Below are 56,560 nucleotides of genomic sequence, written 5' to 3'. Positions count from 1 at the left end.
CAGGTCGAGGGCGATGTTGGCGAGGGCGACCTCCTCCTCGAGGACGGGCGCGTGGCCCATCCACTCCCCCAGCCGGTGGGAGAGCACCAGGGCGTCGTCGCCGAGGGCGAGGGCGGCGGTGTGGGTGTGCGTCGTCGTGGTCACAGGTGCTTCACCCCGTCCGGGATCTCGTAGAACGTCGGGTGCCGGTACGGCTTGTCGGCGGCCGGTTCGAAGAACGGGTCCTTCTCGTCCGGCGAGGAGGCCGTGACCGAGGAGGACGGCACGACCCAGATCGAGACGCCCTCGCCGCGCCGGGTGTACAGATCGCGCGCGTTGCGCAGGGCGAACTCGGCGTCCGGCGCGTGCAGGCTGCCGGCGTGGGTGTGGGAGAGGCCGCGCCGGGAGCGCACGAAGACCTCCCACAGGGGCCAGTCGGTGTTCGTCATGCCTGCTCCACTTCCGTCCCAGAGCTGTGTTTGGCCGCGTGGGCCGCGGCCGCCTCTCGTACCCACGCGCCCTCGTCGTGCGCGCGTCTGCGCTGCGTTATCCGCTGCTCGTTGCAAGGGCCGTTGCCCTTGAGGATCTCCTTGAACTCGGTCCAGTCGATGGGGCCGAAGTCGTGGTGTCCCCGCTCCTCGTTCCACTTCAGGTCCGGGTCCGGGAGCGTGAGGCCGAGCGAGGCCGCCTGGGGGACACAGATGTCGACGAAGCGCCGGCGCAGTTCGTCGTTCGAGTGGCGCTTGATCTTCCAGGCCATCGACTGCGCGGAGTGCGCGGACTCGTCGTCGGGCGGGCCGAACATCATCAGGGACGGCCACCACCAGCGGTCCACCGCGTCCTGCGCCATCGCGTGCTGCTCCGGGGTGCCTCGGCTGAGGGCCAGCAGCAGCTCGTACCCCTGGCGCTGGTGGAAGGACTCCTCCTTGCAGACGCGGACCATCGCGCGTGCGTACGGGCCGTAGGAGCAGCGGCACAGCGGCACCTGGTTGGTGATCGCGGCGCCGTCCACCAGCCAGCCGATCGCGCCGACGTCCGCCCAGGTCAGCGTGGGGTAGTTGAAGATCGAGGAGTACTTCTGACGGCCGGAGTGGAGCTTGTCGAGCAGTTCCTCGCGGCCGACGCCGAGGGTTTCGGCCGCGCTGTACAGATAGAGCCCGTGGCCCGCCTCGTCCTGGACCTTCGCCATGAGGATGGCCTTGCGGCGCAGGGAGGGCGCGCGGGTGATCCAGTTGGCCTCCGGCTGCATGCCGATGATCTCGGAGTGGGCGTGCTGGGCGATCTGGCGCACCAGCGTCGCGCGGTAGGCGTCGGGCATCCAGTCGCGTGGCTCGATGCGTTCGTCGGCGGCCACGGTGGCGTCGAAGGCGCGCGCGTACGCCTCGTCGGCGCCGGCTTCGCCGTCCTGCCCGGTGTGCGGCTGTGTGCGGGCCGTCTGGTGCGCGGCTGCTGTCGCCATGCGGTCCCCCTTGACCTTGGGCCTCGGCTGGGTGCCTTGGCCTCGGCTCTGCCCGAGCCTTCTCCCGACCGATCGTTCGGTCCGTGCGATTCCATGGTGGGACGGCCGTCGTAAGGTGTCAACCGCTGTGGATAACCTGCGGGCATCCCCTGTGGACAACCTGCCCCGGCCTTCGCCGGCCCGGGTGTCGCGGGGAGGGGGCTGCGCCGAACGGGTGAGGCTGAGTACCGTTCGCGATTGCGCGACGCAGCGCGAGGACGACCGGCATCGGGGAACGGGGCGGAATGGACGTGCACGACGGAGGGCCCGGCTCTCCACAGGGGCGGAACACGTCAGGGGAGGCGGGGGCGGACACGGAGACGTCACCCGCCCGGGACGCCGTCCCCCGCCCCCGAGCCGAACTTCCGAGCCCTGAACCCGAACCCGAATCCGCCTCCCCCCGGGCCGAACACGGCGACCTCGGCGAGGACGCCTTGGGCGAGTCCGTCGATGCTCCCACCGGTGCTCCCGTCGGCGAGCCTGACGGTGGTCCGGTCGGTGATCAGGCAGGTGACAGCCATCCCGTCGGCGACCCGGACGCCGTTCTCGTCGGTGAGTCCCGACCGCCGGAAGGCCGGACCGGCGTGGCCGCCCTCTCCCTGCGCTATCAGGTCGGCGCCGCGCTGGCGCTGGCCGTCGTCGCGGTGACCGTCTGTGTGCACGTCGGGATGGTGTTCCTGCACGTCGCACCGTCGAACACCGTCAGCAAGGCGCACGGCAAGGCGATCGACGACTGGATCTACCCGGAGTTCGAGCAGAACTGGAAACTGTTCGCGCCGAACCCGCTCCAGCAGAACATCGCCGTCCAGGTCCGTGCCCAGGTACGGACCGCGGACGGTGGGTCGCGGACCACCGGCTGGTACGACCTGTCGGCGCAGGACGGCCGGGCCATCGACGGCAATCTGGTGCCGAGCCACACCCAGCAGAACGAGCTGCGCCGCGCCTGGGACTTCTTCACCGCCACGCACGACAACGACAACCACCCCGTCGGCCTGCGCGGAGCCCTCTCCGAGACGTACCTGCGCCACATCGTGGTGCTGCGTCTGGAGCGCGGCGGCGCGGCCGGTGACGGCGGCGTCGTCGAGCGGATACAGGTCCGTTCGCAGACCACCAATGTGGCCCCGCCGAAATGGAGCACCGAGAAGGTGTCGACGAGCCCGGTGTACCGCGTGCTGTCCTGGTGGTCGGCGCCGGACGGCGAGACCGAGGGAGGCACGAGGTGAACCGGTTCTCCCTGACGGTGTCCGCCGTCATCGCCCGTGTCACCGAGCCGGCGCTCGCGCCGTACCAGAGCGCGGTGGTCCGGATCGGCTTCAGCGCGACATGGCTGCTGTTCCTGCTGCGCGAGTTCCCGCACCGGCACGAGCTCTACGGCCCCGACGGGCCCTGGGACTGGGAGCTGGCCCGGCAGCTGATCGACACCAACGGCGCGTTCACGGCCCTGATGTGGTCGGACGGGCGGGGCTGGTTCGAGGCGGTGTACCTGCTCGCGCTGCTCTCCGCCGCGCTGCTGCTCCTCGGCTGGCGCACCCGCGCGATGTCGGTGCTGTTCATGGTCGGCGTGCTGTCGCTCCAGAACCGCAGCGTCTTCGTGGGGGACGGCGGGGACAACGTCCTGCACCTGATGTCGATCTACCTCGTGTTCATGCGGTGCGGCCGGGTGTGGTCGCTGGACGCGCGGCGGGCACGGCGGGCGCACGAGGCACGCGCGCGTGGGGAGCGGGTCACCGACCGGGTGGGCCCCGGTCTGTGGGCCGTGGCCGGGTTCGTCCTGGTCACGGTGACCGTGGCGGGCCGCTTCCACAGCGCCTGGACCATTCCCGCGCTGCTCTGGGCGGCGTGGACCGTGCAGGGCCTGTGGTGGGCCGTCGACCGGCGCACGAAGTCGGCGGAGCCCCGGATCCTGCTCGACGTGATCGGCAACATCCTGCACAACGGCGCCCTGGTCGTGATCATGGCCGAGGCCTGTCTGATCTACGCGACGGCCGGCTGGTACAAGATCCAGGGCTCGCGCTGGCAGGACGGCACCGCCGCGTACTACCCCCTGCACCTGGACTACTTCTCGCCCTGGCCCGCGCTCGCCGACCTGCTGGCCGCCAGCGGCACGATGGTCCTGCTGGCCACCTACGGCACCGTCATCGTGCAGGTCGCCTTCCCGTTCACGCTCGCCAACCGGCGGCTGAAGAACATCCTGCTGGCCCTGATGATGACGGAGCACACGGTGATCGCCCTGCTGCTGGGGCTGCCGTTCTTCTCGCTGGCGATGATCGCGACGGACGCCGTGTTCCTGCCGACGGGCTTCCTGCGGCGGGTGGGCGGATGGGCGGCACGCGCGCGTGAACTGCTGTCCTCCGGCGGCGGTCGCAAGGCGGCGCCGGAGACGTCGGCCCAGGAGAACCCCGAGCACACGCGCGTAGGGTTCACGGCATGACCGACCCCATGACCGCGGGCTCCGATCCGCTCGGCCGGTGGCGGCGGCTCGCCGACGCCTGCGTCCTGCTCGACGGCTTCCACGCCCTCAAGCACGCCGTGCGCTTCGGGGCCGAGGTCCCGGTGGCGGTCGCTGCCGACCGGCGGGCGACGCTCGCCCTCGCCGACGAACTCGCCCCGGACGTGCGCGACGCACTGGACGCCTTGCTGACGGAGGTCCCGGAGGCGACGTACACCTCCCTGGTGCCGCGCCCGCATCCCACCGCGGTCGCCTCCCTGGCCGTACGGCCCTCCCGCGAGGCCGGCCTGGAGCGGCTCGGGCACGTGCCCCGCGTGGCTCCCGTCGTGGTCCTGGACAACCCGCGCAACCTCGGCAACGCGGGCGCGGTGATCCGGCTGGCCGCCGGTTTCGGGGCCACCGGGGTGGTCACCACCGGCACGCTCGACCCCTGGCATCCGACCGTGGTGCGCGGCGGGGCGGGGCTGCACTTCGCGACCGCCGTGGAGCGGCTGACCGTCGACGAGCTGCCCGCCGGCCCGGTCTTCGCCCTCGACCCGGAGGGTGACGACATCCGGGGCGTCAAGCTGCCGGACGACGCCCTGCTGGCCTTCGGCTCGGAGCGCAGCGGGCTCTCCGCCGAGCTGCGCGCGCGTGCCGACCACCTTCTCGCCCTGCCGATGCGCCCCCAGGTCTCCAGCTACAACCTCGCGACCAGTGTGGCCATGACGCTGTACCACTGGAGTGCCACCGGGGGCGCACCGCACGTTCCCTAGGTGTGCGTGCCTAGGCGTCCCTGCGGACCTCCACCACCCGGAAGCGGTTCGCGACGAACGCGCCGTCGGTGAGGGCCGCGTTGGCCGCCGGATTGCCGCCCGAGCCGTGGAAGTCGGAGAACGCGGCCGTCTGGTTGACGTAGACCCCGCCGGTGAGGTTGAGGGAGAGCTGGGCGGCCTCCTCCAGGCAGAGCTCCTCGATCGCCCGCTCGACCTCCGCGTCGGTGGTGTACGCGCCGACCGTCATCGCGCCCTTCTCGCGCACCGTGCGCCGCAGCAGGGCGATCGCGTCGGCCGCGGAGTCGACGGCGACGGCGAAGGAGACCGGGCCGAAGCACTCGTCCAGGTAGGCGGCCTCGTCGTCCGCCCCGTCCCAGTACTTCCGCGCCCCGTCGAGCTTGACGAGCACCGGGGTGCGCACGATGGCGTCCGGGAACTCCGGGTTGCCGACCTCGCGCGAGGCGAGGGCGACCTCGCCCAGGCCGGCGGCGGCCTCCAGGCGGGCCTTGACGTCCGGGTTGACGATCGCGCCGAGCAGCGCGTTCGCGCGCGCGTCGTCGCCGAGGAGGCCGTCGACCGCGCGGGCGAGGTCGGCGACGACCTCGTCGAAGGTCTTCGCGCCGTCTTCGGTGCGGATGCCGTCGCGGGGGATCAGCAGGTTCTGCGGGGTCGTGCACATCTGGCCGCTGTACAGGGAGAGCGAGAACGCCAGGTTGGCGAGCATGCCCTTGTAGTCGGCGGTCGACTCCACGATCACCGTGTTGACGCCGGCCTTCTCGGTGTAGACCTGCGCCTGGCGGGCGTTGGCCTCCAGCCAGTCGCCGAAGGCGGTCGAGCCCGTGTAGTCGACGATCCTGATCTCGGGGCGGGTGGCCAGGGTCTTGGCGATGCCCTCGCCGGGACGCTCGGCGGCCAGCGCGACCAGGTTCGGGTCGAAGCCGGCCTCGGTGAGCACCTCGCGGGCGACGCCCACGGTCAGCGCGAGCGGCAGCACCGCGCGCGGGTGGGGCTTGACCAGGACCGCGTTGCCGGTGGCCAGGGAGGCGAACAGGCCCGGGTAGCCGTTCCACGTCGGGAAGGTGTTGCAGCCGATGAGCAGGGCGATCCCGCGCGGGACGGGTGTGAAGGTCTTGGTCATCGCGAGCGGGTCGCGCTTGCCCTGGGGCTTGCTCCACTCCGCCGTGCCGGGCGTGCGGACCTGCTCCGCGTACGCGTACGCCACCGCCTCCAGGCCGCGGTCCTGCGCGTGCGGGCCGCCCGCCTGGAACGCCATCATGAAGGCCTGGCCGGAGGTGTGCATGACCGCGTGCGCGAACTCGTGCGTCCGGTCGCTGATCCGCTTGAGGATCTCCAGACAGACCACCGCGCGCACTTCCGGGCCCGCGTCCCGCCAGGCGCCCTGTCCGGCCCGCATGGCGGGCAGCAGCGTGTCCACGTCCGCGTGCGGGTAGGTCACGCCCAGTTCGACGCCGTAGGGCGAGATCTCGCCGCCCACCCAGTCGTCGGTGCCGGGCTGGCCGAGGTCCAGGCGGGTGTGCAGCACGGCGTCGAAGGCGGCCTTGCCGGCCGCGGCGTCCAGGCTGCCGTTCTCCCCGTAGGCCTTGGGGTGTTCCGGGTGCGGGGACCAGTACGCGCGGGTGCGGATCGCTTCCAGGGCCTGGTCGAGGGTGGGCCGGTGCTGGGCGATCAGAGCGTGCGCGGTCGGTTCGGCGGCGGCCATGCGGGACCAACTCCTCGTCTTGAGAACTCTCCGTCGAGCTCATGACCTGGCGGAAACCTGGGCAGGAACAGCCAGTCAGGGTTAGAGTAACCGAACGATCGGTCGGGACAAGGGGGCCTGCCGCATCTGTGGAAAACCCAGTGCGGGAGGATCGCGCACATGACAGCACTCGACCTCAGCAGCCCCGTGGCCGTCGTCGGCACCGGCACCATGGGCCAGGGCATCGCCCAGGTCGCGCTCGTCGCCGGCCACCCCGTTCGGCTGTACGACACCGTGCCCGGCCGCGCCCGGGAGGCGGCCGCCGCGATCGGCGCCCGGCTGGACCGGCTCGTCGAGAAGGACCGCCTCGCCGCCACCGACCGGGACGAGGCACGTGCCCGTCTGCGGCCGGCGGAGAGCCTCTCCGACCTCGCCGACTGCTCCCTCGTCGTCGAGGCCGTCGTAGAGCTCCTGGATGCCAAGCAGGAGCTGTTCCGGCAGCTGGAGGACGTCGTCGGCGAGGACTGTCTGCTCGCCACCAACACCTCGTCCCTGTCGGTGACCGCCGTCGGGGGCGCCCTGCGCAACCCGGGTCGTCTGGTGGGCCTGCACTTCTTCAACCCGGCGCCGCTGCTGCCGCTGGTCGAGGTCGTCTCCGGGTACGCCACCGACGTCACGTCGGCCACGCGCGCGTACGAGACAGCCCGCTCCTGGGGCAAGACGCCGGTCGCATGCGCCGACACCCCCGGCTTCATCGTCAACCGCATCGCGCGGCCCTTCTACGCCGAGGCGTTCGCCGTCTACGAGGCGCAGGGTGCCGACCCGGCCACCATCGACGCGATCCTGCGCGAGTCGGGCGGCTTCAGGATGGGCGCCTTCGAGCTGACCGACCTGATCGGCCAGGACGTCAACGAGTCGGTCACGCACTCCGTGTGGCGGTCCTTCTTCCAGGACGTGCGCTTCACGCCCTCGCTCGCCCAGCGCCGCCTCGTCGAGTCGGGCCGCCTCGGCCGCAAGACCGGCCAGGGCTGGTACGACTACTCCGCCGGCAGCGGGGCCGCCGAGTCGGCCGAACCGCACACCGCGGAGAAGGCCCGGCCGCCCGCCTACGTCGTTGCCGAGGGCAACCTGGGCCCCGCCTCCGAGCTGCTCGCGCTGATCCGCGAGGCGGGCATCCAGGTCCGCGAGGAGGAGGAGGACCACGGCACCCGCCTGGTGCTGCCCGGCGACGGCCAGCTCGCCCTCGCCGACGGCCAGACCTCCGTGGAGTTCCGCGACGTCGTCTACTTCGACCTCGCCCTGGACTACCGCAAGGCCACCCGCATCGCCCTGTCCGCCTCCCAGGACACCTCCACGCAGACGATGTCCGAGGCGATCGGCCTGTTCCAGGCGCTCGGCAAGGACGTCAGCGTCATCGGCGACGTCCCCGGCATGATCGTCGCCCGTACGGTCGCGCGGATCGTCGACCTCGCGCACGACGCCGTGGCCAAGGGCGTCGCCACCGAGGAGGACATCGACACCGCGATGCGCCTGGGCGTGAACTACCCCCTCGGCCCCTTCGAGTGGAGCCGCAGGCTGGGCCGCACCTGGGCCTGCTCCCTCCTGGACGACCTGCACGAGCGCGACCCCTCGGGCCGCTACGCGCCGTCCCTCGCGCTCTACCGGCACTCCTACGCCACCGAGAAGCGGGAGGGCACCTCGTGACCACCGCCAAGCGCGACACGTACACCCCGGAGACGCTGCTCTCCGTCGCCGTCCAGGTCTTCATCGAACGCGGCTACGACGGCACCTCCATGGAGCACCTCTCCAAGGCTGCCGGTATCTCCAAGTCGTCGATCTACCATCACGTCGCCGGCAAGGAGGAACTGCTGCGGCGGGCCGTCAGCCGGGCGCTGGACAACCTCTTCGGGATTCTCGAGGAGGAGCACGCGCGCGTGGGGGACGCCTCGGAGCGCCTGGAGTACGTCGTGCGGCGGATGGTCGAGGTGCTCATCGGCGAACTGCCCTACGTGACACTGCTGCTGCGCGTGCGCGGCAACACCGACACCGAGCGGTGGGCCCTGGAGCGGCGCCGCGACTTCGACCACCGGGTCGCCGAACTGCTGAAGGCGGCCGCCGCCGACGGGGACATCCGCGGTGACATGGAAGTGCGGCTCGCGACCCGACTGGTCTTCGGGATGATCAACTCGATCGTCGAGTGGTACCGGCCGGGCGGCCGCGGGATGGTCGAGAGCGAGGTCGCCGACGCCGTCGTGCGGCTGGTCTTCGAGGGGCTGCGCACGGCCCCGTAGGGCTCAGCCCCGCGGTTCCCTGGGTGGCCCCTGCCCCTGATGGCTCAGCCGCGGTGCCGCCGGTCCCGCCCGGCCGAGGCTCAGCCCTGCGGTTCCAGGTCCTCCTCCTCGAAGACCAGCAGCGTGCGCGTGCTGAGCACCTCGGGGATCGCCTGGAGCCGGGTGAGCACCACCTCGCGCAGCGCCCTGTTGTCGGGCGTGTGCACCAGGAGCAGGACGTCGAAATCGCCCCCGACGAGGGCGATGTGCGAGGCGCCGGGCAGCAGTCTGAGCTGCTCGCGCACCGTCCGCCAGGAGTTCTGCACGATCTTCAGCGTGATGTAGGCGCTCGTGCCCTGACCGGCGCGTTCGTGGTCGACCCGGGCGCCGAAGCCGCGGATGACGCCGTCCTCGATGAGCCGGTTGATCCGCGCGTAGGCGTTGGCGCGCGAGACGTGGACCCGCTCGGCGACCGACCGTATCGAGGCGCGGCCGTCCGCCTGGAGCATCTGGAGGATGTCCTGGTCGATGGCGTCCAGCGGACGCGGCGGCGGCAGCGGGGCGTTGCCCTGCGACGGGGCGCTGGGCGGCGACGGGGCACCGGTCGGCGACGGAGGGCTGCCCGGGGGCGGCGTGGTGCCGCTCTCCGGCCCTTCGGCCATTTGTTCAGGTGCCATGTCCCCCTGCCTCCCTGCCATGGACGTCCTGCACCCATCTCAGGTTGTGGAGAACCGTTTGTCCACAGCCTGAGGGGCGCTGTAGCCAAAATGTGCCGACGACCGAACAATCGGTAGGTGAGGCGCATCACAACCGGCGCGCCTCCCGTAGCCGCTTCCACGAGGAGGTGCCGTCATGACGGTCATGGAGCAACGGGGCGCTTACCGGCCGACTCCGCCGCCGGCCTGGCAGCCCCGTACCGACCCCGCGCCGCTGCTGCCCGACGCGGAGCCGTACCGCGTCCTCGGCACCGACGCGGCCGCGCAGGCCGACCCGGAGCTGCTGCGCCGGCTGTACGCACAGCTGGTGCGCGGCCGTCGCTACAACGTCCAGGCCACCGCCCTCACCAAGCAGGGCAGACTCGCCGTCTATCCCTCCAGCACCGGCCAGGAGGCCTGCGAGGTCGCCGCCGCGCTAGCCCTCCAGGAGCGGGACTGGCTCTTCCCCAGCTACCGCGACACCCTCGCCGTCGTCGCCCGCGGTGTGGACCCCGTCGAGGCCCTCACCCTGCTGCGCGGCGACTGGCACACCGGCTACGACCCCTACGAGCACCGTGTGGCGCCCCTGAGCACCCCGCTGGCCACCCAGCTGCCGCACGCCGTGGGTCTCGCGCACGCCGCCCGCCTCAAGGGCGACGACGTGGTCGCGCTGGCCATGGTCGGCGACGGCGGCACCAGCGAGGGCGACTTCCACGAGGCGCTGAACTTCGCCGCCGTCTGGCAGGCCCCGGTCGTCTTCCTCGTGCAGAACAACGGCTTCGCCATCTCCGTACCGCTCGCCAAGCAGACCGCCGCCCCCTCGCTGGCCCACAAGGCCGTCGGGTACGGCATGCCGGGCCGCCTGGTGGACGGCAACGACGCGGCCGCCGTGCACGAGGTGCTGACCGACGCCGTACGCCGCGCGCGCGAAGGCGGCGGCCCCACCCTCGTGGAGGCGGTGACCTACCGCATCGAGGCCCACACCAACGCCGACGACGCGACCCGCTACCGCGGTGACGCCGAGGTCGAGACCTGGCGCGAACACGACCCGATCCAGTTGCTGGAGCGCGAACTCACCACGCGCGGGCTGCTCGACGACGACGCGAAGCAGTCCGCGCGGGACGCCGCCGAGGCGATGGCCGCCGACCTGCGCGCCCGCATGAACCAGGACGCCGTCCTCGACCCCATGGAACTGTTCGCCCACGTGTACGCCGAACCCACCCCCCAACTGCGGGAACAGCAGGCCCTGCTGCGGGCGGAGCTCGAGGCCGAGCACGCCGACCAGGAGGGTACGCACCGATGACCACCGTCGCCCTCAAGCCCGCCACCATGGCGCAGGCGCTCACCCGCGCGCTGCGGGACGCGATGGCCGCCGACCCGTCCGTGCACGTCCTGGGCGAGGACGTGGGCACCCTCGGCGGCGTCTTCCGGGTCACCGACGGGCTCGCCGCCGAGTTCGGCGAGGACCGCTGCACGGACACCCCGCTCGCCGAGGCGGGCATCCTCGGCACGGCCGTCGGCATGGCGATGTACGGACTGCGGCCGGTCGTGGAGATGCAGTTCGACGCCTTCGCGTACCCGGCGTTCGAGCAGCTCATCAGCCATGTCGCCCGGATGCGCAACCGCACCCGCGGCCGTATGCCCCTGCCGATCACCGTCCGGGTGCCCTACGGCGGTGGCATCGGAGGCGTCGAGCACCACAGCGACTCCTCCGAGGCGTACTACATGGCGACCCCCGGCCTCCATGTCGTCACGCCCGCCACGGTCGCCGACGCCTACGGTCTGCTGCGCGCCGCCATCGCCTCCGACGACCCGGTCATCGTCCTCGAACCCAAGCGCCTGTACTGGTCCAAGGACTCGTGGAACCCGGAGGAGCCGCAGAGTGTCGAACCGATCGGCCGCGCGGTGGTGCGGCGCCCGGGCCGGAGCGCCACGCTGATCACCTACGGTCCTTCGGTGCCGGTCTGCCTCGAAGCCGCCGAGGCCGCGCGCGCCGAGGGTTGGGACCTCGAGGTCGTCGACCTGCGTTCCCTGGTGCCCTTCGACGACGAGACCGTCTGCGCCTCGGTGCGGCGGACCGGCCGCGCCGTCGTCGTGCACGAGTCGGGCTCCTTCGGGGGCCCCGGCGGGGAGATCGCGGCCCGCGTCACGGAGCGCTGCTTCCACCATCTGGAGGCACCGGTGCTGCGCGTCGCCGGGTTCGACCTCCCGTACCCGCCGCCGATGCTGGAGCGCCACCACCTGCCCGGTGTCGACCGCATCCTGGACGCCGTCGCGCGGTTGCAGTGGGAGGCGGAGAACTGATGGCACAGGTCCTGGAGTTCAAGCTCCCCGACCTCGGGGAGGGACTCACCGAGGCGGAGATCGTCCGCTGGCTGGTCCAGGTCGGCGACGTCGTCGCCGTCGACCAGCCGGTCGTCGAGGTCGAGACGGCCAAGGCGATGGTCGAGGTGCCCTGCCCCTACGGCGGTGTGGTCACCGCCCGCTTCGGCGAGGAGGGCGCCGAACTGCCCGTCGGCGCCCCTCTGATCACGGTCGCGGTCGGTGCTCCGGCCACCGGCGGCCCGGACGTTCTCGCCGGGGACGCCGAGGGGTCGGGCAACGTGCTCGTCGGTTACGGCACCTCGGAGGCACCCGCGCGCAGGCGCCGCGTCCGGTCTGCGCGACCGGAACCCGTCGCTTCCGTGCCCGTCGCGGCTGCTCCGGCCGCCCCGGCTGTCCCGGCCGCCCCGGTTCTCCCCGGCGTCCCGGCCGAGGGGACCGACCGCTCCACCGGCCCCGTTCCCGTGATCTCCCCCCTGGTGCGCAGACTCGCCCGGGAGAACAACCTGGACCTGCGCGAGCTCACGGGCTCAGGGCCCCAGGGGCTCATCCTGCGGGCGGACGTGGAGAACGCGTTGCGGGGGGCCGTTCCTGGTCCCCTGGAGCAGGCGGCACAGCTGCCGCCCGGGTCCTCCGCTCCCTCGGACAGCCGCCGCGTTCCGCTCAAGGGCGTTCGGGGCGCCGTCGCCGACAAGCTCTCCCGCAGCCGGCGCGAGATTCCCGACGCGACCTGCTGGGTGGACGCCGACGCCACGGAGCTGATGCGGGCCAGGGCGGCGATGAACGCGTCCGGCGGGCCGAAGATCTCGCTCCTCGCGCTGCTCGCGCGTATCTGCACCGCGGCGCTGGCCCGCTTCCCGGAGCTCAACTCCACCGTCGACCTGGCGGCCCGGGAGATCGTCCGGTTCGACCACGTCCACCTGGGCTTCGCCGCGCAGACCGAGCGGGGACTCGTCGTGCCCGTCGTCCGCGACGCGCACGCCCGGGACGCCGAGGGGCTCACCGCGGAGTTCGCCCGGCTCACCGAGGCGGGCCGGGACGGCCGCCTCACCCCCGCCGACCTGACCGGCGGCACCTTCACCCTGAACAACTACGGGGTGTTCGGAGTCGACGGCTCCACGCCGATCATCAACCACCCCGAGGCGGCCATGCTCGGGATCGGCCGCATCGTCCCCAAGCCGTGGGTGCACGAGGGCGAGCTGGCGGTGCGCCAGGTCGTCCAGCTCTCGCTCACCTTCGACCACCGGGTGTGCGACGGCGGCACGGCGGGAGGCTTCCTGCGCTACGTGGCGGACTGCGTGGAGCGGCCGGCGGTGCTGTTGCGCACCCTGTGATTGCGGGCGGGCCCCGGCGATTCGGGCGTTTCCCGTGATCGGACGGGCCCGCATCCCCAGGGCGGCCCGCATACTCGGGGGGTGACCCCGAACGAGCCCGCCGCCCACGACGCCGTCGTACTCGCCGGTGGCGGCGCCCGCCGGCTCGGCGGCGCCGACAAGCCGGGCGTGCGGGTGGGCGGGCGCGCGCTGCTCGACCGGGTGCTCGGCGCCTGTGCGGGCGCGCGCACCACCGTCGTCGTCGCCGACCCCCGCCCCACCGCCCGGCCCGTGCGCTGGGCACGCGAGGACCCGCCCGGCGCGGGACCCGTCGCCGCGCTCGAAGCCGGCCTGCGCCACACCGCGGCGGACGACGTCCTCGTCCTCTCCGCCGATCTGCCCTTCCTCGGGGCGGACACCGTACGGCGGCTGCTGAGCGCCCTGCGCGCCGGCCCGGCCGAGGGCGTGCTGCTCACCGACGCCGACGACCGTGACCAGCCGCTCGTCGCCGCGTACCGCACGGCTGCCCTGCGCCGCGAACTGGCGGTGCTCACCGCCCGCGAGGGCGGCCTCACCGGACTGCCGCTGCGCCGGCTGACCGCCGGACTCCACCTCACCCGCGTCCCCGACCCGCTCGCGTCGTTCGACTGCGACACCTGGGACGACATCGCCGCCGCCAGGGCACGTATCAGGGAGCATGACCACGTGTTGGATGAATGGATTTCCGCAGTCAAGGACGAGCTGGGCATCGACCTCGACGTCGACACCGGCGCCCTCCTCGACCTCGCCCGCGACGCCGCCCACGGGGTGGCCAGGCCCGCAGCGCCGCTGACCACCTTCCTGGTCGGCTATGCGGCCGCGCAGGCCCGGGGAGGCCCCGAAGCCGTCGCCGAGGCGGCCCGCAAGGCCGCCGCGCTGGCGCTGCGCTGGGCCCGGGAGGCCGAGCAGGAGGACGCCGGGCAGGAGAAGAAGGCCGGGCGAGGGGAGGCCGAGGTGCGGCAGGCCGACGAGCCCGGCGGCTCCGGACCGGACGCCGGATGACCGCCCGCGGTACCGGGCAGGGCCTCGACGCCGAGGACCTCGACGTCGAGGAGGCGCTCGCCCTCGTGAAGGACGGCAACGGCACCGCCCGCCCGGCCGGCGGCCCTCGCCCCGCTCAGGGCGAGGGAGGCGACCGCGGCGCTTCGCCTTCCGCCTCCCCCTCCGCCCCGGCCCGGGCCCCCGAGACCGGTCACCGGGGCGACGCCGGCGAGCACGGCCACCGGGCGACCTCCTGGCCCGAGGCCCGCACGATCGCCGCCCGCGCCGCACGGTCCGGTGCCGCCCGCCTGGCCCCCGTGTCCGTGACCCTCGACGACGCGCTCGGCCTCGTGCTGGCCGCCCCGCTGACGGCCCTCACCGACCTGCCCTCCTTCGACACCTCGGCGATGGACGGGTGGGCGGTCGCCGGCCCCGGGCCCTGGCGCGTACGCGAGGAGGGTGTGCTGGCCGGCAGTGCGGCGCCCGCGCGCCTGGCCGACGGCGAGGCCGCGCGGATCGCCACCGGCGCGCGGATCCCCCCGGACACCACCGGGGTACTGCGCAGCGAGCACGGCCGGACCGACGACAACGGCCGACTGCACCCGACCCGCGAGATGCAGCACGGCCACGACATCCGGTCACGGGGTCAGGAGTGCCGCAGCGGGGACCAGCTGCTGCGTGCCGGCGCGATGGTGACCCCGGCCGTCCTCGGCCTCGCCGCCGCCGCCGGGTACGACACGCTGGCCGCCGTCCCCCGGCCCCGGGTCGAGGTGCTCGTGCTGGGCGACGAGCTGCTCACCGAGGGCCGTCCGCACGACGGCCTCATCCGGGACGCGCTCGGCCCGATGCTGCCCCCGTGGCTGCGGGCGCTGGGCGCCGAGGTCATCGCCGTACGCCGGCTCGGTGACGACGCGCAGGCCCTGCACAAGGCGATCACCGCATCCGGCGCCGATCTCGTCGTCACCACCGGGGGCACCGCCTCGGGACCGGTCGACCACGTGCACCCCACCCTGCGCCGACTCGACGCCGAACTCCTCGTCGACGGCGTCAAGGTGCGGCCGGGCCACCCCATGCTGCTGGCCCGCCTCAAGGAGGACCAGCACCTCGTCGGCCTGCCCGGCAACCCGCTCGCGGCCGTCTCCGGGCTGCTGACGCTCGCCGAGCCGCTGCTGCGCACCCTGGCCGCCCGGCCGGCTCCCGAGCCGTACACGCTGCCGCTGCGGCAATCGGCGCACGGTCACCCGTACGACACCCGGCTCATCCCGGTCGTCCTGCGGGGTGATCATGCCGTGCCGCTGCACTACAACGGCCCGGCCATGCTGCGGGGCATCGCGGCGGCCGACGCCCTCGCCGTCGTACCGCCGGGCGGCGCCCGCGCGGGTCAGGAGACGGAACTTCTCGACCTGCCGTGGGCGGCGGCCGGGATCGACGCCTGTTTCACGTGAAACAGCCCTGATTCACCGTGTTTCACGTGAAACAGTCTCGGCCCGTCCCCATCTCCAGGCGGGCCGCGCGTTCCTCGCGCCCTGTTTCACGTGAAACAGCGTCATGCCTGCTCGTGGGCCGGGACGGCTCGGCTGACGGTGATCACACGGTCCCCCAGTTGGAGTCGGGTGAGCCGGGGGTCGGTGTAGTCCAGCAGTTCCTTGCCCCGGACCACGGCCACGACCAGGTCTGCGCAGCTGCGGGGTGCCTTGCCGACCTCCGCCTGGCTGACCGACCGCTCGATGAGATCCAGGCCGTTGCCGAGGGTCATCAGGTTCTCCAGGGTCCTGGCCACGGTCGGGCTGACCATCGAGACGCCGAGCAGCCGGCCGGCGGAGCTGGAACTGGTGATCACGGTGTCCGCGCCGCTCTGCTTGAGCAGCGGCACGTTCTCGTCCTCGCGGGCGGCCGCGACGATCGTCGCGCGCCGGTTCAGCTGCCGGGCGGTGAGGGTGACGAGGGCGGCCGTGTCGTCGCGTTGCGGGGCGACGATCACCCGGGAGGCGTTCTGGACCTCGGCCTTGAGGAGCGTCTCGGAGCGGGTGGCGTCGCCGGTCACCGACACCAGCCCGTCGTCGCCGGCGGCGAGCGCGGACTTGCGCTGGGCGTCCACGATGACGATCCGGTCCTTGGCGATGCCCTGCCCGACGAGGGTCTCCACCGCGTGGCGGCCCTTCGTGCCGTATCCGACGACCACGACGTGGTCGGTGGTGCGGGCCCGCCAGCGGTGGACGCGGACCTGCTGACGGGTGCGCTCGGTGAGCACCTCCAGGGTGGTGCCGACCAGGATGATCAGGAACACCACGCGCAGCGGTGTGATGACGAGGATGTTGATGAGCCGGGCCGTGCTGCTGACCGGGGTGATGTCGCCGTAGCCGGTGGTGGAGAGCGTGACGGTGGCGTAGTACGCGGCGTCGAGGAGGTCTACGGACCCGTCCGAGTTGTCGTTGTAGCCGTCGCGGTCGGCGTAGACGATGAGCGTGGTGAGGGCCAGCACCAGCAGGCCCATGGCGAGACGTCGCAGCACCTGCTGGAGCGGGGGGACGGCGATGCGCATGGGCATCGTGATGGAACGGCCCGCCTCCGCGTCGTCGCGTGCCTCGCTGCGGGAGCGGTACCAGAGGGACCTGAAGAGGGTGAGTCTGGCCGGGCCGGCCGGCTGTCGTTCGTGGTCCTTCATCGTGTGCCCCCTGTGACGGTGATCCGATCGGTGGGCACCATGGTTCCCGGCGGGCTCGTACCCGTCATGAAGCAACACGTGTCCATGAGCCACAGATATCCATGATCCCGGAGGTCCCCTTGCGCGACCACACTGTCGTCGTCGGCTTCGGTACGAAGGGGCGGTCCGCGATCCGGACGGCCTGCGCGGCGGGCCTGCGCAAGGAGCAGGTCGTGGTGATCGACCCCAGCGCCAAGGTGATCGACGCGGCGAAGGCCGAGGGCTACGAGGGCGTGGTCGGGGACGCCACCCGCAATGATGTGCTGTGGCGGGCCGAGGTGCAGCGTGCCGGACGGATCGTCATCGCGACCCAGCGCGACGACACGGCCGTCCTCGTGGCGCTGACGGCCCGCCAGCTCAACCCCGGGGCGAAGATCGTGGCGGCGGTCCGCGAGGAGGAGAACGCACCGCTGCTCAAGCAGTCGGGCGCCGACGAGGTCATCACCAGCGCCGGAGCGGCCGGCCGGCTCCTCGGCCTGTCCGTGCTCAGTCCGGCGGCGGGCAGGGTCATGGAGGACCTCATCCAGCAGGGCGACGGACTCGACCTCGTGGAACGGCCCGTCACCAAGGCCGAGGCGGGCCGCGGACCACGGGAGACGGACGACCTGGTGGTGAGTGTCGTCCGCGGGCACCGCGTCCTCGCCTACGACGACCCGGCGATCGGCATGCTGGAACCGACGGACCGGGTGGTCACGATCGTGCGGGTGGGCCCGGACCGCACCCGGGCCCCGCTCGGGACGCCCGGCATGCCCGGGGTCCCGCCGCTCCCGCCGGCCTGAGACGCAGCCGTCGGGCCCTGTGCGTCGGGGCTACTTGCGGTTGTAGAGCCGCATCGTCACCGGCCCGAAGACCAGCACGAACAGCCCCGCCCACCCCAGCGACCAGGCGATCTCCGCGCCGAGCCAGTCGCCCGCCATCAGTCCCCGCACCGCCGAGGCCACATGGGTGACCGGGCTGTTGTTGACGAACGCCTGGAGCCAGCCCGGCATGGTGCGGGGGTCGACGAACACGTTGGACAGGAAGGTGAGCGGGAAGATCACCATCATGCTGACGCCCATCACCGACTTCTCGGTGCGCAGCAGCAGCCCGAACATCGTCCAGATCCACGAGAAGGCGAACGAGAAGACGACCAGCAGGGCGATTCCGGCGACCACCCCCGCGAGCCCGCCGTCCGGCCGGTAGCCGAGGACCATGCCCACGGTGAGCATGACGACGGACGCGATCGTGTAGCGCAGCGCGTCGCCCAGCAGATAGCCGACCATCGTCGACGGCCGCCAGATCGGCAGCGACCGGAAGCGGTCGAAGACGCCCTTCTCGATGTCGGTGTTCACCGAGACACCCGTGTACATCGTGATCATCACGACCGACATCACGAGGATGCCCGGCAACAGGAACTGGATGTACTCCTCCGGGGACCCGGCCAGGGCGCCCCCGAACAGGTACGTGTACATCAGCACCATCATGATCGGGAACGCGGTGACGTCGAAGAGCTGCTCAGGCACGTGCTTGATCTTGAGGATCGCCCGCCAGCCGAAGGTGAGGGAGGCCGAGAGCGCGCTCGGGCGCGGCGGCCGCTCCTGCGCGACGAGCAGCGCGGCCAGCGACTCGGCGCTGACGGGGGCGAGTTCCTGGACGTCCGTGCCGGTCACGGTGCTCATGCCGCCACCTCGCCCCTCCGGCCGCGGGCCGGTGTACCGGCAGCGGCCGCCGTGTCGGGGCCGTCCGGTGTCCCGGGGCCGGCTTCGGTCTTCGTGTCGTGTCCGGTGAGGGCGAGGAACACCTCGTCCAGGCTGGGCTGGCCCAGGGAGAAGTTGTCGACGACGACCCCGGCCCGGGCCAGTTCCCCGAGGGCGCGGGCGGCCTGGGCGGCGGCGGTGTCGCCGACCGCCGCGTCGAGCCGGGCGGTCAGCGCGACCGGGTCCGGCTCCCGCTGGACGTTCGCGTCCAGGGCCAGCCGCAGCACCTGCTCGGCCGTCGGCCGCTGCTCGGCGTCGCGCAGCCGCAGATGGACGGAACCGGCGCCGACGGATGCCTTCAGTTCGCCCTTCGTGCCCTCGGCGATGACCCGGCCCCGGTCGATGACGGCGATCCGGGACGCCAGCTGGTCGGCCTCGTCCAGATACTGCGTGGTCAGCAGCACGGTGGTGCCCTGGGCGACCACCGCCCGCACGATGTCCCACACCTGGTTGCGGCTGCGCGGGTCGAGCCCCGTGGTCGGCTCGTCGAGGAAGAGCAGGTCGGGCGTGCCGAGGATGGACGCGGCGATGTCGATCCGGCGCCGCATGCCTCCCGAGTAGTGCTTGACCTGCTTTCCGGCCGCGTCGGTCAGCCCGAACGCGGCGAGGAGCTGCGCGGACCGCTCCCGGGCGGCCTTCTTGCCGTGCCCGAGGAGCCGGCCGAGCAGCACCAGGTTCTCGGTACCGGTGAGGTCCTCGTCCACGGACGCGTACTAGCCGGTGAGGCTCACCCGGCCGCGTACCGTGTCGGCCTCCCGGACGACGTCGTGGCCGAAGACGCGGGCCTGGCCGCCGTCCGGACGCAGCAGAGTGGCGAGCATCTTCACGGTGGTCGTCTTGCCCGCGCCGTTCGGGCCGAGGACGCCGTAGACCGTGCCGGCGGGGACGGCGAGGTCGACGCCGTCCACGGCCCTGGTCTCGCCGAACGTCTTCACCAGGCCCGCTGTCTCGATCGCCAGGCCGGCGGTGTGCTGGCTCATGGGGGTTCCTTCCGCGTACTTGGGCTACGCATGGGGAGACCTTTACCGTCGCCCGAACTCATCGGTGATCGCATCTCGTTTTCCCTCGCGCTTCACCCGGTCCCGTTTCCCGGGCCCGCCGATTCCGCCGGGCAGCATGATCGAGAGTGAGGAGAGGGGAGGAGTAGCGTCCCCTCCATGCATGCGATCACGATTTCCGAACCTGGTGGTCCCGAGGCGCTGGTGTGGGACGAGGTCCCCGATCCCGTACCCGGCGCGGGCGAGGTCCTGGTCGAGGTGGTGGCCGGCGCCGTCAACCGGGCCGACATCCTTCAGCGGCAGGGCTTCTACGAGCCGCCGCCCGGCGCCTCCCGCTACCCCGGTCTGGAGTGCTCCGGCCGGATCGTCGAGGTCGGCACCGGCGTCTCCGGCTGGACCGTCGGCGACGAGGTGTGCGCACTGCTCTCGGGCGGCGGATACGCCGAGAAGGTCGCCGTGCCGGCCGGGCAGCTGCTGCCGGTGCCGGACGGCATCGATCTCCGGCGGGCCGCCGCGCTCCCCGAGGTGACCAGCACCGTCTGGTCGAACGTCTTCATGATCTCCCACCTGCGGCCCGGTGAGACGCTGCTCGTGCACGGCGGTTCCAGCGGTATCGGGACCATGGCGATCCAGCTGGCCAAGGCCGTCGGCGCCCGGGTCGCCGTCACCGCGGGCACCAAGGAGAAGCTGGACCAGTGCGCCGAGCTGGGCGCGGACATCCTGATCAACTACCGCGAGCAGGACTTCGTCGCCGAGCTGAAGCAGGCCACGGACGGCGCGGGCGCCGACGTCATCCTCGACAACATGGGCGCGAAGTACCTGGACCGCAACGTCCAGGCACTCGCCGTCAACGGCCGTCTCGCGATCATCGGTATGCAGGGCGGCCTCAAGGCCGAGCTGAACATCGGCGCCCTCCTCGGCAAACGGGCCGCGATCAGCGCCACCTCGCTGCGGGCCCGCCCCCTGGAGGAGAAGGCGGCCATCGTGGCGGCCGTGCGCGAACACGTCTGGCCGCTGCTCGCCGCCGGCCATGTCCGCCCCGTCGTCGACCGTGAGGTCCCGATGAGCGACGCGGCCGAGGCCCACCGGATCGTCGAGGCCAGCGGCCACATCGGCAAGGTGCTGCTGGTCACGCCCTGATCGCGGCGGCGGTCTCAGGTGCGGCGCAGTCGCAGAGCGGCCAGGGCGAGGGCGATGCCCAGGCCGATGAGGACGAGACCGCTGCCCAGCGGCAGGATCTGAAGCACCGGGCCGGTGGCGCGCTCCGGCTGTGCCACGGCCTGCGGCGCGGCGTCCCGTGGCGGGGCCGAGGACACGGGTGCGGCGGCCTGCGGCGACTCGGACGAGCCGGTGCCCTCGGAGAGGTCGCCGTCGTCGCCCGCGCTGTCCTCGCCCTCCGTGTCCTCCGCGTCCGCTTCCTCGTCGGTCTCCTCCTCCACGCGCTCGCCCACCCGGCCGGGCCGCTGGCGTCCCTCGCCCGCCCGGCTGCCGGCCCGGTCCGGCCCGGAGGAGGAGGGGGCCGGGGTGGCGGACGCCGACGCGGGGGCGTACGGCGCGGCGGCGGCGTATGTCGAGACGCCCCCGTAGGGCAGCGCGAGTACGCCCAGCACGCCCGCTCCGACGCCCATGCCGGTCCGCATCGCGCACCACGCCTGCTGCCTTGGAGTCACGTCCGTGACCCCCTCCCGGTGGCCGATCGCCTGGAAAAGACGCGACAAGCCTCACATCGGGGAACTGTCGTCGCATTCCGGACTGCGCCGAACGGAAACAGTGGATCAGCTTTCCCGGGGGGTGCCACGGTGATGAGGTGGGGACGTGCGAGAGAATGACGGCATGGAGATGCCGAGGAACGAAAGGTCGCCGGAGAACGCCCAGAAGATCCTGGTCGTAGGCCAGGACGGCATGGCGCTCGGTGACATCGACGCAGACGACGACTCCCGTGAGATCCCGGTGACCGAGCAGGTCGAGCAGCCGGCGAAGGTCATGCGGATCGGCAGCATGATCAAGCAGCTGCTCGAGGAGGTGCGCGCGGCTCCTCTGGACGAGGCGAGCCGGGTCAGGCTGAAGGAGATCCACTCGAGCTCGGTGAAGGAGCTGGAGGACGGCCTGGCGCCGGAGCTGGTCGAGGAGCTGGAGCGGCTCTCCCTGCCGTTCAACGAGGAATCGACTCCGAGCGACGCGGAACTGCGTATCGCCCAGGCCCAGTTGGTCGGCTGGCTGGAGGGCCTCTTCCACGGTATCCAGACCACCCTCTTCGCCCAGCAGATGGCCGCGCGCGCCCAGTTGGAGCAGATGCGCCGGGCGCTGCCGCCCGGGGTGAGCCACGAGGGCATCGACGACCCGCGCGCGGGCGGCCGTTCGGGCGGCCCGTACCTCTAGAGCGCGAGAAGGGCCCGGCGTTCCCGCGCCGGGCCCTTCTCCATGACGTCAGGCGGTCACGACGCCGGGTTGCCCGTGGAGACCTTGATCTCGATCTCGGGCATGTCCTTCGGGTCGACGTCCGTCCCGGCGGAGGGGAACTGGTCCATGACCGCCCCGTCGCCGTACGTGTTCTCGTCCACCTTCGTGATCTTGTACTGCCAGCCGGCGGTCTGGAAGCACTCCTTGACCGAGCCGATGTACTTGAACTTGAAGTTCGGCACCCGGATCTTGTCGGGGTCGTTGTACGACTCCTGCGGCTCGGAGCACTCCGTCGACTCGATCGTCTTGGAGGTGTCCGGCGCCCGGTAGTCCGCCGCCTTCGTCGCCGACGGCGAGGAGCTGGTCGTACCGCCCTTGGCGTCGTCGTCATCGCCCGCGCCCACCGCGAGGCTGGCGAGGAGGCCGCCGACCGCCACCACGGCGACCACGGCCGAGCCGACGAGCACCGCCTTCGTGTTCCTGCGGTTGCCGCCACCGCCCGAGGACACCGAGGTGGACGGCTGCGGGCTGAGGTTGTACGCGGGCGGGGTGTGCGGGGCCTGCTGGTGGCCGTAGGCCGGAGCGGGCGTCTGGTAGCCCTGCTGGGGATAGCCGTAGGAGGCGGGCGTCGGAGTGCCGTACGGGTTCGGGGTCGGGGCGGGCTGGTACGGCGACTGGACGCCGCCCTGGGGCGCCGGGGTGCCCTGGCCGATCGGCGGGAACACCGCGGAACCGACGCCCGCGCCGCTCGACGTCTGCGCGCCCGGGACGATGCTCGGCGGGGCCGGCTGGAAGGAGGCGGCGACCCGCAGGCACTCGTCGCGCATGGCGACAGCGGTCGGAAAGCGCTCGTTCGGGTTCTTCTTCAGCGCGCGGGCGATCAGCGCGTCGACGGCCGGCGGCAGCGCCCGGTTGATCGAGGAGGGAGCCACCGGCTCCTCCTGCACGTGCGCGTACGCGATCGCAAGCGGCGAATCGGCCTCGAACGGCAGCCGCCCGGTGACCAGTTGGAACAGCATGATGCCGACCGAGTACAGGTCGGACCGGGCGTCCACCGCACGCCCCAGGGCCTGTTCGGGCGAGAGGTACTGCGGGGTGCCGACGACCATGCCGGTCTGCGTCATCGAGGTGACCCCGGACTGCATCGCACGAGCGATGCCGAAGTCCATCACCTTGACGACACCGCGCTTGGTCATCATCACGTTGCCGGGCTTGATGTCGCGGTGGACGAGCCCCATCTCGTGGCTGATCTCCAGCGCCGCCAGCACGTCGGCGGTGATCTTCAGCGCCTTGTCGGCGGGCATCGCGCCCTGCTGCCGTACGTCCTCGTCGAGCACCGAGCCGAGCGGGCGGCCCTCGATGTACTCCATGACGATGTACGGCGTCGTCAACCCCTCGACGTCGTCCTCGCCGGTGTCGAAGACGGAGACGATGTTGGTGTGCGTGAGCTTGGCCACGGCCTGGGCCTCGCGGCGGAAACGCTCGCGGAAGGCCTGCTCGCGGCCCAGTTCGGTGTGCAGGGTCTTCACCGCGACCTGACGGTCGAGCACGGCGTCGTACGCGAGGTGCACCGAGGCCATGCCGCCCTCGCCGAGCAAGTCGCGCAGCTGATACCGGCCGGCGGCGAGCGCCCGCCCCGTGTACCGGCCCTGCGCGCCGTCCTGGCTCATCTTCTGCGTCCCCCGTAGGCCCTCGAGCGCCGTTGACTGTCGTTGATCGAAAGTGCTATTCCCGGCCAGTCTGCCGTAGGCCACTGACACGTCAAGCTCGGTGCCCGTTCCGTGACCCTACGAGAAAGAAGCGTCGCGGAAGCGTTACAGGTGCCGTACGGCCGGTACACGGAATTTGCACGTCGGTACGGAGTACAGGTTTGATGCGCCGGTCCGTCCCGGACCGGCGCCCGGGCCCTCCCGGGACCATGTCGCGGGGATCGGCCGGGGCCGGAGGCTTGCGCGGAGGCTGTAGCGTGGCCGACGGAGACCGTAACAACACCGCGCGTTCCGCGGGCAGAAACGACGGCGAGGACTGATGGCACAGCAGCGCGCTCAGGGCCCGTCCGACCCCGAGGCGACTGGCGGCGGTATGTCAGATGCGCCGGAGAACTGGGGCAACGGCGGGCTGGTCGGGGACGGCCGGTACCGGCTCACCCGCAGACTCGGCCGAGGTGGCATGGCCGAGGTGTTCGCGGCCGAGGACGTACGTCTCGGACGTACCGTCGCGGTGAAACTGCTGCGCGCCGATCTCGCCGAGGACCCCGTGTCCAAGGCCCGCTTCACGCGCGAGGCCCAGTCGGTGGCCGGCCTCAACCACCATGCGATCGTCGCCGTGTACGACTCCGGCGAGGACTTCGTGGGCGGCCAGAGCGTGCCGTACATCGTGATGGAGATCGTCGAGGGACGCACCATCCGCGATCTCCTCCTCAACGCCGAGGCGCCCGGGCCCGAGCAGGCCCTGATCATCACCTCGGGTGTGCTGGAGGCGCTCGCCTACTCGCACCAGCACGGCATCGTGCACCGTGACATCAAGCCGGCGAACGTGATCATCACGCACAACGGCGCGGTCAAGGTGATGGACTTCGGCATCGCGCGCGCCCTGCACGGGGCGTCCACGACGATGACGCAGACCGGCATGGTCATGGGCACCCCGCAGTACCTCTCCCCGGAGCAGGCGCTCGGCAAGGCCGTCGACTACCGCTCCGACCTGTACGCCACGGGCTGTCTGCTGTACGAACTCCTCGCGCTGCGGCCGCCGTTCACCGGCGAGACGCCGCTGTCGGTGGTCTACCAGCACGTGCAGGACATCCCGGTGCCGCCGTCGCAGACCTCGGACGGCCAGTGCCCGCCGGAACTCGACGGTCTCGTCATGCGGTCCCTGGCCAAGGACCCCGACGACCGGTTCCAGACGGCGGAGGAGATGCGCGGTCTGGTCCAGTACGGGCTCCAGATGCTCTACGACCAGGGCGGCCACACCGGCACCTGGAACACCGGCCCGGTCGGCGTGCCCGACGGCCGCGGCACGCCCGCGGGCGGCTTCGCGAGCACGACCACGCCGATGCACGGCGCCGACGGCTCCAGCACCTCGCAGATCCCGCAGCCGATCCTGCCCACCGGCTACGGCGGCGGTGACGACGGCGGCTTCGAGGGGCACGGCAACAAGGGCAGCGGCCGCGGCAAGCTGTGGATCCTCGCCGTCTTCGCGGTGATCGCCATCGCCGCGGGCGTCGCGCTCGCGCTGAACGGCCAGGGCAAGGGCAGCGGCGACGCCGACACCTCGCCGTCGCCGTCCACCTCGCAGTCCGCGACGGACGACACCTCCAGCGAGACGCCGAGCGACCAGGCGACCGAGTCGTCCTCGGACGACACCTCGGACGACAACTCCGGCTCGAACTCCGATTCGAACTGGACGCCGTCGTACACGCCCTCGGACACGCCGCAGTACACCCCCTCCGAGTCGGCCAGCAGCGAGCCGACCGACGAGGAGACGGAGACCCAGCCCTCGGACGAGCCGACCGACACGGAGACCGAGCCGAGCGACCAGCCCACGGACACCGAGACCGGCGGCGCCGACCAGGGCGGCACCACGCTCGGCAGCCTCGGCTGACCCGGCGGCGTACGTAACGACCCCTCACGCGCGCGTGGACCCCGTCACGGGGCTCCACGCGCGCGTGCCGCGTCCACAGGGCATCACGCGCGCGTGCCGGGTGGGGGGAGCCCGGGTCAGTCCGCGAACGTGCCGCACACCGCGTCGTACTCCCGGGTCCACCACACGACGAGGGCCGAGGCGGCCGGGAACTGGGAGTCCGCGCGGGTGTCGCCGCGCTCGTAGTGCCAGCGCAGCATCCAGAAGTCGTTGAGGCGCTCCCACCACACCCGGTGCACGGCCGCCGCGAGTTCCGAGGGCGTGGCCCCGGCCGCGTGTCGGTACGCGCGGGCGTACTGCCGCGCCTTCGGCAGGTCGAGGGTGCCGTCGGGCCGGACGAAGAAGATCGCGGCGGCGCGCACGGCCTCCTCGGCGCGGGGCTGCACGCCCAGCCGGTCCCAGTCGACGATGGCGGCGGGGGCGTCCCCGCGGTAGAGCAGGTTGAACGGGTGGAAGTCCCCGTGCACCCAGCCGACCGGGCCGCCGTGCGGTGGGCGCCGGTCCGCGTGCCGTTCGAGCAGCGTGCGCCGTTCCAGGAGGCGGTGGCGGGCGAGTTCGTCGAAGGAGTCGGCGGGGCGGTGGCGGCGCACGCGCGCGAGGAGATCGTCGATGAGGGCGAAGGTGTCGGCGGCTTCGGGGCTCGCCGAGGCGACGGCGGCCTCGCCGGGCGGGGTGCGTTCGGCGGGCGTGGTGCGCTCGGCCGCGGTGGGCGGCTCCACGGGCGCACCGGCCCCGGCTCGGGCGGCGGGCTCGGGCGGGGCGGTGCGGCGGGCAGGGGCGGGCTCCGGGCCGCGCGGCGGGGGTACTGGGCCCCGCCCTCGGGATCCGTGGGCCGTCCGCATCACGTGTTCCAGGCTGGCGTGCACCACCCCCAGCAGCGCTCCCAGGCGGCCGCACTGGCCGGGGGTGAGCTGCGCGCCGTGGCGGTGGCGGCCGTCGATCCACGGGTGGAGGGCGTAGGCGTGGCCGCCGACGACGGCGACCGTACGCCCGTCGCGGCCGGGCAGCGGGGGAGCGACCGGGACGCCGAGGTCGGCCAGGCGTTCGGTGGCCCGGTGCTGGCGGGCGATGGAGGCGGGGTCGGCGGTGTCCGGGTCGAAATGGTGCTTGAGGAAATAGCGGCCCCGGGTGGTGCGCAGCCGGTAGCCGCGGTTCAGCAGCCCCTCGTCGACGGGCTCACAGGTGAGCGCGGTGCCGGCGGCGTACCGGCGGAGCAGGGCGCCCAGAGGGGGCGCATGAAGTACTAAGGGGGGTACACAGGAGCGCGGCACGCGCCCGATGCTAGGGCACGATCCGAGGCTGTGAGCTGGGCGTTGTCACAGAAAGTCACTAAGGATCAACAACTGTCACAGGCGGCCACTTCGGATCGCTCCGGGCGACGTGAAGGCGTGCCGCGAGCCGTACGCCGGGCAGCGCGACGGCGGGCCGGGTGGCCGGGGATGCGCGCCCGCCACGGGGGTCGGCGCGTGGAAAAAAGATGATTTCTCCTTCTTCGTGTACGCGGTCCGTGTCACAAACTGACTCTTCCCGTGGACTGGGTGGCCGGGATAACGTGCCGTTGCTCCGGCCTCCTGCAAGGCTGTGACCAGGCTCTCTCCCGACTTTGCCGATTTACTTGGAAATCCAAGCAAAAACGCAGGTCAAGAGGGGTTTCACAGAAATGTGAAGCACTGGGTAACGTGATGACCGCAGGGCGCTCGCCGGGGCACCTGTCACGCCTGTTCCGACCGAGTGACACCCACCCCGTGCACGGGTGCCGGAACAGGTGAGCCGCTCCCCCAGGCTCTTGCGGAGCCGGGGGGACCCCCAGCCACCCGGCGACCCCGGGGGCCGGACCGACGGAGGAGCACACGTGACCGTGGAGAGCACTGCCGCGCGCAAGCCGCGACGCAGCGCCGGAAGCAAGGCCGGCACCACCGGCACCGAGCGCACCACCCGCACCACCGCCAGGAAGTCCGCCGAGCCCGAGCTCGTGCAGCTGCTGACGCCGGAGGGCAAGCGGGTCAAGAACGCGAAGAACGCCGAGTACGCCAAGTACGTCGCCGACGTCACCCCCGAGGAGCTCCGCGGCCTCTACCGGGACATGGTGCTCACCCGCCGCTTCGACGCCGAGGCCACCTCCCTCCAGCGCCAGGGCGAGCTCGGTCTGTGGGCCTCGCTGCTCGGCCAGGAGGCCGCCCAGATCGGCTCCGGCCGGGCCCTGCGCGACGACGACTACGTCTTCCCGACCTACCGCGAGCACGGCGTCGCCTGGTGCCGCGGGGTCGACCCGACCAACCTGCTCGGCATGTTCCGGGGGGTGAACAACGGTGGCTGGGACCCCAACGGCAACAACTTCCACCTCTACACGATCGTCATCGGCTCCCAGACGCTGCACGCCACCGGCTACGCCATGGGCGTCGCCAAGGACGGCGCGGACAGCGCGGTGATCGCCTACTTCGGCGACGGCGCCAGCAGCCAGGGCGATGTCGCGGAGTCCTTCACCTTCTCCGCCGTCTACAACGCGCCGGTCGTGTTCTTCTGCCAGAACAACCAGTGGGCGATCTCCGAGCCCACCGAGAAGCAGACCCGGGTGCCGCTGTACCAGCGCGCGCAGGGCTACGGCTTCCCCGGCGTCCGCGTCGACGGCAACGACGTCCTGGCCTGCCTCGCGGTCACCCGGTGGGCGCTGGACCGGGCCCGCGACGGCGAGGGACCCACCCTCGTCGAGGCGTACACGTACCGCATGGGCGCCCACACCACCTCCGACGATCCGACGAAGTACCGGGCCGACGAGGAGCGCGAGGCCTGGGAGGCGAAGGACCCGATCCTGCGCCTGCGCCGCCACCTGGAGGCGTCAAACCACACGGACGAGGGATTCTTCGCGGAACTCGAGGCGGAGAGCGAGGCGTTGGGCAGGCGAGTGCGCGAAGCGGTCCGCGCCATGCCGGACCCGGACCGATTCGCCATCTTCGAGAACGTGTACGCGGACGGACACGCGCTCGTCGACGAGGAGCGGGCCCAGTTCGCGGCCTACCAGGCATCGTTCGCGACGGAATCCGACAGCGGCTTCGCCGCGGGTGCGGGGGGAAACTGAGATGGCCGAAACCGTGACGTCCAAGAACCTGGCCCTGGCCAAGGCGATCAACGAGTCGCTGCGCCGCGCCCTGGAGGCCGACCCCAAGGTCCTGATCATGGGCGAGGACGTCGGCAAACTCGGCGGCGTCTTCCGGGTGACGGACGGCCTGCAGAAGGACTTCGGCGAGAGCCGGGTCATCGACACGCCGCTCGCCGAGTCCGGCATCGTCGGCACCGCGATCGGGCTGGCCCTGCGCGGCTACCGCCCGGTGGTGGAGATCCAGTTCGACGGCTTCGTGTTCCCGGCCTACGACCAGATCGTCACGCAGCTCGCGAAGATGCACGCGCGCTCGCTCGGCAAGGTCAAGCTGCCGGTCGTCGTCCGCATCCCCTACGGCGGTGGCATCGGCGCGGTCGAGCACCACTCGGAGTCGCCGGAAGCGCTCTTCGCGCACGTGTCGGGCCTCAAGATCGTCTCTCCGTCCAACGCGTCCGACGCGTACTGGATGATGCAGCAGGCCATCCAGAGCGACGACCCGGTGATCTTCTTCGAGCCGAAGCGGCGCTACTGGGACAAGGGCGAGGTCAATCCCGAGGCGATCCCCGGCCCGCTGCACAAGGCCCAGGTCGTGCGCGAGGGCACGGACCTGACCCTCGTCGCCTACGGTCCGATGGTGAAGCTCTGCCAGGAGGTCGCCGCGGCGGCCGCCGAGGAGGGCAAGAACCTGGAGGTCCTGGACCTGCGTTCGGTGTCCCCGCTGGACTTCGACGCGATCCAGACGTCGGTCGAGAAGACCCGCCGCCTGGTCGTCGTGCACGAGGCTCCGGTGTTCTTCGGTTCGGGCGCGGAGATCGCGGCCCGGATCACCGAGCGCTGCTTCTACCACCTGGAGGCCCCGGTGCTCCGGGTCGGCGGCTACCACGCCCCGTACCCGCCGGCGCGCCTGGAGGACGAGTACCTGCCGGGCCTGGACCGGGTGCTCGACGCCGTCGACCGTGCCCTGGCGTACTGAGGAGAGGGTCGTGACGACGATGACGGAAGCGTCCGTACGCGAGTTCAAGATGCCCGACGTGGGTGAGGGACTCACCGAGGCCGAGATCCTCAAGTGGTACGTCCAGCCCGGCGACACGGTGACGGACGGCCAGGTGGTGTGCGAGGTCGAGACGGCCAAGGCCGCCGTCGAACTGCCCATCCCCTACGACGGGGTGGTCCGCGCGCTGCACTTCGCCGAGGGCACCACGGTCGACGTGGGCATGTCCATCATTGCGATCGACGTGGCGGGCGGGGCGGGCGATGCCCCGGTCGCCGCCCCGGTCGCCGAGGTCCCGGCGCAGGCGGCCGTGCAGACGCCCGCGCAGGCCCCGGCCGCCCCGGCCACCGCGGAGAGCAAGCCGGAGGCGGCGCAGGCCGAGGAGGCGAAGCCGGCGGGATCCGGCCGCCAGCCGGTCCTCGTCGGATACGGAGTGGCCGCCTCCTCCACCAAGCGCCGGCCGCGCAAGGGCCCGGAGATCACGGTCTCCCAGGTCCCGGCCACGATCCCGGCGGAGCTGAACGGCCACGGCGGCGCGCCCGCCGGGCGCGAGCGCCCGCTGGCCAAGCCGCCGGTGCGCAAGCTGGCCAAGGACCTCGGCGTCGATCTCGCCACGGTGGTCCCGTCCGGCCCGGACGGCATCATCACCCGCGAGGACGTCCACGCGGCGGCGGCCCCGGCAGCCCCGGCGACCCAGGCCGCCCCGGTGGCCGAGCCGGTGCCGCAGGTGACGCAGGCTCCGGTCACGACCCCCGCGGCCGTGCCCGTGCCGTCGTACGACACGGCCCGCGAGACGCGGATCCCGGTCAAGGGCGTCCGCAAGGCGACGGCGGCGGCGATGGTCGGTTCGGCGTTCACCGCGCCGCATGTCACGGAGTTCGTGACGATCGACGTGACGCGCACGCTGAAGCTGGTCGAGGAGCTCAAGCAGGACAAGGACATGCAGGGCCTGCGGGTCAACCCGCTCCTGCTGATCGCCAGGGCCCTGCTGGTCGCCGTCAAGCGCAACCCCGAGATCAACGCGTCCTGGGACGAGGCGGCGCAGGAGATCGTGGTCAAGCACTACGTCAACCTGGGCATCGCGGCCGCGACGCCCAGGGGCCTGCTGGTCCCGAACATCAAGGACGCCCACGCCAAGACGCTGCCGCAGCTGGCGGAGTCCCTGGGTGAGCTGGTCTCGACGGCGAGGGACGGCAAGACCTCCCCGGCGGCCATGCAGGGCGGCACGGTGACGATCACCAACGTCGGCGTCTTCGGCGTCGACACCGGCACCCCGATCCTCAACCCCGGCGAGTCCGCGATCCTCGCGATCGGCGCGATCAAGCTCCAGCCGTGGGTCCACAAGGGCAAGGTGAAGCCACGTCAGGTGACGACGCTGGCCCTGAGCTTCGACCACCGGCTGGTGGACGGGCAGCTGGGCTCCAAGGTGCTGGCGGATGTGGCGGCGATCCTGGAACAGCCCAGGAAGCTGATCACCTGGGGTTAGAAGCGACCGCGCCCTCAGGGCCGCGCATCCCTGAGGGCCGCGCACCCTGGGGCGCGGCCCGGGGCCCGGTTCTCTCCGCCTGGCTGCCTCCCCCTGGCTGCCTCCGCCTGGCTGCCTCCGCGTGGCAGCCTCAGCCCGGCCGTCCCAGCGCGGCGGTTCAGCGCAGCGGCATACCCCGGCCGTCCCTCAGCCCGGCGGTCTCAGCGCGCCCCGGTCGGGTCCGCCGCCGTCGGGTCCGCCGCCCTCGGGCCTGCTCAAGTCGGGTCCGCTTACGTCGGGTCCGCTCACGTCGGGTCCGTCGCGGTCGGGTCCTGGCGCAGCCAGTGTTCGTCCGTGGTCCAGCCGAGGAGCAGCCGGCCGGTGCCCTCGTCCGCCCGGCCGCCCTCGGCTACCTGGTACAGGCCGGTCAGGGCCGGGGCCAGCCGGCCCGCCACATGGGCGGGGTGCCGGGTCAGCTCCTCAGGCAGCCAGGACAGGGCGCGGGCCCGTTCGCCCGGGGTGCAGAGGGACAGGTGGAACACCAGCTGCCGCCAGGCGTAGGCCACGTCCTTGATCGTGCTCAGCGGGCGCGGGTTGCCGTGCACGCGGCCGGTCAGCCTGCACACGGTGACGAAGCAGCGGCGGGCCAGGTCCGCCCAGCCCGCGGCCGGCGCGATGCCGACCCGGTGGACCAGGGTGGCCAGGTTGTGCGTGGTGAGGATCTGCGCCTGCTCGATCACCTTGCCGTTCGCGGCCACCGATCCGCTCCTCCGCCGGGACCGGGGCGAACCGGCCTCGGCCCGCTGGACACACAGCTTCGCGAACCCGGGGGACGTCCTGGCCCCGTACGACCTGGCCGACGCCTCGCCCGCCTCGACGATCGCCAGATTGCGGACGGCCCGGTAGTCGATGGCGTAGTAGCGCTCGTAGAGCGAACCGCCGCCGAGCAGCTCCGCCGCTATCCGGGCCGAGGCGAGGAACTTCGGCGTGAACGTGCCCATGAAGATGTCCGCCGCCAGCTCCTCGACCAGGGGAGCGCCCAGCTCGGCCTGGCGGGCCAGCAGGGACAGCTCACGGATCAGGGGGTTGGGCAGGATCGTGGCGGGGAAGCCCCGCACGGCCAGTTCGCCGAGGCGGCGCAGCGCGAGGGCCGAGACCGCGCCCACCTCGTCGTCCGTGCGCTGCCCGGCCACGGCCCGCACCCACGGCAGCTCCTCCGCCCGTACCTGCCGCTGGAGGTTGAGCAGCAGCAGTGAACGGCGGCCCGCGAACGCCCGGTGGTGGGCGGCCGCCAGCGTGCGCAGGGCCGGGTCGGGGTAGGCCTGCGCGGTGGTGGCGGCGACGAGCTGCGGTACGAGCTCGGCCAGCACCTCGGCCGAGGGCACGACGCCGCGCTCCACGAGGGTGCTCAGGGGCGCGCTCAGCGCGGCCTCGACGGGCCGCCGGACGCCGGCCGGGACCGCCGTGCCGGCGGGCAGCCCCGTCTCCCGCGCCTCGTCCTCGCCGACCGGGGCGACGAGCGGCGCGACGTCGGCCACGCCCGCCCGCTGGTCGAGCCCGGACAGCCGGCGCAGCACCAGCCGGGCCAGCGCGTGGTGCGAGGGCAGCGCCGCCTGCGCGGCCTGCTCCCGGCGCAGCGCGGTGAGCGGCGCGGAGCCGGGCAGTCCGCGCCGCCGCACCATGGACGTGACGGCGTGCCGCAGCAGCCCGATCCGGCGGGCGTCCAGTTCCCGTCCGGCGACGGTCTCCTCCAGCGCCCCGCGCAGGATGCCCAGGTTCTCCTTGGGCTTGAGGTGCTTGGTGCAGTGCGGGTGACGGTCGGCCAGGTCGCGGTAGCGGCGCAGCAGTTCGGTGCCGTGGCCGTGCCAGGCCGCGTCGGGGGCGCGCGTCAGCACCCGGGTGGGCTGTCCGGCGTCGGCCGTCTCCAGCCAGTGGGCGAGCAGCTCGTCGCCGAACGGCTGCCACACGGCCAGCGCCTCCCGCTGGGTCTCCACCGCCGTACTGGCCCGCCGTCGGGCCAGGCTCTCGCCGGCCTCGGCGACGGTCCGCCGGTGCACCGTGCCGGCGTCGGGCGCCGGGCGGGCGGACGGGCGGGGCGTGAACCGCAGCCGTCCCGCGAACGGGGCGAGTTCCTCGACGAGTGCGAGCGCCGCGTCCGTCTCCCCGGCCCGGGCCAGCCAGGCCACGGTGAGCAGGGCGGCCTCCTCGGGGACGGTCACCTCGTACCGTCCGCTGTCGAGGAGGCCGCAGAGCCGGGCCAGCCCGTCCTCGGACAGCCAGTACGTGAACAGCGCCTGCCGGTCCGGCGGCACCCCGGCCCGGCGCGCGGCCTCGGACTCGTACTCCGTCAGGGGTCCGCCGGCGCTCGGCGCGCCGGTGGCGAAGCCGCCCCGGAGCACCTCGGGCGTCACCCACGCGGGCAGATCCCGTACCGGGGTGCGGGAGCCGATGGTGAGCAGCCCGTTCGTCATGCCGGCCAGCACGGAACGCCAGGCACGCCGCCGTTCCCCGGCGCGCCGGCGGGTGTCCGGGTCTTCGTGGGTCTGCGCGGTCCTGAGCGCCCCGGCCAGTTGGCCGTAGGCGTAGCCCGGGTTGGCCTCTGCGAGGTGCTGCTGGTCAGCGTCGTCGTTCATAAGCCGACGTGGCGGGTGCCGCCCCCGCGCCCTCCGGGTGAAGAGCCCGGTGCTCTGGCTGCTGAGCTACACGTCGATGAGCCGACGTGGCAGGTTCCGCCCCTGCGCCCTCCGGGTCTGCAGCCCGGCGCTCTGGCTACTGAGCTACACGTCGACGAGGCCCGACGGTAGACGTCGAACGGCCGTCCGGACAACTGGGTTTCGCCGTCGGGAGGAAGCCCCGGACAGCGCGTACGCGGCGCCGGCGACCACACGGGCCACGCCGCCTGGACCGCCTACGCCCTCCGTGCCGCCCACGCCGTCCATGGCATTTACGGCATCCGTGGCGGCTATGCCGTCTGCGCCGGCACGTGCACCGTCTCCACCCGGCTCGCGACCAGCCGCTCCCGCTCGCGTCGGGCCGCCCGGCCGCGCAGCCGCAGGATCTGGCTGACGCCGACGGCCTGGAGGACGAAGACGCAGGAGAACGCGATCGTGTAGTCGTCGCCGGTCGCGTCCAGCAGCACGCCGACCGCGAAGAGCGTCGTCATCGACGCCACGAAACCGCCCATGTTGGTGATGCCGGAGGCCGTTCCCTGACGCTCGGGCGGGTTGGCCGGGCGGGCGAAGTCGAAGCCGAGCATGGAGGCGGGGCCGCACGCGCCCAGGACCGCGCAGAGCGTCACGAGCAGCCACATCGGGGCCCGGTCGCCGGGGTAGGCGAGCGTGGCCGCCCACATCAGGGCGGTCGCGCCGACCGTGCTCAGGGCCAGCGGCAGCCGGGCTTCGTGGTGGCGGGCGACGACCTGGCCGTAGACCAGGCCCACGACCATGTTGCTCAGCACCACCAGGGTCAGGAGTTCGCCGGCCGTCGCCCGCGACAGGCCCTGTGCCTGCACCAGGAACGGCAGGCCCCACAGGAGCAGGAACACCATCGCGGGGAACTGCGTGGTGAAGTGCACCCACAGGCCGAGGCGGGTGCCCGGCTCGCGCCAGGACGCGGCGATCTGACGGCGGACGTACGCCGCGCCCTGATGCGGGAACGGCGTGGGCTCGTGGCCCTCGGGGTGGTCCTTCAGGAAGAGCAGCAGGAGGACGAGGACGACCACGCCCGCCAGGGAGCTGCCCGCGAAGGCCGCCGTCCAGCCGATGCCGTGCAGGAGGCGGGCCAGGACGAGGGTGGAGACCAGGTTGCCCGCCATCCCCGCCAGCCCCGCCAGCTGCGCGACCATCGGTCCGCGGCGTGCCGGGAACCACCTGCTGCCGAGCCGCAGGACGCTGATGAACGTCATCGCGTCCCCGCAGCCGAGCAGCGCGCGTGAGGCCAGGGCCGTGCCGTAGGACGGGGAGAAGGCGAAACCGAGCTGGCCGGCGGTGAACAGCACGACGCCGATGGTCAGCACCTTCTTCGTGCCGAGCCGGTCGACGAGCAGGCCCACCGGTATCTGCATGCTCGCGTAGACCAGCAGCTGGAGGATCGAGAAGGTGGACAGGGCCGAGGCGTTCACGTGGAAGCGTTCGGCGGCGTCGAGGCCGGCCACTCCCAGGGAGGTGCGGAAGATGACCGCGACGAAGTAGACCGACACGCCGATGCCCCAGACGGCCATCGCGCGCCGTCCGCCCGGCGGATCACCCGCAAGGGTGGAGTTCACCCGGCGCGGGCCGGCGCTCATCGGACCTCCCCGCGGGCCAGGTGCGAGAACCAGCCGACGTGCCGGTGCACGATCTCGACGGCGGCCTCGGCGTCACCGGAACGCAGCGCGCGCAGGATCTCCTCGTGCTCGCCCAGCGTCTTGGCTATCCGGTCGGGGTGGGAGTGCATCACGGCGACGCCCATCCGCAGCTGACGGTCGCGGAGCTGGTCGTACAGCCTCGACAGGATGTCGTTGCCGCCGCTGCGGACGATCTCCGCGTGGAAACAGCGGTCCGTCACGGCGGCCGCGGCCAGGTCGCCCGCCGCGGCCTGCGCCTTCTGCTGGGCGAGCAGCTCCTCCAGCCGCTCGATCAGCGCGGCCGACGCGGGGACCGCCTTGCGTGCCGCGTGCTCCTCCACCAGCAGCCGGGTCTCCACCACGTCCGCGATCTCCTGTGCGGAGACCGGCAGGACCAGGGCGCCCTTCTTCGGGTAGAGCTTGATCAGCCCCTCCACCTCCAGCCGCAGCAGCGCTTCGCGCACCGGAGTGCGGGAGACACCCACGGCCTCGGCGAGCTCGCCCTCGGTGAGGAGGGTGCCGCCCTGGTAACGACGGTCGAGGACACCCTGTTTGACGTGGGCGTACACCCGGTCGGCGGCGGGCGGTTGCTTCACGGGGACGGGGGCGGGCGGGGCTGAGGACGGCATGCCCACAGGATAGATACAACACGTACGCAACGGGTGGCCGGTCCAGAATGCGGACCCGTGGCGGACCTGCGGCTGTCCCGTGGCCGACCCCGTGGCGGACCGCCGGCGGAGGCGGGAAGAGGTGCGGGAGGCGGGACGGGTGCAGGGCCTGGGCGGCGGGGTGGACGGCGGAGTGGGCGGGGTCCGGGTAAGAGCCGGGTCAAGTAATCGGAAATTCGGCCCAGCAGGCGCACAACTTTCTGTGCTACTTACGTGTCACACACATGCGGCCCTCTTCTTTCTTCCCCCTTCAACTTGGCCGCATCGCAGGGGCATTCGACGTAATCGGGGTATTTCAGTTGATAACCGCCACCAAGGGCATCCGAGTCCGCAGGGCCGCGTCCGTCGCCGTAACCGTCGGCGCAGTGCTCGCGACCGGAGCCCTCACCGCGGCACCCGCACAAGCCGTCACGACGCCCACGATCGCCGCCAAGGCCGGCTACGTGATGAACAACGCGAACAGCGCCGCGCTCTACAGCAAGGCCGGGACGACGAAGCTGTCCACCGGCTCCACCACGAAGATCATGACCGCCAAGGTCGTGCTGGCCCAGGCGAACCTCAACCTGGACGCCAAGGTCACCATCCAGAAGGCCTACAGCGACTACATAGTGGCCAAGGGCGCCTCGTCCGCGCGCCTGATCGTCGGCGACAAGGTCACGGTCCGTCAGCTGCTCTACGGGCTGATGCTGCCGTCGGGCTGCGACGCCGCGTACGCGCTGGCCGACAAGTTCGGCACGGGCACCACCCGCGCCGCTCGCGTGAAGTCGTTCATCGGCAAGATGAACACCAAGGCGAAGCAGCTCGGCATGACGAGCACGCACTTCGACTCGTTCGACGGCATCGGCAACGGGTCGAACTACTCGACCGCCAAGGACCTGACGAAGCTCGCCAGCAACGCGCTGAAGAGCGCCAACTTCCGTGCGATCGTCAAGACCAAGTCGTACACCGCCAAGACCGTCACCAAGACCGGCTCCACCCGCACCATGGCGGCCTGGACCAACACCAACACGCTGCTGAGCAGCTACAGCGGCGCCATCGGCGTGAAGACGGGCTCCGGCCCGGAGGCGAAGTACTGCCTCGTCTTCGCCGCCACCCGTAACGGCAAGACCGTCGTGGGTACGGTGCTGGCCTCGACCAACGCGACGGTGCGCGCCGCCGACGCGACGAAGCTGCTGAACTACGGCTTCGCCAAGCTGGGCTGACACCCGCTCGACCGGTGACGCTCTCGGAAAGGGCCCGTCGTGATCTCACGACGGGCCCTTTCTGCCGCGTTCTGCCGAGGGGGGCTGCCGCCGGCTACCGGGTGACCGCGAAGTTCCGCAGGATCGCGGCCGTCAGCTCCGGCTCGCCCTCCGCCTTCACCCGGTCGGCCGCCGCCTCCGCCGTCACCCGCCCGCAGGCCAGCCGTACGAACGTCTCCCAGTCGAGGGTGAACGCGGCGGCCGGGCCGAGCGCCGGAGCCGTCTCCAGGGTGCCGCGGCCCTGGATGTCGACGCGGATGGTGCGCAGGAACTCGATCGGCCCGTGCACGTCGATGACGACCGCGGAGCTGCGCGGGGCGTCGGCCTTCTCGGCGACGACCGCCGGGAGTTCGGCGAGGAGCACGTCGCGGGCGATGTGCGCGCCGGGCGAGTCGAGGTTGCCGGGGCGGCCGAGGGCGGCGCGCAGGTCCTGCTCGTGCGCCCACACGTTGAAAGCGTGCTTGCGCATGGACTCCTCGAGCGTGAGCTCGGTGCCGAGCGGGCCGCGCACCATCGTGGTGGGCTGGCGCGACTCGTTGCGCAGCTGGCGGTTGCGGCGGATGACCGTGTACTCCAGCTCGGACGTCATCTCGGGCGCCGTGTGGTGGCGGCGGACGTCGACCTGCATCTCCATGTAGCGCTGGATGTCGTTGGTGACGTGGTACAGGTCGCGCGGGAGGGTGTGGATGGGGCGCGGGTCGCCGTACATCTCACAGTCCAGCCCGATGACGTGCGACACGATGTCGCGCACCGACCAGCCGGGGCACGGCGTCCGGCGGTTCCAGTCCGCCTCCACCAGCGGCAGCACCAGCTCGGATATCGCTTCGATGGAGTGGGTCCAGGCGTCGGCGTAGGGCTGGAGGGTGGGATGCAGACTCACGGAAACGGGACCCCTCGGCGGTCGGTACTCGGGCGGGTTGTGGCGGCGTTGCCAGCGGGAGGTGGCGGTGTCGGCAGTGTCGGCGGGTGTCTCGGACCCCCCCCGGTTCTCGGCTGCGCTCGAGACTGGAGGGACCCCCAAGTTACGCTGCTGTGAGGCACCCCGGCAGTGCTTTCGTGTGACGATCGTAGGCCCGTGTGAACGACTCGAATGCCAGGACGGTGGTAGTGTGCGCGCCTCGCTGATCCAGATCGCTGTAGAAGAGGGCGAATCGGTCGAAGCGCGACGGGTGCGGGTCGCCGCGCTGGTGCGGGAACAGGCAGGTCGGGCCGACCTCGTGGTGCTGCCCGAGCTGTGGACCACCGGAGCGTTCGCCTACGAGGAGTTCGGCGGCGCGGCCGAGCCCCTGGAAGGGCCGACGTACGAGGCCATGGCCAAGGCGGCGAGCGACGCGGGCGTGTGGCTGCACGCGGGTTCGATCCCGGAGCGGGCTCCGTCGGGCGACGGTTCCGCCGGGGGCGAGGGCGCCCTCTACAACACGTCTGTCGTCTTCTCCCCCTCCGGTGAGCCGGCCGCCGTCTACCGCAAGATCCACCGCTTCGGCTTCGACAAGGGTGAAGCCGTGCTGATGGGCGCGGGCGACGAACTGGTGACGGTCCGCCTCCCCGGGACGACCGTCGGTGTCGCCACCTGCTACGACCTCCGTTTCCCCGAACTCTTCCGCGGTCTCGTCGACGCCGGCGCCGAGACCCTGGTGATCCCCGCGGGCTGGCCGGAGCGCCGCCGGGCGCACTGGACGCTGCTGGCCCGGGCGCGGGCGGTCGAGAACCAGGCGTTCGTGCTCGCGTGTGGAACGGCCGGGACGCATGCCGGAGTTCCGCAGGCGGGTCACTCGATCGTGGTGGACCCGTGGGGCGAGGTGCTCGCGGAGGCCGGTTCCGGCGAGGAGATCCTGACGGTCGAGTTCGACCCGTCCAGGGTCGCCACGACCCGGGAGCAGTTCCCGGCCCTGAAGGACCGGGTGCTCGGCCTGCCCACGCCCGCACGTCGGCCCTGACGCCCGCCGCTCCCCGCCGCGCGTCCCGCCGCACGGGCCGGTCGAGCCGGTCCTAGTCCTCGCGCTCCTTGTCGGCGAGGTGGATCACGCACACCGCCACCGCGATCAGCAGCGCCGGGTCCGCGTCCTCCCGTACGACGTCGACGCCGTACGTCTCGCGCACGTGCAGCCACCGCCGCGAGACGACGGCCAGCAGCTCGCCGTCGTACTCGACCGCGAACTCCCGGTCGAGGATCTTGCCGCTGACGTCGAGTTCGGTGCGGCCGTCCGCCAGGGCCACCCGGTAGTGGTTGCGCAGCAGCGACAGCCGCTTGCGGCGGATCGTGGCCAGCGGCTCGCCGTCCCGTTCGATCACCATCGTGTCGCGCAGGGCGAACATCTTCTGGTGGATGTCGATCAGGACCCGCCCACGGGCGTCCTTCAGCTCGAAGGTGTCCCGCAGCCGCATGGCCTTGCCGTCGACGAGGTAGACCTTGTTGCCGTGGTCGTCCTCGATCCAGTAGTCGTCACCGATGCCGAGGAGCCGGTCGCGCACGAGGAATCTCATGCGGTTACGGCTTCCCCGGCGGCCGGCCCGAAACGCCGCCGGTAGGCCGATGGGCTGAGTCCGGTCCCGGACCTCACCCGCGCGCGCAGGTTCGCGGCGCTGCCCAGCCCGCTTCTGGCCGCCACCACGTCGAGCCGCATCTCACCCCGCTCGATCAGCCGGCAGGCGAGGGCCACCCGCTCTCCCGTCAGCCATGCCAGCGGGGTCGTCCCGAGCTGCGCCCGGAACCGCCGGTGCAGGGTCGCCGGGCTCACCGCCGCCCGCGCCGCCAGCTCCGCCACCGTCAGTGGGTCCCCCAGCCGCGCCCGCGCCCACGCGAGCAGCGGCGCCAGCGACTCGTCGGGCACGTCCGGCACCGGGCGTTCCACGAACTGGCGCTGGCCGCCGTCGCGGTGCGCGGCGAACACCAGCCGGCGGGAGACGGCGTTGGTGATCTCCGCGCCGTGGTCGCGCCGTACGACGTAGAGCCCGAGGTCGAGCGCGGCGGCGCTGCCCGCGGCGGTGAGGATGCCGCCCTCGTCGACGAAGAGGACGTCGGACTCCAGCCGCACCTTCGGGTGCAGCGCGCGGAACGTCTCGGCCCACATCCAGTGGGTGGTGGCCCGGCGCCCGTCGAGCAGGCCGGCCTCGGCGAGCGCGAAGGTGCCGGTGCAGAAACTCATGATCCGCGCCCCGCGCGCGTGGGTGCGCCGGATGGCGTCGAGGACGTCGGGGCCGCGCGGGACGACGTTGTCGGGCCGGCCCGGCACCACGAGGGTGTCCGCCGAGTCCACCGCCTCCAGACCACGCCCGCCGGTCAGGGTGAAGAACCCGTGGTTCATCCGCACCTCGCGCGCGGGCGTGCACAGCACGACCTCGTACAGCGGTCGGTCCAGGCCGAGTTCCGGCCGGGGCAGCCCGAACAGTTCGGTGGCGACACCCACCTCGAAGGGGTTGGTTCCCTCGTCCACGATCACGGCGACCCGGTGCGGCGCGCTCACGGCCGGTTGAGAGGAATCTTGCGGCATGTGCGATTCCTAGCACTCGCGGGGCCGCCGACGCATCCCGCACGCTGGGCGCATGAGCACCGAACCCGTCTCCCTGGCCGCCGCCCTCGCCTCCTTCACCCAGCGCTGGAGCCCGCGCATCGTCACCGCCGTCAACGACTACGACGTCCGCGTCGCGAAGGTCGAGGGCGAGCATGTGTGGCACGCGCACGAGCACACCGACGAGTTCTTCCTCGTGCTGGACGGTGAGCTGCACATCGCGTTGCGGGAAGCGGGCGGCGAACGCACTGTCGTCCTGCCCAAGGGGTCGGTGTACACCGTCCCGCGCGGTACGGAGCACAAGCCGTTCGCGCCGGTTCCCACGGAGATCCTCGTCTTCGAGCCGACCGGCACCCTCACGGTGGGCGACCGCCACGACGACGTGCCGGACCACGTGGACGCCACCACAGGGCACGCGCTGACCTAGTCACTGACGGCCGGCGGCCGGTGGCCCGCCCGCCCTGTCGACCGGCGGGGCCGGGGTGGGTGTTCCGGTCCGCCTCACCGAGGGCGGGGCGGACCGGCTGCCGTAGGTCCCGGCCGGACGGGACGCCTGACCCGGGTCACGCTCAGACGCCGTAGCCGCCGTTGTAGCCGTCACGCTGGTGACGTTCCGTCTCGACCACCGTGGTCGAGGCCGGAGGCACCATCACGCGGCGGCGCCGGGCGATGCTGCTGAAGGTCGTCACGCCGATCAGACCGACGATCATCAGGATGACGCCGACCAGATCGAGGTTGACGCCCTGCATGTCCCAGTCGGTCGCGAACGTGAGGATGGCTCCCACGGCGATGAGGATGATGCATCCGCCGAGGCCCATGATGTTGCCTCCTGTCCGGTGTACCGGCCGCTCCGGTTCACCACCGGATCCGGGTACCCCGCGGGCCGACTCCCATGCGCGGCGCCGGACTTGCTACCCCTCCAGGAACGCCACCAGCGCGTTGGCCAGCAGGTACGGGTCGGCGTCGCCGCACAACTCCCGCGCGCTGTGCATCGACAGGATGGCCACGCCGATGTCGACCGTGCGGATTCCGTGCCGGGCGGCGGTGATCGGGCCGATGGTCGTGCCGCAGGGCATGGAGTTGTTGGAGACGAAGTTCTGGAACGGCACGCCGGCCTTCTCGCAGGCGGCGGCGAAGATCGCCCGGCCGGAACCGTCCGTCGCGTAGCGGTTGTTGACGTTGACCTTGAGGATCGGCCCGCCGTTGACCCGCGGGTGATGCGTGGGATCGTGCCGCTCCGCGTAGTTGGGGTGGACGGCGTGACCGGTGTCGGAGGACAGACAGACGGTGCCCGCGAAGGCTCTCGCCCGGTCCTCGTACGACCCTCCGCGCGCGAACACGGAACGCTCCAGCACGCTGCCCAGCAGCGGCCCGTCCGCGCCGGTGTCCGACTGCGAGCCGTTCTCCTCGTGGTCGAAGGCGGCTAGCACCGGGATGTACGGCGGACTCTCGCCGCCGGTCGCCACGGCCGTCAGCGCCGCCGTACCGGCGTGCACGGAGAGCAGGTTGTCCATCCGGGGGCCGGCCATCAGCTCCTCGTCGCGGCCCAGGTAGGCGGGCGGCTCCACGGAGTGCGCCATCAGGTCCCAGCCGGTGACCTGGCCCGCGGTCAGGCCGGCCTCCTGTTCCAGGAAGGCGATCAGGTCGCCGTCGCGCACGTCGTTCGCCAGGCCCCAGACGGGCTGGAGGTGGCGCTGCTTGTCGAGTTTGAGGCCGTCGGTGTTGACCGCCCGGTCCAGGTGGATGGCGAGCTGGGGGACCCGCAGCAGCGGGCGGCCCACGTCGACCAGGCGCGTCGAGCCGTCCCGCAGGGTCAGCCGGCCCGCCAGACCCAGGTCGCGGTCGAGCCAGGAGTTGAGCAGCGGACCGCCGTAGATCTCCACCGCCACCTGGCGCCAGCCGTGCGCGCCGGTGTCGGGCAGCGGCTTGACGCGCAGGTTGGGGGAGTCGGTGTGTGCGCCGATGATCCGGAACGGTGTGTGCGGCGCGGCGCCCTCGGGCACGTACCACGCCACGATCGCGCCGCCGCGCAGCACATACCTGCCACCGGTCCCCGCCGCGGAGACCGAGGTCCCGGCGGCCCCCGAGGTCTCCGCGTCCCAGGCGTCCGTCTCCGAGACCTGCCGGAATCCGGCCTTCTCCAGGCGCTCGGCCGCGTTCGCCACGGCGTGGTACGGCGTTGGGCTCGCCGTCAGGAACGTCATGAGGTCGTCGGTGTGGCCGCGGTCGAAGCGGGAGGGTGCGCTCATGGGGTTCACCTTAACGACGTACGAGAGCCCGCTCCCGGCGATGGGGAGCGGGCCCTCGTGAGGACAATGTGGAGTGCTGCGCGGTTGTGCGGATGCGTCCTGGAACGCGGCCTCTGAGTGTTAGAAGGCGGCCTCGTCCAGCTCCATCAGGTCGAGCTCGACACCCGCGGCGATCTTGCGGGCCAGGGTGACGCCCGGCAGGACGTCGGCCGCGAAGAACTTCGCCGCGGCGATCTTGCCGGTGTAGAACGCCACGTCCTTCGCCGAGAGGGCCTTGGTGGCGGCCGACTCCAGCTTCTCGGCGGCGATCGCGGCACCCTTGAGCAGCAGGTAGCCGACGATGACGTCACCGGAGGCGAGCAGCAGGCGGGTGGTGTTCAGGCCCACCTTGTAGATGTTCTTGACGTCCTGCTCGGTGGCCGCGAGGTCGGTCAGCATCAGGCCGACGATGGCCTCCAGCTCGACGGCGGCCTTGGCCAGGTGCTCGCGGGCGCCGGCCAGCTCCTCGCCGCCGGTGCCCAGCGCCAGGAACTTCTTGATGTCCTCGGCGAGGGAGTTCAGCGCGGCGCCCTGGTTGCGGACGATCTTCCGGAAGAAGAAGTCCTGGCCCTGGATCGCCGTGGTGCCCTCGTACAGGGTGTCGATCTTGGCGTCGCGGATGTACTGCTCGATCGGGTACTCCTGGAGGAACCCGGAGCCGCCGAAGGTCTGGAGCGACTGGGCGAGCTGCTCGTAGCCCTTCTCGGAGCCGTAGCCCTTGACGATCGGCAGGAGCAGGTCGTTGAGCGCGTGCTCCGACTTCGCGTCCTCGCCGTTCGCCTCCTTCACGGCGATCGCGTCCTGGACGGAGGCCGTGTAGAGGACGAGGGCGCGCATGCCCTCCGCGTACGCCTTCTGCGTGATCAGCGAGCGGCGCACGTCGGGGTGGTGGGTGATGGTGACCTTCGGCGCGGCCTTGTCCATGAAGTTCGCCAGGTCGGGACCCTGGACGCGCTCCTTGGCGTACTCCAGGGCGTTGAGGTAGCCGGTGGAGAGCGTGGAGATCGCCTTCGTGCCGACCATCATGCGGGCGAACTCGATGATGCGGAACATCTGGCGGATGCCGTCGTGCTTGTCGCCGATCAGCCAGCCCTTGGCCGGGTGGCGGTCGCCGAACGTCATCTCGCAGGTGTTGGAGGCCTTCAGGCCCATCTTGTGCTCGACGTTGGTGGCGTAGACGCCGTTGCGCTCGCCCAGTTCACCGGTCTCGAAGTCGAAGAGCGTCTTCGGGACCATGAAGAGGGACAGGCCCTTGGTGCCGGGTCCGGCGCCCTCGGGGCGGGCCAGCACGTAGTGGAGGATGTTCTCCGACATGTCGTGCTCGCCGGACGTGATGAAGCGCTTCACGCCCTCGATGTGCCAGGAGCCGTCCTCCTGCTGGACCGCCTTGGTGCGGCCGGCGCCCACGTCCGAGCCGGCGTCCGGCTCGGTGAGGACCATCGTGGAGCCCCACTGCCGGTCGACGGCGATCTGGGCGATCTTCTTCTGGACGTCGTTGCCCTCGTCGAAGAGGATGCCGGCGAAGGCCGGGCCGGAGGAGTACATCCACACGGCCGGGTTCGCGCCGAGGATCAGCTCCGCGTACGCCCAGATCAGCGACGGAGGGGCGGTGGTCCCGCCGATCTCCTCGGGCAGTCCCAGACGCCAGTACTCGGAGTCCATGAAGGCCTGGTAGCTCTTCTTGAAGGACGCGGGCACCGGCGCGGTGTTGGTCTCGGGGTCGAAGACCGGCGGGTTGCGGTCGGCGTCGGTGAAGGACTCCGCCAGCTCGTTCTCCGCGAGGCGGGTCAGCTCCTCGAGGATGCTCTTCGCGGTCTCGGTGTCCATCTCCCCGAACGGGCCGGTGCCGTACAGCTTGTCGCGCCCGAGTACCTCGAAGAGGTTGAACTCGATGTCGCGGAGATTCGACTTGTAGTGCCCCATGGCGACGGCTCCGTAAAAAGAGAGATCGGCGAGGGACTGGGATCCTCGCACTAGTTTACGTACCAACAAGTAGCTACCGATGATGCTACCCGTCGGTAATAAGCCGCAACCCCGAACCGGCCATCTGTGACGCGGAACGCGTCCCGTGCGCCCCGGAAGGGGCCCCCGTACCGCCCCGTCGGCCGGGCGCGCTCGGTACGCTTGCGCCCATGTACGGATACGGCCAGCCCATGGACGGCGGTGCTGCGCAGCAGCAGTACGCCCCGCCGCAGCAGCAGATGCCCGGCGGCCACGGCGGGTACGGTCAGCAGCCGCCGCTCTACCCGGAGCCGTCCCCGCCGTCCCTCGCGGACGCGGTGCGGGCCTTCACCACCGGGCAGCTCGCCGCGGAGGACTTCCAGCAGGTCTTCGCGACCTCCAAGGTCTACTGCCCGCGCGGCGACAACCCCGGTTTCCTCGCCCTGCACAACACCCAGCAGCCGGTGATCCCGATGTTCACCTCGCTCAAGGAGCTGCGCCGGTACGCGGGCAAGGAGTCCAAGTACTTCGTGATCACCGGCTCCGAGATGATCGACCTGCTGCCCACCGGGTACGGCTTCGTCCTCGACATGGAGGGTGAGCACCGGATGGTGTTCGACGCGAAGGCGGTCGAGCAGATGGTCGAGTTCGCGATGCGCCGGATGTACGGCTGAGGGGTTCTTTCCCTCGCCCTCCCTTCTTCTCCCCCTTCTCCCTTCCGATCCCCGGCCGGCCCTCGGGCGTCCGGGGATCGGCTCTGTCGGTTCACAGCCATGCCATAGGGTTCCCCCGCGCCACAGCCGCCGCGCCACCGCCCTCGCTCGGTCCCTCTCCACGGGAATGTCCTGCGGACTTCCCGCGTTACGGGTGGCAGAAAGTTCAACGCTCAACTAAACTGGGACGCACGTCGCCCAAGGAGGTACGGACATGCCCGCAGTGACCGTCGAGAACCCGCTGACCCTGCCGCGCGTCACCGCATCGGCCGACGCGGTCGCGCGTCCCGTGCTCACCGTCACGACCGCGCCCAGCGGTTTCGAGGGCGAGGGCTTCCCGGTGCGCCGTGCGTTCGCCGGGATCAACTACCGCCACCTCGACCCGTTCATCATGATGGACCAGATGGGCGAGGTGGAATACGCGCCGGGCGAGCCGAAGGGCACCCCCTGGCACCCGCACCGCGGCTTCGAGACCGTCACCTACATCATCGACGGGATCTTCGACCACCAGGACAGCCAGGGCGGCGGCGGCACCATCACCAACGGTGACACCCAGTGGATGACGGCCGGTTCGGGCCTGCTCCACATCGAGGCGCCGCCGGAGTCGCTGGTCATGTCCGGCGGTCTCTTCCACGGTCTCCAGCTGTGGGTGAACCTGCCGGCCAAGGACAAGATGATGGCGCCGCGGTACCAGGACATCCGAGGCGGCCACGTACAGCTCCTGACCAGCCCGGACGGCGGCTCGCTCCTGCGGGTCATCGCGGGCGAGCTGGACGGCCACGCCGGACCCGGCATCACCCACACCCCCATCACGATGGTCCACGCGACCCTCGCCCCGGGCGCGGAACTCACTCTTCCGTGGCGTGAGGACTTCAACGGTCTCGCGTACGTCATGGCGGGGCGCGGTTCGGTCGGTGCCGAGCGCCGGCCGATCCACCTGGGCCAGACGGCGGTCTTCGGCGCGGGCTCCTCGCTGACGGTCCGCGCGGACGAGAAGCAGGACTCCCACACGCCCGACCTGGAGGTCGTGCTGCTGGGCGGACAGCCGATCCGTGAGCCGATGGCGCACTACGGCCCGTTCGTGATGAACACCAAGGACGAGCTCCAGCAGGCCTTCGACGACTTCCAGAAGGGCCGGCTGGGCACGATTCCGGCGGTGCACGGGATGACGGCCGAGGGCATCTAGCCCTCCGGCCGGCCGAAAACCGGTTACGGTGTGACAAGGCCCGAAGCCGCAACTTTGGTTTGCGACTTCGGGCCTTTCTCAGTCCGGTTCCGTTACGGCGTTACGTGAGTACGCAGATCGGGCTTCCGTCCGGTGCGTGACCCGCGTGCCGCACACACCCCTGCTCGAACAGCAGCTCCAAGCAGTCGTGTACGCGCTTGTGCGACAGGCCCGTACGGGCGCTGATCTCCTCCACGCGATACGTGGCCCCGCCGTGCAGCAGCGCTGGGACCAGGTAGGCGGCCACCGTGTGCACGTCCTCGGTGATGGCGAGGTTGTCCGCCCTCCACTTGGCGAGCAGTTGCCGCGGCGTCAGCTCCGGAGCCGGTGAGGGCCGGGAGCGGTCGTCGGGGCGGTTGAGGGCGGCCGCGATGTCCAGCAGGCTGTGGTTGATCTGCCGCAGCAGGTCGTTCCGCTCGCCGGCGAAGGCGGCCAGGTTCTCGTCCATCTGCATGTTGCGCTCTTCGAGGCGCACGAGGGCGTCGACGACCTGCTCGGGCATGACGTACGCGTTGCCGCCTGCCGGGACGGGGCGGACGGGGGCCGGTTCCAGGGTGTAGGAGCCGTCGCGCTGGAGGGCGGCGATGACTCCGGCGACCCAGGTTTTGAAGGGCTGGGCCTCCGGTTTGGTGCAGTGGTTGACCATGAGGATCAGGCCCTGAAGGTTGATGAGTTTCATGTCTCGGCGCCACTCTCGACCTGCGGGAATGTCGAGAGTGTGCTTCAGGAGCACACTCTCGACACTGTCGACGTTGGCTGTGTCGGCAATGTTGCGCAGAGTGGAACCGACGTGCGTGTAGCCCAGGTTCTTGCACACGTCGACCGCGGGGAACCAGTGCGTCCCGTCCGGCGTGGTGAGCCGGCGCACCCGCGCGCCGGTCGCCGCGTAGACGAAGTCACTGATCTCGATCGCGTCCTGCCGTGCCGCCGTCTGGTCCGGCGGCGGTGTGTTGTTCTGCTCGTACATCGAGCATCACCTCCGTCTCGGACGGTAGGCATATGCCACGACAACAAGCTGATACAGCAAGGTTGTTCACCCTTTAGAAGCGAATGTTCGAATCTGAGCCCGGGTCATGCCCCGTCACCCGGGCGGTCGTCCGGCCAGGACAACCCGGTGTCTCCGTGATCCGCTGGAGCCGTGCACCTGCTCCCCGTTCCCGCGCGCCGCTTCGCGGCCTGGTGCGCTGTCGTGCTGCTTGCGTCGGGCGTCGGGTACGTGGGGATCAGGCTCTGCTCGGAACTGCGTACCGCCGTCACGCCCGTGTTGCTCGCGTTGCTGGGGACCGCGCTGCTCAGGCCCCTGTACCGGCGGCTGGTGGAGGTGGGGGTGCCCCGGTCGGTGTCGGCGGGGCTGACGTGTGTCGCCGTCGTCGCGGTGGTCGGCGGGGCCGTGTACATCGTCGTCGCCGCGCTGATCGACAGCGGGGATCAGATCGTCGCCGCGCTCAGATCGGCGGCGCGGGGTGTGGCCGAGCACTTCGGCGCCGCCGGGACCTCGCTCGACGACCTCGCGTCCAACGCGAAGGAGCTGCTCACCAAGTTCGGGGGGACGGCCGCGTCCAATGTCATCAGCGGGGTGGGTGTCGTCGGCGAGAGCATCGCCATGGCCGTCCTCGCGCTGCTGCTCGTCTTCTTCTTTCTGCGTGACTCGCACCGGGCGATCGGCGCGCTGCGCTCCATCGCTCCCCGCGGTACCGGCGACACGCTGGAGGCCATGGCCCGGCGGGCCTTCCGGGCCGTGGAGGGGTTCATGCGGGGGACGACCTTCATCGCGTTCATCGACGCCGTGTGCATCACCGTCGGGCTGCTCGTCCTCGATGTGCCGGGGGCGGTGGGGCTGGGCGCGCTCGTCTTGGTCGGGGCGTACATCCCCTATCTCGGCGCTTTCCTCTCGGGGGCCGTCGCCGTGCTGGTCGCGCTCGCCGACCGGGGTTTCGTCATCGCGCTGTGGGCGCTCGGGGTGGTACTGGCGGTGCAGTTGCTGGAGGGGCATGTGCTGCAGCCGGTGATCCAGAGCCGGACCGTCCAGATGCACCCGGCGGTGGTCATGGTGGCCATCACGGCCGGGGCGTCCGTGGCCGGGATCCTGGGCATGCTGCTCGCCGTGCCCGTGACGGCCGCCGCCTTCGGGGTCCTGCACGAACTGCGGAGCCGTTACGGGGCCTCAGCCGAGGGCTCGGAGGGCTCGGAGGGCCTGTAAGCCTCGTAGGACTCGTGGAGCTCGAACCAGATGCTCTTGCCTTCACCGCGCGGCGCCACTCCCCAGGTGGCCGCGAGCAGTTCGATCAGGACCAGGCCGCGACCCGAGGAGGCCAGTTCGCCGGGGCGGCGCATGTGGGGGAGGTCGTCGCCGGCGTCGGTGACCTCGATGCGGAGCCGGCGTTCGCCGGGGGTGCCGGTGACCTCGGCGACGAGCAGGGCGTCCGCGTCGGTGTGGACGAGGACGTTCGTCAGCGTCTCGGAGACGAGCAGCACCGCCGAGTCGACCTGGTCCTCGCAGGTCCAGTCGTGCAGCAGCTCGCGCACCTGCTGCCGGGCCACGGCGATCCGTTCGGGCTCGGCCTGCGCCACCGTCAGCATCGAGCGGCGCACGGGCGTCCGGACCGGCGCGGGAGTGGCGCCGGGGCCGCAGCCGCCCTCGCCCTGACGGCACAGGAGCAGCACGGCGATGTCGTCCTCGCGGCGGTCCGCGAGGGGACCCGTGGTGTGGTGGGAGGACGGCCCGTGCACCGCCTGGACCAGGGCGTCGGCCAGTTCCTCCAGATCGCCCTCGTGTGCTTCCAGGATCTTGCGGACGCGCCGCCAACCGGTGTCGAGGTCGTGGCCGCCGGTCTCCAGCAGGCCGTCGGTGCACAGCATCAGCGCCTCGCCGGGTTCCAGGACGAGACGGGTGGTGGGGTAGTCGGCGTCGGGGTCGATGCCCAGGGGCAGGCCACCGGCGGTGGCGCGGACCAGCACGGTGCCGTCCGACATCCGGATCGCGGGGTCCAGATGCCCGGCCCGGGCGGTCTCCAGGACGCCGGTCACCGGGTCGACCTCCAGGTACAGGCAGGTGGCGAAGCGCGGGTCGGCCTTGGAGGTGCCGTCCGGGTCCGTGAGGCCGTGGAAGAAGCCGGAGGCGCGGGAGAGGACGGCGTCGGGACGGTGGCCCTCGGCCGCGTACGCCCGTACCGCTATGCGCAGCTGGCCCATGAGCCCCGCGGCGCGCACGTCGTGACCCTGGACGTCGCCGATGACCAGGGCGAAACGGCCCCTGGGCAGCGGGATCATGTCGTACCAGTCGCCGCCGACCTGGAGGCCGCCGCCGGTCGGTATGTAGCGGGCGGCGAGGGTCATGCCCGGTATCTCGGGGCCGAGGGTGGGGAGCATGGAGCGCTGGAGCCCCTCGGTCAGCTCGCGCTGGGTCTCCGCCGCGCCGGCACGGGTGAGGGCCTGGGCGAGCATGCGCGCGACCGTCGTCAGCACGGACCGCTCGTCCGGGGTGAACGCCACCGGGTACGCGAAGCCGGCCATCCAGGCGCCCATCGTGCGGCCGGCCACCGTCAGCGGCAGGAACGCCCACGAGTGCCGGCCGAAGTTCGCGGCCAGCGGCCAGGTGAGCGGGTAGCGCTCCTTGTACTGCTCGGGGGAGGACAGGTACACGGCCCGTCCGGTGCGCACGACCTCGGCGGCCGGATAGTCCGTATGGATGGACATCTGGGTGAAGGGATCCTCGTCGCCGGACTGGTGTCCGTGATGGCCGATGATCGTCAGCCGTTCGCCCTCCACGCCGAAGACGGCGAGTCCGTCCGGTGAGAAGCCCGGCATGGACAGGGCCGCCGCCACCCTCAGCACCTCCTCGGTGGACCGCGCCTCCGCGAGGGCCCGGCCGGCGTCCAGCAGGAAGGCCTCGCGCGAGCGGCGCCAGTCACCGGTGACGGCGGTCCGCCCGGCGGGGGTGCCCGGCGTCGGCTCGGTCACCTCCTGGAGAGTGCCGATCAGCTCGTACGCCTTCTTCACCGGGTCGAAGGACGGCTTGGAGCGGCTGCGGACGACCCGGACGACCCGCCCCCGGTTGTCCATGATCCGGATGCGCACCTCGGCGAGGGTGCCCTCGGCGACGGCGAGCTGGATCACCCCGGTGATCTCGTTCCAGTCGACGGGGTGCAGGCGCGCCCGGGTCTGGGCCTCGGTGAGGACCGCCTCCTTCGGGGGCAGCCCGAGCAGCCGGGCGGCCTCGGCGTCGACCGTGACCAGCCCGGTGGCGGTGTCCCAGTGCCACAGGCCGGTCGCGAGGGAGGCGAGGACCTCCCCCACGGCGGGCAACGGCTCGCCAGTGCGCATTGCCCCACTTTAGGAAGATGAGAGGGAGAAGTGCCACTGATCGCCGCACCGGTATTGCGGGGAGGTGATCAGTGGCTGCCCGGTACCCTGGGGGTTGTTTCACGTGAAACATGCCCCCGACCGCGAAGACTGGATGAACGACGATGCATCGGTACAGGTCCCACACCTGCGGCGAGCTCCGCGCCTCTGACGTCGGCACCGACGTCCGGCTGAGCGGCTGGCTGCACAATCGGCGCGACCTGGGCGGCATCCTCTTCATCGATCTGCGTGACCACTACGGCATCACGCAGCTCGTCGCCCGGCCGGGCACGCCCGCGTACGAGGCCCTCGACCGCACGACCAAGGAGTCGACGGTCCGCATCGACGGCAAGGTCGTCTCGCGCGGCACGGAGAACGTCAACGCGGATCTGCCGACCGGCGAGGTCGAGGTCGAGGTCGGCGAGGTCGAGCTGCTCGGCGCCGCCCAGCCGCTGCCCTTCACGATCAACGCCGAGGACGGGGTCAACGAGGAGCGGCGCCTCGAGTACCGCTTCCTGGACCTGCGCCGTGAGCGCATGCACCGCAACATCATGCTGCGGACGTCGGTCATCTCGGCGATGCGGCACAAGATGACGGCGCTGGGCTTCAATGAGATGGCGACGCCGATCCTGTCCGCGACCTCCCCCGAGGGCGCCCGTGACTTCGTCGTCCCGTCCCGTCTGCACGCGGGCCGGTTCTACGCCCTGCCGCAGGCCCCGCAGCAGTTCAAGCAGCTGCTGATGATCTCGGGCTTCGACCGCTACTTCCAGATCGCCCCCTGCTTCCGTGACGAGGACGCGCGCGCGGACCGTTCGCCGGGCGAGTTCTACCAGCTCGACGTCGAGATGAGCTTCGTCGAGCAGGAGGACGTCTTCCAGCCGATCGAGAAGCTCATGACGGAGCTGTTCGAGGAGTTCGGCGGCGGCCGTCATGTCACCTCGCCCTTCCCGCGCATCCCGTTCCGCGAGTCGATGCTGAAGTACGGCTCCGACAAGCCGGACCTGCGGGCGCAGCTGGAACTCGTCGACATCACCGACGTCTTCGAGGGCTCGGAGTTCAAGGCCTTCGCGGGCAAGCACGTCCGCGCGCTGCCGGTGCCGGACGTCGCCACGCAGTCCCGCAAGTTCTTCGACCAGCTCGGCGACTTCGCGGTGACGCTGGGCGCGAAGGGTCTGGCCTGGGTGCGGGTGGCCGAGGACGGCTCGCTGACCGGCCCGATCGCGAAGTTCCTGACCGAGGAGAACGTCGCCGAGCTGACCAAGCGCCTGTCGCTGGCCGCCGGTCACGCGGTGTTCTTCGGCGCGGGCGAGTTCGACGAGGTCTCGAAGATCATGGGCGCGGTGCGGGTCGAGGCCGCCAAGCGTGCCGGGCACTTCGAGGAGAACGTCTTCCGCTTCTGCTGGATCGTCGACTTCCCGATGTACGAGAAGGACGAGGAGACCGGCAAGATCGACTTCTCGCACAACCCGTTCTCGATGCCGCAGGGCGGTCTGGAGGCCCTGGAGAACCAGGACCCGCTGGACATCCTGGGCTGGCAGTACGACATCGTCTGCAACGGCGTCGAGCTGTCCTCCGGTGCGATCCGGAACCACGAGCCGGAGATCATGCTCAAGGCGTTCGAGATCGCGGGCTACGACCGCGACACCGTCGAGGACAAGTTCGCCGGCATGCTGCGCGCGTTCCGCTTCGGCGCCCCGCCGCACGGCGGCATCGCCCCGGGCGTCGACCGCATCGTCATGCTGCTGGCCGATGAGCCGAACATCCGCGAGACCATCGCCTTCCCGCTCAACGGCAACGCCCAGGACCTGATGATGGGCGCGCCGACGGAGCTGGAGGAGGCGCGGCTGAGGGAGCTGCACCTGTCGGTGCGCAAGCCGCAGCCGAAGTAGCGGAAGTCGGCTGACGTCGGCGGAAGCGGCGAAGCAGGCGGTACGCACGACAGTGGCCCGGAACCGACGTCGGTTCCGGGCCACTCTCGTTTTCCCCGGGAACTGACAGCCCTTCCCTATGCTGCTGACAGGGTTCGTCCCTAGCCTCCCGGCCTCATGACGGGAACTCAGGAACCACACAGCGCACAGGACTTATCGCGTCGGAGAGTCGTGGCCGTGGCCGCGGGCGGCATCGCGGCGGCGGGTCTGGGCGGCACCGCCTTCGCGGCGAGCGCCGCCGACGGGTCCGGCGGACCGGCTCCGACCGGCGCCGGCGCCGACGGTGAGGTCTGCTACCGGCTGACCTCGGAGGCGGTCGAGGGCCCCTACTACATCGACGCGGACAAGATCCGCAGGGACGTCACGGAGGACCGGGAGGGCATCCCGCTCCTCCTCGGCCTGAAGGTGATCGACTCGGAGACGTGCCGACCGGTCCGGAACGCGGCCGTCGACATCTGGCACTGTGATGCGGCGGGGGTGTACTCGGGCTACGAGAACCAGGGCAACGGCGGTGGCGGCGGCCCCGCTCCCACCGGCGAACCCCCCACCGGCGAACCCCCGACGGGTGCGCCCACCGGGGCGCCTCCGGGCGGCGGCCACCAGGAGCCCACGGACGACAGCCGCTACCTGCGCGGCACCTGGCGAACGGACCGGCACGGGCAGGTGACCTTCCGGACGGTCTTCCCGGGCTGGTACCGGGGCCGGTGTGTCCACATCCACGTCAAGGTGCACGTGGACGGCACGTGGACGGACGCCGGTTACGAGGGCGGCCACACCTGTCACACCGGCCAGTTCTTCTTCGACGAGGAGGCCGTGCTCGCCTCGGCGGTGGTGGAGCCGTACGCGAGCAACCCCGCGGAGCGCACCACCCTCACCGAGGACACGATCTACGACCAGAGCGGCACCCAGGGCGGTCTGCTGAAGCTGCGCTACGACAAGCGGGACATCGACAGGGGCGTCCACGCGTCGATCACGGTCGGCGTCGACCCGGACGCGACGGAGGACGGCCAGGGCTCACCGCCGCAGCCGAGTGCGTCCGCGTCGGCCTCGCCCTCGGCCTCCGACAGCTGACGGATCTCTCCCGGCCACGCCCCCCGACCTGCGCGTCGGGGGGCGCGATCCGCTCCTGGAAACCTCACCGGAGGCGCACAGGGACCCCGAGGGGGAAGCACAGCGGCGCGTCGTCTCATGGCAGTACGCCGGCACGGGCCGACGGGGCAAGGGAGGAAGCCAGCCATGGGATCCACGGGGTTCATGATCACGCTGTCGGCGCTGCTGATCGTCGGCGCGGCGGCGGGGGTGGTGGCCCAGCGCCGCGCGAGTCGTACCCGACGTCCGGCCGGGCGGTCCGGGAGATCCGGGCGGTCCGGTGCATCGGGTCCGTCCGGGCTTTCCGACCTGGATGCGGAGGCCGAGGCCAACCACTGGCTGATCCGGCTGGGCGGTGGCCTCGTCCCGCCGGACGCGCGTTCCTGGGCGGGGGCGGAGGAGACGGCGGGCCGGGCGCTGACCAGCGCGGCCGAGTGCCATCGCGCGGCGCGGGAGCGGCTGACCGGGGCCCGTACGGCCGGGGAGTACGAGGAGGTCACGCGGGTGGCGAAGCAAGGGCTGGAGCATCTTCGGGCGGCCCGCGCGGCACTGGGACAACCGGCCCCGGCCCCGACTTTGTCTCCGGCTCCGGCCTCGGCTCTGGCTTCGGCCTCGGCTCCGACCTGGGGCGCAGGGACGCCCGATGTCCCCCGTGCCGCCCGTGTCCCGGCGGTCGGCGGGACCTGCGCGGTCACGTCTCGCTAGGCGGCTCCCGCCGTGGCCGCCTCGGCGTTCTCCCTCGGCGCCGACGCGCGAACGGCCGCGGGGCGGCGTGCGCCGACGGGGTGTCGGGGTACGCCGCCTCGGGGTGGGCGGGTGGTGGGGGGTGTTCCGCGTTGTGGTCATGGTGGTCTATCGGGGTTCGCGGTCGAACAGGGTGGTGGACCAGCGGTAGCCGAGGGTGGTGAGGGCCAGGCACCAGGCGAGGGTGAGCCAGCCGTTGTGGCCGATGCTGGTGCCGAGCAGGAGTCCGCGCAGGGTTTCGATGGCGGGGGTGAAGGGCTGGTATTGGGCGATGGGCTGGAACCAGCCGGGCATGGCGTCGACGGGGACGAAGGCGCTGGAGATGAGGGGGAGGAAGATCAGCGGCATGGCGTTGTTGCTCGCGGCCTCGGCGTTGGGGCTGGACAGGCCCATGCCGACGGCGATCCAGGTCAGGGCGAGGGCGAACAGGGTGAGCAGGCCGAGGGCGGCGAGCCATTCCAGGGCGGTGGCGTCGGTGGAGCGGAAGCCGATGGCGACGGCGACGGCGCCGACGAGGAGGACGCTTGTGACGCATTGCAGGACGCCGCCGACGACGTGGCCGATCAGGACGGAGCCGCGGTGGATGGCCAGGGTGCGGAAGCGGGCGATGATCCCTTCGGTCATGTCCATGGAGACGGAGACGGCGGTGCCGATGGTGGTGGAGCCGATGGTCATCAGCAGCAGGCCCGGTACGAGGTAGGCGATGTACTGGGAGCGGTCCGCGCCGGCGCCGGTGATGCCGGCGCTCATCGCGCCGCCGAAGACGTAGACGAAGAGCAGGAGCAGCATGACCGGGGTGAGGAGCAGGTTCAGGGTGAGGGAGGGGTAGCGCCGGGCGTGCAGGAGGTTGCGGCGCAGCATGGTGCGGGAGTCGCGCAGGGCGAGGGGGAGGGAGCTCATCGGACGGTCTCCTTGCCGGGGACGGGGGTGGTGGCGCCGGGGTCGGTTCCGGGGTTGGTTCCGGGGTTGGGGTTGGGGTTGGGGTCGGTGGTGGTGAGGGCGAAGAAGACGTCGTCGAGGTCGGGGGTGTGCACGGTGAGTTCGTCGGCTTCGATGCCGGCGGTGTCGAGCCGGTCGAGGAGGGTGCGCAGGGTGCGCTGGCTGCCGTCGCCGGGGACCTGCAGGGTGAGGGTCTCGTCGTCGCGGGTGGCGTGCGGGAGGGCGGTGGCGGCGCGCTGGTGGGCGGCCGGGTCGCTGAAGCGGAGCCGGACGTGTCCGCCGGGCACGAGCCGTTTCAGTTCCCCGGCGCTGCCCTGGGCGGCGATGGTGCCGTGGTGCAGGACCGCGATGCGGTCGGCGAGTTCGTCGGCTTCCTGCAGATACTGGGTGGTGAGGAAGACGGTGACGCCGTCGGCGACCAGTTCGCGGATGATGCCCCACATGGTGTGCCGTGAGCGCGGGTCGAGGCCGGTGGTGGGCTCGTCGAGGAAGATGATCCGCGGGCTGCCGACCAGCGTCATGGCGATGTCCAGGCGGCGTTTCATGCCGCCGGAGTAGGTGGAGGCGGGCTTCTTCGCCG

48 protein-coding genes, 2 tRNA genes and 2 pseudogenes (2 of these 52 running past the window's edge) are annotated in these 56,560 nt (G+C 71.7%); 26 read left to right on the top strand and 26 right to left on the bottom strand.

The genetic code is table 11. From position 1 onward, the window contains the following. The 3 genes in view from paaC to paaA are tightly spaced (each overlapping or abutting the next) and all read right to left on the bottom strand, a layout consistent with a single transcriptional unit that may run on beyond the window. Positions 1-144 carry the 5' portion of a 1,2-phenylacetyl-CoA epoxidase subunit PaaC gene (gene paaC, locus OG440_RS18285; protein WP_406007893.1) on the bottom strand. The gene continues 579 nt to the left of window position 1, outside the view, so only the first 144 of its 723 coding nucleotides appear in the window; it begins with the start codon at positions 142-144; its stop codon lies beyond the left edge, outside the window. Beyond that, positions 141-428, bottom strand: coding sequence for a 1,2-phenylacetyl-CoA epoxidase subunit PaaB (gene paaB, locus OG440_RS18280; protein WP_406007892.1), 288 nt, complete (start codon positions 426-428; stop codon positions 141-143). Before paaB ends, paaC begins: the two co-directional genes overlap by 4 nt. Then, the gene (paaA, locus tag OG440_RS18275; protein WP_406007891.1) at positions 425-1,438 is read right to left on the bottom strand and encodes a 1,2-phenylacetyl-CoA epoxidase subunit PaaA; all 1,014 of its coding nucleotides are present in this window, start codon (positions 1,436-1,438) and stop codon (positions 425-427) included. Before paaA ends, paaB begins: the two co-directional genes overlap by 4 nt. A 284-nt stretch (positions 1,439-1,722) precedes the next feature. Between paaA and OG440_RS18270 the strand changes: the two genes are divergently transcribed. The 3 genes from OG440_RS18270 to OG440_RS18260 are packed head-to-tail and all read left to right on the top strand — an operon-like array spanning position 1,723 to position 4,681. Beyond that, positions 1,723-2,700 carry a DUF5819 family protein gene (locus OG440_RS18270; RefSeq protein WP_406007890.1) on the top strand — a complete coding sequence of 326 codons (978 nt, stop codon included), beginning with the start codon at positions 1,723-1,725 and terminating at the stop codon, positions 2,698-2,700. Next, positions 2,697-3,908 carry an HTTM domain-containing protein gene (locus OG440_RS18265; protein ID WP_406007889.1) on the top strand — a complete coding sequence of 404 codons (1,212 nt, stop codon included), beginning with the start codon at positions 2,697-2,699 and terminating at the stop codon, positions 3,906-3,908. The genes OG440_RS18270 and OG440_RS18265 overlap by 4 nt, the downstream gene beginning before the upstream one ends. Continuing rightward, on the top strand, positions 3,905-4,681 hold the full coding sequence (locus OG440_RS18260) for a TrmH family RNA methyltransferase (protein ID WP_406007888.1): 777 nt from the start codon (positions 3,905-3,907) through the stop codon (positions 4,679-4,681). Before OG440_RS18265 ends, OG440_RS18260 begins: the two co-directional genes overlap by 4 nt. Positions 4,682-4,691: 10 nt before the next feature. On the opposite strand, the gene paaN is transcribed toward OG440_RS18260, so the two are convergent. Beyond that, positions 4,692-6,401 carry a phenylacetic acid degradation protein PaaN gene (gene paaN / locus OG440_RS18255; protein WP_406007887.1) on the bottom strand — a complete coding sequence of 570 codons (1,710 nt, stop codon included), beginning with the start codon at positions 6,399-6,401 and terminating at the stop codon, positions 4,692-4,694. A gap of 159 nt (positions 6,402-6,560) precedes the next feature. On the opposite strand from paaN, the gene OG440_RS18250 reads away from it, so the two are divergent. Together OG440_RS18250 and OG440_RS18245 are read left to right on the top strand one after the other, a co-directional pair. Then, entirely contained in the window at positions 6,561-8,084 is a 1,524-nt protein-coding gene (locus OG440_RS18250; RefSeq protein ID WP_406007886.1) for a 3-hydroxyacyl-CoA dehydrogenase, read from the top strand. Beyond that, positions 8,081-8,671 (top strand): TetR/AcrR family transcriptional regulator, encoded by a 591-nt coding sequence (locus OG440_RS18245; protein ID WP_406007885.1) that lies wholly within the window; start codon positions 8,081-8,083, stop codon positions 8,669-8,671. The genes OG440_RS18250 and OG440_RS18245 overlap by 4 nt, the downstream gene beginning before the upstream one ends. A gap of 80 nt (positions 8,672-8,751) precedes the next feature. On the opposite strand, the gene OG440_RS18240 is transcribed toward OG440_RS18245, so the two are convergent. Continuing rightward, complete coding sequence (locus tag OG440_RS18240; protein ID WP_406007884.1) at positions 8,752-9,327, bottom strand: Lrp/AsnC family transcriptional regulator; 576 nt, start codon at positions 9,325-9,327, stop codon at positions 8,752-8,754. 175 nt (positions 9,328-9,502) lie between these two features. Between OG440_RS18240 and pdhA (OG440_RS18235) the strand changes: the two genes are divergently transcribed. The 5 genes from pdhA (OG440_RS18235) to OG440_RS18215 all read left to right on the top strand — a co-directional run bounded on the left by pdhA (OG440_RS18235) (position 9,503) and on the right by OG440_RS18215 (position 15,445). Further along, entirely contained in the window at positions 9,503-10,648 is a 1,146-nt protein-coding gene (gene pdhA, locus OG440_RS18235; RefSeq protein ID WP_406007883.1) for a pyruvate dehydrogenase (acetyl-transferring) E1 component subunit alpha, read from the top strand. Continuing rightward, a complete protein-coding gene (locus OG440_RS18230) occupies positions 10,645-11,649 on the top strand; it encodes an alpha-ketoacid dehydrogenase subunit beta (RefSeq protein WP_406007882.1) in 1,005 nt (334 codons plus the stop codon). The genes pdhA (OG440_RS18235) and OG440_RS18230 overlap by 4 nt, the downstream gene beginning before the upstream one ends. Then, a complete protein-coding gene (locus OG440_RS18225; protein WP_406007881.1) occupies positions 11,649-13,001 on the top strand; it encodes a dihydrolipoamide acetyltransferase family protein in 1,353 nt (450 codons plus the stop codon). The genes OG440_RS18230 and OG440_RS18225 overlap by 1 nt, the downstream gene beginning before the upstream one ends. Before the next feature lie 81 nt (positions 13,002-13,082). Next, positions 13,083-14,021, top strand: coding sequence for an NTP transferase domain-containing protein (locus tag OG440_RS18220; RefSeq protein WP_406007880.1), 939 nt, complete (start codon positions 13,083-13,085; stop codon positions 14,019-14,021). Further along, positions 14,018-15,445 carry a molybdopterin molybdotransferase MoeA gene (locus tag OG440_RS18215; protein ID WP_406007879.1) on the top strand — a complete coding sequence of 476 codons (1,428 nt, stop codon included), beginning with the start codon at positions 14,018-14,020 and terminating at the stop codon, positions 15,443-15,445. Before OG440_RS18220 ends, OG440_RS18215 begins: the two co-directional genes overlap by 4 nt. Positions 15,446-15,546: 101 nt before the next feature. On the opposite strand, the gene OG440_RS18210 is transcribed toward OG440_RS18215, so the two are convergent. Beyond that, the gene (locus OG440_RS18210; RefSeq protein WP_406007878.1) at positions 15,547-16,665 is read right to left on the bottom strand and encodes a potassium channel family protein; all 1,119 of its coding nucleotides are present in this window, start codon (positions 16,663-16,665) and stop codon (positions 15,547-15,549) included. A gap of 119 nt (positions 16,666-16,784) precedes the next feature. On the opposite strand from OG440_RS18210, the pseudogene OG440_RS18205 reads away from it, so the two are divergent. Beyond that, positions 16,785-17,483 (top strand): annotated as a pseudogene (locus OG440_RS18205) (potassium channel family protein); the annotation flags it as partial. A gap of 30 nt (positions 17,484-17,513) precedes the next feature. Here OG440_RS18205 and OG440_RS18200 read toward each other — a convergent pair. Continuing rightward, positions 17,514-18,362 carry an ABC transporter permease gene (locus OG440_RS18200; RefSeq protein WP_406007877.1) on the bottom strand — a complete coding sequence of 283 codons (849 nt, stop codon included), beginning with the start codon at positions 18,360-18,362 and terminating at the stop codon, positions 17,514-17,516. Beyond that, positions 18,359-19,420: pseudogene (locus OG440_RS18195) on the bottom strand (ATP-binding cassette domain-containing protein). The gene OG440_RS18200 and the pseudogene OG440_RS18195 overlap by 4 nt, the downstream one beginning before the upstream one ends. Positions 19,421-19,597: 177 nt before the next feature. Here OG440_RS18195 and OG440_RS18190 point away from each other — a divergent pair. Continuing rightward, a complete protein-coding gene (locus OG440_RS18190) occupies positions 19,598-20,578 on the top strand; it encodes an NAD(P)H-quinone oxidoreductase (protein WP_406007876.1) in 981 nt (326 codons plus the stop codon). A 14-nt stretch (positions 20,579-20,592) separates the two neighbouring features. Here OG440_RS18190 and OG440_RS18185 read toward each other — a convergent pair whose 3' ends face one another. Further along, a complete protein-coding gene (locus OG440_RS18185; RefSeq protein ID WP_406007875.1) occupies positions 20,593-21,108 on the bottom strand; it encodes a hypothetical protein in 516 nt (171 codons plus the stop codon). Positions 21,109-21,271: 163 nt separating this feature from the next. Here OG440_RS18185 and OG440_RS18180 point away from each other — a divergent pair, with 163 nt between their 5' ends. Beyond that, a complete protein-coding gene (locus tag OG440_RS18180) occupies positions 21,272-21,817 on the top strand; it encodes a bacterial proteasome activator family protein (RefSeq protein WP_406011386.1) in 546 nt (181 codons plus the stop codon). A 56-nt stretch (positions 21,818-21,873) separates the two neighbouring features. On the opposite strand, the gene OG440_RS18175 is transcribed toward OG440_RS18180, so the two are convergent. After that, the gene (locus tag OG440_RS18175) at positions 21,874-23,508 is read right to left on the bottom strand and encodes a protein kinase domain-containing protein (RefSeq protein WP_406007874.1); all 1,635 of its coding nucleotides are present in this window, start codon (positions 23,506-23,508) and stop codon (positions 21,874-21,876) included. 358 nt (positions 23,509-23,866) lie between these two features. On the opposite strand from OG440_RS18175, the gene OG440_RS18170 reads away from it, so the two are divergent. Continuing rightward, positions 23,867-25,438 carry a protein kinase domain-containing protein gene (locus OG440_RS18170; protein WP_406007873.1) on the top strand — a complete coding sequence of 524 codons (1,572 nt, stop codon included), beginning with the start codon at positions 23,867-23,869 and terminating at the stop codon, positions 25,436-25,438. Positions 25,439-25,554: 116 nt separating this feature from the next. Here OG440_RS18170 and OG440_RS18165 read toward each other — a convergent pair whose 3' ends face one another. Next, positions 25,555-26,748: a phosphotransferase gene (locus OG440_RS18165; protein ID WP_406007872.1), complete on the bottom strand. Its 1,194-nt coding sequence runs from the start codon at positions 26,746-26,748 to the stop codon at positions 25,555-25,557. 581 nt (positions 26,749-27,329) lie between these two features. On the opposite strand from OG440_RS18165, the gene pdhA (OG440_RS18160) reads away from it, so the two are divergent. The 3 genes from pdhA (OG440_RS18160) to OG440_RS18150 are packed head-to-tail and all read left to right on the top strand — an operon-like array spanning position 27,330 to position 31,051. Then, complete coding sequence (pdhA, locus tag OG440_RS18160; protein ID WP_406007871.1) at positions 27,330-28,553, top strand: pyruvate dehydrogenase (acetyl-transferring) E1 component subunit alpha; 1,224 nt, start codon at positions 27,330-27,332, stop codon at positions 28,551-28,553. A 1-nt stretch (position 28,554) separates the two neighbouring features. Then, positions 28,555-29,547, top strand: coding sequence for an alpha-ketoacid dehydrogenase subunit beta (locus tag OG440_RS18155; RefSeq protein ID WP_406007870.1), 993 nt, complete (start codon positions 28,555-28,557; stop codon positions 29,545-29,547). Between the two features lie 10 nt (positions 29,548-29,557). Next, positions 29,558-31,051: a dihydrolipoamide acetyltransferase family protein gene (locus OG440_RS18150; protein WP_406007869.1), complete on the top strand. Its 1,494-nt coding sequence runs from the start codon at positions 29,558-29,560 to the stop codon at positions 31,049-31,051. Between the two features lie 284 nt (positions 31,052-31,335). Here the strand turns inward: OG440_RS18150 and OG440_RS18145 are convergent, their stop codons facing one another. The 5 genes from OG440_RS18145 to OG440_RS18125 form a co-directional block, all read right to left on the bottom strand. Continuing rightward, positions 31,336-33,663: a hypothetical protein gene (locus OG440_RS18145; protein ID WP_406007868.1), complete on the bottom strand. Its 2,328-nt coding sequence runs from the start codon at positions 33,661-33,663 to the stop codon at positions 31,336-31,338. Positions 33,664-33,666: 3 nt separating this feature from the next. Next, a tRNA-Lys gene (locus tag OG440_RS18140) sits at positions 33,667-33,739 on the bottom strand. A gap of 5 nt (positions 33,740-33,744) precedes the next feature. Continuing rightward, positions 33,745-33,817, bottom strand: a tRNA-Cys gene (locus tag OG440_RS18135). Positions 33,818-33,992: 175 nt separating this feature from the next. Beyond that, positions 33,993-35,249, bottom strand: a complete 1,257-nt coding sequence (locus OG440_RS18130; protein ID WP_406011385.1) for a nitrate/nitrite transporter — start codon at positions 35,247-35,249, stop codon at positions 33,993-33,995. 62 nt (positions 35,250-35,311) lie between these two features. Next, positions 35,312-35,983, bottom strand: coding sequence for a GntR family transcriptional regulator (locus OG440_RS18125; RefSeq protein ID WP_406007867.1), 672 nt, complete (start codon positions 35,981-35,983; stop codon positions 35,312-35,314). A gap of 338 nt (positions 35,984-36,321) precedes the next feature. On the opposite strand from OG440_RS18125, the gene OG440_RS18120 reads away from it, so the two are divergent. Further along, positions 36,322-37,224 carry a D-alanyl-D-alanine carboxypeptidase family protein gene (locus tag OG440_RS18120; protein WP_406007866.1) on the top strand — a complete coding sequence of 301 codons (903 nt, stop codon included), beginning with the start codon at positions 36,322-36,324 and terminating at the stop codon, positions 37,222-37,224. Positions 37,225-37,318: 94 nt separating this feature from the next. Here the strand turns inward: OG440_RS18120 and OG440_RS18115 are convergent, their stop codons facing one another. Then, positions 37,319-38,143 (bottom strand): maleylpyruvate isomerase family mycothiol-dependent enzyme, encoded by an 825-nt coding sequence (locus OG440_RS18115; RefSeq protein WP_406007865.1) that lies wholly within the window; start codon positions 38,141-38,143, stop codon positions 37,319-37,321. 229 nt (positions 38,144-38,372) lie between these two features. Here OG440_RS18115 and OG440_RS18110 point away from each other — a divergent pair, with 229 nt between their 5' ends. After that, complete coding sequence (locus tag OG440_RS18110; RefSeq protein WP_406007864.1) at positions 38,373-39,200, top strand: carbon-nitrogen family hydrolase; 828 nt, start codon at positions 38,373-38,375, stop codon at positions 39,198-39,200. A gap of 52 nt (positions 39,201-39,252) precedes the next feature. On the opposite strand, the gene OG440_RS18105 is transcribed toward OG440_RS18110, so the two are convergent. Together OG440_RS18105 and OG440_RS18100 are read right to left on the bottom strand one after the other, a co-directional pair. Further along, positions 39,253-39,747 (bottom strand): LURP-one-related/scramblase family protein, encoded by a 495-nt coding sequence (locus OG440_RS18105; protein ID WP_406007863.1) that lies wholly within the window; start codon positions 39,745-39,747, stop codon positions 39,253-39,255. Continuing rightward, entirely contained in the window at positions 39,744-40,754 is a 1,011-nt protein-coding gene (locus OG440_RS18100; protein ID WP_406007862.1) for a GlxA family transcriptional regulator, read from the bottom strand. The genes OG440_RS18105 and OG440_RS18100 overlap by 4 nt, the downstream gene beginning before the upstream one ends. A 52-nt stretch (positions 40,755-40,806) precedes the next feature. On the opposite strand from OG440_RS18100, the gene OG440_RS18095 reads away from it, so the two are divergent. Further along, positions 40,807-41,199: a cupin domain-containing protein gene (locus OG440_RS18095; protein WP_406007861.1), complete on the top strand. Its 393-nt coding sequence runs from the start codon at positions 40,807-40,809 to the stop codon at positions 41,197-41,199. 142 nt (positions 41,200-41,341) lie between these two features. Here the strand turns inward: OG440_RS18095 and OG440_RS18090 are convergent, their stop codons facing one another. The 3 genes from OG440_RS18090 to OG440_RS18080 all read right to left on the bottom strand — a co-directional run bounded on the left by OG440_RS18090 (position 41,342) and on the right by OG440_RS18080 (position 44,983). Continuing rightward, the gene (locus OG440_RS18090) at positions 41,342-41,590 is read right to left on the bottom strand and encodes a DUF6458 family protein (RefSeq protein WP_314221685.1); all 249 of its coding nucleotides are present in this window, start codon (positions 41,588-41,590) and stop codon (positions 41,342-41,344) included. 93 nt (positions 41,591-41,683) lie between these two features. After that, entirely contained in the window at positions 41,684-43,021 is a 1,338-nt protein-coding gene (locus tag OG440_RS18085) for a M18 family aminopeptidase (RefSeq protein WP_406007860.1), read from the bottom strand. 120 nt (positions 43,022-43,141) lie between these two features. After that, the gene (locus OG440_RS18080) at positions 43,142-44,983 is read right to left on the bottom strand and encodes an acyl-CoA dehydrogenase (RefSeq protein WP_406007859.1); all 1,842 of its coding nucleotides are present in this window, start codon (positions 44,981-44,983) and stop codon (positions 43,142-43,144) included. Positions 44,984-45,192: 209 nt separating this feature from the next. On the opposite strand from OG440_RS18080, the gene OG440_RS18075 reads away from it, so the two are divergent. Then, complete coding sequence (locus OG440_RS18075; protein WP_028806966.1) at positions 45,193-45,675, top strand: SseB family protein; 483 nt, start codon at positions 45,193-45,195, stop codon at positions 45,673-45,675. A 253-nt stretch (positions 45,676-45,928) separates the two neighbouring features. Continuing rightward, on the top strand, positions 45,929-46,900 hold the full coding sequence (locus OG440_RS18070) for a pirin family protein (RefSeq protein WP_406007858.1): 972 nt from the start codon (positions 45,929-45,931) through the stop codon (positions 46,898-46,900). 100 nt (positions 46,901-47,000) lie between these two features. On the opposite strand, the gene OG440_RS18065 is transcribed toward OG440_RS18070, so the two are convergent. Next, on the bottom strand, positions 47,001-47,906 hold the full coding sequence (locus tag OG440_RS18065) for a Bro-N domain-containing protein (protein ID WP_406007857.1): 906 nt from the start codon (positions 47,904-47,906) through the stop codon (positions 47,001-47,003). 171 nt (positions 47,907-48,077) lie between these two features. Here OG440_RS18065 and OG440_RS18060 point away from each other — a divergent pair, with 171 nt between their 5' ends. Continuing rightward, positions 48,078-49,139 (top strand): AI-2E family transporter, encoded by a 1,062-nt coding sequence (locus tag OG440_RS18060; RefSeq protein ID WP_406007856.1) that lies wholly within the window; start codon positions 48,078-48,080, stop codon positions 49,137-49,139. Here the strand turns inward: OG440_RS18060 and OG440_RS18055 are convergent. Beyond that, the gene (locus tag OG440_RS18055; RefSeq protein ID WP_406007855.1) at positions 49,094-51,262 is read right to left on the bottom strand and encodes a SpoIIE family protein phosphatase; all 2,169 of its coding nucleotides are present in this window, start codon (positions 51,260-51,262) and stop codon (positions 49,094-49,096) included. The genes OG440_RS18060 and OG440_RS18055 overlap by 46 nt on opposite strands. A 143-nt stretch (positions 51,263-51,405) precedes the next feature. Here OG440_RS18055 and aspS point away from each other — a divergent pair, with 143 nt between their 5' ends. The 3 genes from aspS to OG440_RS18040 all read left to right on the top strand — a co-directional run bounded on the left by aspS (position 51,406) and on the right by OG440_RS18040 (position 55,002). Next, positions 51,406-53,169 carry an aspartate--tRNA ligase gene (aspS, locus tag OG440_RS18050; protein WP_406007854.1) on the top strand — a complete coding sequence of 588 codons (1,764 nt, stop codon included), beginning with the start codon at positions 51,406-51,408 and terminating at the stop codon, positions 53,167-53,169. A 156-nt stretch (positions 53,170-53,325) separates the two neighbouring features. Beyond that, complete coding sequence (locus OG440_RS18045; protein WP_406007853.1) at positions 53,326-54,279, top strand: intradiol ring-cleavage dioxygenase; 954 nt, start codon at positions 53,326-53,328, stop codon at positions 54,277-54,279. 165 nt (positions 54,280-54,444) lie between these two features. Continuing rightward, on the top strand, positions 54,445-55,002 hold the full coding sequence (locus OG440_RS18040) for a hypothetical protein (protein ID WP_406007852.1): 558 nt from the start codon (positions 54,445-54,447) through the stop codon (positions 55,000-55,002). A 147-nt stretch (positions 55,003-55,149) separates the two neighbouring features. Here OG440_RS18040 and OG440_RS18035 read toward each other — a convergent pair whose 3' ends face one another. Continuing rightward, on the bottom strand, positions 55,150-55,941 hold the full coding sequence (locus tag OG440_RS18035; RefSeq protein ID WP_406007851.1) for an ABC transporter permease: 792 nt from the start codon (positions 55,939-55,941) through the stop codon (positions 55,150-55,152). Next, positions 55,938-56,560, bottom strand: partial view of an ATP-binding cassette domain-containing protein gene (locus tag OG440_RS18030; RefSeq protein WP_406007850.1) — the 3' portion only. It continues 433 nt past the right edge of the window; 623 of the gene's 1,056 nt are visible here — the last part of the coding sequence; the start codon falls outside the window, past its right edge — the gene reads right to left on this strand; it ends in the stop codon at positions 55,938-55,940. Before OG440_RS18030 ends, OG440_RS18035 begins: the two co-directional genes overlap by 4 nt.

The organism is Streptomyces sp. NBC_00637 (assembly GCF_045161545.1).
Lineage (GTDB): Bacteria > Actinomycetota > Actinomycetes > Streptomycetales > Streptomycetaceae > Streptomyces.
The sequence above is the reverse complement of the archived record's forward strand: the minus strand, read 5'-3'. Positions and strand labels throughout refer to the sequence as shown.

Coding starts and splice junctions, on each gene's coding strand:
- OG440_RS18100 (WP_406007862.1), bottom strand. CDS start 40,754: ATGCCGCAAGATTCCTCTCAACCGGCCGTGAGCGCGCCGCACCGGGTC.
- OG440_RS18055 (WP_406007855.1), bottom strand. CDS start 51,262: ATGCGCACTGGCGAGCCGTTGCCCGCCGTGGGGGAGGTCCTCGCCTCC.
- pdhA (WP_406007883.1), top strand. CDS start 9,503: ATGACGGTCATGGAGCAACGGGGCGCTTACCGGCCGACTCCGCCGCCG.
- OG440_RS18215 (WP_406007879.1), top strand. CDS start 14,018: ATGACCGCCCGCGGTACCGGGCAGGGCCTCGACGCCGAGGACCTCGAC.
- OG440_RS18040 (WP_406007852.1), top strand. CDS start 54,445: ATGGGATCCACGGGGTTCATGATCACGCTGTCGGCGCTGCTGATCGTC.
- OG440_RS18065 (WP_406007857.1), bottom strand. CDS start 47,906: ATGTACGAGCAGAACAACACACCGCCGCCGGACCAGACGGCGGCACGG.
- OG440_RS18170 (WP_406007873.1), top strand. CDS start 23,867: ATGGCACAGCAGCGCGCTCAGGGCCCGTCCGACCCCGAGGCGACTGGC.
- OG440_RS18260 (WP_406007888.1), top strand. CDS start 3,905: ATGACCGACCCCATGACCGCGGGCTCCGATCCGCTCGGCCGGTGGCGG.
- OG440_RS18080 (WP_406007859.1), bottom strand. CDS start 44,983: ATGGGGCACTACAAGTCGAATCTCCGCGACATCGAGTTCAACCTCTTC.
- OG440_RS18070 (WP_406007858.1), top strand. CDS start 45,929: ATGCCCGCAGTGACCGTCGAGAACCCGCTGACCCTGCCGCGCGTCACC.
- OG440_RS18225 (WP_406007881.1), top strand. CDS start 11,649: ATGGCACAGGTCCTGGAGTTCAAGCTCCCCGACCTCGGGGAGGGACTC.
- OG440_RS18090 (WP_314221685.1), bottom strand. CDS start 41,590: ATGGGCCTCGGCGGATGCATCATCCTCATCGCCGTGGGAGCCATCCTC.
- paaA (WP_406007891.1), bottom strand. CDS start 1,438: ATGGCGACAGCAGCCGCGCACCAGACGGCCCGCACACAGCCGCACACC.
- OG440_RS18250 (WP_406007886.1), top strand. CDS start 6,561: ATGACAGCACTCGACCTCAGCAGCCCCGTGGCCGTCGTCGGCACCGGC.
- OG440_RS18230 (WP_406007882.1), top strand. CDS start 10,645: ATGACCACCGTCGCCCTCAAGCCCGCCACCATGGCGCAGGCGCTCACC.
- OG440_RS18145 (WP_406007868.1), bottom strand. CDS start 33,663: ATGAACGACGACGCTGACCAGCAGCACCTCGCAGAGGCCAACCCGGGC.
- OG440_RS18180 (WP_406011386.1), top strand. CDS start 21,272: ATGGAGATGCCGAGGAACGAAAGGTCGCCGGAGAACGCCCAGAAGATC.
- OG440_RS18130 (WP_406011385.1), bottom strand. CDS start 35,249: ATGGCCGTCTGGGGCATCGGCGTGTCGGTCTACTTCGTCGCGGTCATC.
- paaB (WP_406007892.1), bottom strand. CDS start 428: ATGACGAACACCGACTGGCCCCTGTGGGAGGTCTTCGTGCGCTCCCGG.
- OG440_RS18175 (WP_406007874.1), bottom strand. CDS start 23,508: ATGAGCCAGGACGGCGCGCAGGGCCGGTACACGGGGCGGGCGCTCGCC.
- OG440_RS18210 (WP_406007878.1), bottom strand. CDS start 16,665: ATGAAGGACCACGAACGACAGCCGGCCGGCCCGGCCAGACTCACCCTC.
- OG440_RS18095 (WP_406007861.1), top strand. CDS start 40,807: ATGAGCACCGAACCCGTCTCCCTGGCCGCCGCCCTCGCCTCCTTCACC.
- OG440_RS18190 (WP_406007876.1), top strand. CDS start 19,598: ATGCATGCGATCACGATTTCCGAACCTGGTGGTCCCGAGGCGCTGGTG.
- OG440_RS18105 (WP_406007863.1), bottom strand. CDS start 39,747: ATGAGATTCCTCGTGCGCGACCGGCTCCTCGGCATCGGTGACGACTAC.
- OG440_RS18075 (WP_028806966.1), top strand. CDS start 45,193: ATGTACGGATACGGCCAGCCCATGGACGGCGGTGCTGCGCAGCAGCAG.
- OG440_RS18085 (WP_406007860.1), bottom strand. CDS start 43,021: ATGAGCGCACCCTCCCGCTTCGACCGCGGCCACACCGACGACCTCATG.
- OG440_RS18045 (WP_406007853.1), top strand. CDS start 53,326: ATGACGGGAACTCAGGAACCACACAGCGCACAGGACTTATCGCGTCGG.
- OG440_RS18270 (WP_406007890.1), top strand. CDS start 1,723: ATGGACGTGCACGACGGAGGGCCCGGCTCTCCACAGGGGCGGAACACG.
- OG440_RS18125 (WP_406007867.1), bottom strand. CDS start 35,983: ATGCCGTCCTCAGCCCCGCCCGCCCCCGTCCCCGTGAAGCAACCGCCC.
- aspS (WP_406007854.1), top strand. CDS start 51,406: ATGCATCGGTACAGGTCCCACACCTGCGGCGAGCTCCGCGCCTCTGAC.
- paaN (WP_406007887.1), bottom strand. CDS start 6,401: ATGGCCGCCGCCGAACCGACCGCGCACGCTCTGATCGCCCAGCACCGG.
- OG440_RS18240 (WP_406007884.1), bottom strand. CDS start 9,327: ATGGCACCTGAACAAATGGCCGAAGGGCCGGAGAGCGGCACCACGCCG.
- OG440_RS18155 (WP_406007870.1), top strand. CDS start 28,555: ATGGCCGAAACCGTGACGTCCAAGAACCTGGCCCTGGCCAAGGCGATC.
- OG440_RS18035 (WP_406007851.1), bottom strand. CDS start 55,941: ATGAGCTCCCTCCCCCTCGCCCTGCGCGACTCCCGCACCATGCTGCGC.
- OG440_RS18200 (WP_406007877.1), bottom strand. CDS start 18,362: ATGAGCACCGTGACCGGCACGGACGTCCAGGAACTCGCCCCCGTCAGC.